This window comes from Microscilla marina ATCC 23134, assembly GCF_000169175.1.
Taxonomy (GTDB): Bacteria; Bacteroidota; Bacteroidia; order Cytophagales; family Microscillaceae; genus Microscilla; species Microscilla marina.
In genome coordinates this window covers 57,672-101,272 of the sequence record NZ_AAWS01000033.1, presented here as the reverse complement: position 1 = coordinate 101,272, position 43,601 = coordinate 57,672, and the positions used below count along the sequence as shown (strand labels likewise).

Genomic DNA, 43,601 nt, shown 5'->3' with positions numbered 1-43,601 from the left:
AGCGACGCATAGGCATCCAACCTGTAGAAGGCAAGGGTGAACCGGGGTTACGATGGAACTGGGATGCTCCTTTGCTGATTAGCCCTCACGTCAATACTACTTTGTATTTTGCCGCCAATAGGCTATTTAAAAGTACCGACCGAGGCAATTCGTGGAAAACCATTAGCCCTGACCTGACCCGCCAGCTTGACCGCAATAAAATGAAAATGATGGGCAGGGTATGGAGTGTAGATGCGATCCGAAAAAATGCCTCTACTACCATTTATGGCAATATTGTAGCATTGCACGAATCGCCCAAAAAAGCGGGGTTGCTATATGTAGGTACCGATGACGGCTTGGTGCAGGTATCGGAAGATGATGGTGCCAACTGGCAAAAAACAGAAAAATTTACCGGAGTCCCAGCGCTTACTTACGTAAATCATTTGCTTGCTTCGCAACACGACGAAAATGTGGTATATGCGGTATTTAACAATCACAAAAGAGGAGACTTTAAGCCTTATGTGCTCAAAAGTACCAATAAAGGAAAAAGCTGGCAATCGATAGCGGCCAACTTGCCCGCTCGTGGGTCGGTGTATAGCATTGCCGAAGACCACGTTAACTCAAAGCTATTGTTTGTGGGTACTGAGTTTGGGGTATTCTTTACGATAGATGGTGGCAATAAGTGGACTCAACTAAAAGGTGGGTTGCCTACAGTGGCTATCCGCGATATGGAAATTCAAAAAAGAGAAAACGACCTGGTATTGGCTTCATTTGGGCGTGGTTTTTTTATTCTGGACGATTATTCTCCTTTGCGTACGCTCAACAATGATTTGCTTGCCAAAGATGCCCATATTTTCCCCATCAAAGACGCTTTGTGGTACAATGTAGCTACTCCTTTGGGTATTCGTAAAACCGGGTTTCAAGGACATAGCTTTTATGCTGCTCCTAACCCTGAGTTTGGCGCAACGTTTACTTATTATGTGAAAAAATCAATCAAAACCCTGCGCCAAAAACGTAAAGCTGAGGAAGCCAAAGCCCGCAAAAACAAACAAGACATCAAGTACCCTTCGTTTGATCAAATGCGCGCCGAAGATGATGAGCTACGCCCTTATTTTGTCTTTACCATTACCGATGCTTCAGGGGTGGTCATTAGACGAATCAAAACTTCGGCAAATAAAGGGTTAAAACGCATCACTTGGGATTTACGCTACCCAGCTGTAAACCCTACCCGCCTGACTCCTTACCCTACCCTCGACTACTACCAATCGCCTCCACAAGGCCATTTGGTTACTCCGGGTACTTATAAGGTAGCCTTGGGCAAGGTAGTAGATGGTAAATATACGGAAATGGTACCCGCGACTAGTTTTAAAGTAGTTCCTTTAAACAATACTACTATTCCGGTACAAAACCGGGCTGAGGTGACGGCTTTTCATAATAAACTGAGCAAAATGAACCGGGCTGTGATGAGTGCCAACAGGTTGCAACGTGAAATGCAACGCAAAATAAGGCATATGCGTGTAGCAGTGCTCAACGCTCCTAAAGCATCTATGAGTCTACTGGCAGACATTCGCAAGGCAGATAAGCAACTGCGTGCCTGGAACCGTGCCATGAATGGTGATGCTAGTTTGAGCCGACGCTTTTTCGAAACACCTGCTTCAGTGTCGTCGCGCATTGGGTTAATTAGCTACCAATTGTCGCAAAGTACCGCCCCTCCTGCCAAACTACACCAACAAAGCCTTAAGGTAGCCGAGGAGTCTTTTGCCACATTGATGAAAACGTTGAGTGGGGTACTGAATGACTTGAAAAAAATAGAACGTGCGTTGGAAGCAGCCGGGGCTCCTTATACTCCAGGGCGTGCCCTTCAATGGAACAAGGATTAAGTTAAATATTGGATAGATTTGAATAATTACGGCCCGGTTGATAAACTCAAACCGGGCTTTTTTTGGAATAAAGCCAACAAATACAGGAGAAGCATCCACTGCTTTTCCCTGCTTCAAAACAACTTCGTAATATTGGCCTCAGTGAAATTACTAAGAAATGTTTGGCTTGAAACGAAGGGTAGATATAAGAAAGTAGGTATAAATACTAATACAAACTGTTAAATGTAACATTTTTCATAACAACTTGTTATAATTTCATAAATAATAAGGTTTTTTAATCTTAAATTATTAACTTTATGGTGCTTGCACGTTTTAACTTCGTGTTTTAACATTCAAACTTAAATCTGATAAGGGTACATTTAAGAAGTAGCCAAAAGGCAAAACTTGCCTGTAATTTGGTTCACCTTTGGGTTTAAAAAAGTGTCTTTTGCTCCTTGTTTTGATGATTTTGAGGGCATAGCTTATAAGCTATGGTTGAAGAGATTATATAATTACAGGCAAAAAAAGTCACCGTTTTGCTTCCAAAAGTGAAAGTTTAAATGCATTCTAAAGACTTGTTTAAGTTTTATAATACAAAATTGACAATTATTTGACACCAGGCATTTCAACCCATTGATGTAGTGAATTAATAGCAACTATCCTTGACTGTGTTCTATAGAGTAGAGCAAGACATTTTATCAAAACTCCTTGTTTTATTGTAAATTTATTTAAAATCATTTACACCTATAGCTAACAGTATCTAGCTTTGTACACCTTTTCTTCTAATAGTATGTTTAAAATTGGTCGTTGGTAGCGACTTGGTTCATTAATTAGGTCTCCAATAAATCGAGACTATGAGCTTTTACGTAATTTTTCTGATTATATACTGTCAAACTGAACCTACTGTTAAATCCCGACTCATCGCAACTTTGTTGTGGCGAGTTTAATACAATCGCTGAAGCAAAACCAACCATAGCAGGGATGTAGGTGTGGTTTACTTCGCATACAAATTCAGGCGAGAACTCCAAACTTAATTTGGAGGATTCTTGGAGGTTCAGTTAAGTTATATTTAATGTATCTGCGTATCTGAACCAGAAATTTATCGTAAAATCTCCTTTTAAATAACCACTTTAAATCATACGCTAAAGCAACAACTAAGGGGCGTTTTATATGCTCTTAAAAGACTGTTGCCTTTTAGACAAATACTGCTTTCTTTACACTTCTGAAAGCCTCAAAGCTTCATAAACTACCTCATACGCTATCTGGTGAAAATCTAAACAGTGCTCTTATTCCTAATCACATTCGTATAACATTAAAATAACAAAACTGTGATAATCGAAGCAAATTACATTTCCAAGATTGAGAAGCTACTAAACAGTGACGATGAGGTCAATCACGTGATAGCTTTTCAGATTATGAGCGAAATGGGTGCCCCTATTGACCTGTACCCGATAATGACCAACCAAACTTCTAAAATGCAATTGTGTATGCAATATGGTTTTAGAAACGTGATAGCTAAAAGAAGGGTGTATATGCCCGATGAGTTTGTGCTGACTACTATATGCATTGAACTGTCTTTGCCTTATGGCACACCATTGCGCTACCAAGATCTTTGGCGTTTGGAAAAACTGCAAATACCAGAATATCCCTTAAGAAACCATTTTACTTTTGGACTGGAGGATGATGCCACCTGTTTAGACGGTTTACAGTTTGCGACACAGCTCAAAGAGTTGAGCATTGTAAACCACGAAATGGACAAAAGTGAACTTACAGTATTGCAACACTTGACAAATCTGGAAATATTAAAACTGAAAGGGATTAGTCTTGAGGTTTTTCGGATGAAAAATATCCAAAACTGGAAACCAATAGGGCACTTGCTCCAGCTCAAAGAGTTGCATTTGGTAGATTGCCAACTGGAGGATTTAGCATTTTTGCCCAAAAGTATGTCACAACTAGAGCATTTGAATCTACAGCACAATCATATTACAAACTTGATAGGTTTGATTGATAACCCAGCCATTCAATATTGCCAATTAGACGTAAGGAACAATCCTTTAAACGCCAATGATCTGCCCTGGCAATTAGAATGCCTCAAGATGCGTAAGGTAGAGGTATTGTATTGAGCAATAAGCCTATTTAAAATAATGCTACGTTGTATTGTAAAACCCCTTAGGAACATGTTCAAAATAAGTGTCGAGATTGAGGGTATAAACTCAAGGCTGACTGAGGCACTTTTAGCCTTTGGCAGAGCTCAGCGCAGCAAAGCTGCAGCTATCGGTTTGCGGGCAAGGCAACATCCGGGGGATGTTGAGCCAGACCGTGGGACGGTACTACGGACAATAAAAGCTCATAGTCCCGGCGGAACTGCCGGGGTAACGAAAGTCAGGAAAGAGGATATGTTCTAAACCGGACAGTTATTGTTGAGGGCTATGCCCGAAATCCCGTTTACGGGGCGATCACGTTCCTTAACTGCATTGGTCAGCTAAGGGGTTCTATTTGCCTCACATTGAACTTAAAATATTTTATAAATCAACGTGATATAAAAAGTGCAGTTACCCAAAGAACAGGGTGTACATAGAACCGAGTGGAGACTATGCCGACATCCTGCTTGCGGGGCACCGATATTCATTGGTATCTAAGGACTTGCGACTTGTCGCTTAAAGCTTGCCCTTATCGAGGCTCTTAACTTCCTAACTCACGCATCAACTTTTTAAACTTATCTTTGTCCTGCAAAGGAGCAAACAGCTTTTCTGTAGTAATCTTTTCTTTTTCTTTAAATCCTTGTTTTACTGCCCGTTCCAAACTGTCTATCGCTTTGTCGGGTTGGTTTTTTGCCATAAAGTAGGCTGCCCTGCTAAATTGTAACATCGCCAGCGTTTGGTCAAGCTCAGTGGCTTTTTTGAGGTCAGCCTCTGCTTTGCCCAATTGATTCGCTTTGACATAAGCATAGGCACGTGAACTGTATAAAATGGCTGAATTGCCTACTTTATCAAGACAAGCGTTGTAGTCTTCAACTGCTTTTGTTGGTTGACCTAGTTTAAGGTAAAGCGCTGCTCGGCTAAAATGATAGTTAGGGTCTGTACCCAGTTCAATTGCCTTAGTCATTGAACCAACCGCTTCTTTGTACTTTTTCTGTTTGATCAATATCAGCCCCTCATTATTTCTATAAGAGTCACTCTTAGGTTTGAGCTTTATCAGTTCTTGGGCATACTCCAAGGCTTTGTTATGGTCTTCAAGTTTAACATAACACAATGTCAGTCTTTCTAATATATTGACTTCCTGTGCAGGTTTTTCTACATATTCGTCGGCTTTTTTCAAGTAAGGAATGGCCTCTTTATATTTCTTTAGCTGTATATACAACTGAGCTATATCATTTGAAATCACTATGACCATTTTCTTTTGCTGGAGTTCCTCTCTAATGGCCAATGCGTTTTTGAGTTGCTCGATGGCTTTCAGGTAGTTTTTAAGCTCATTATAAGAACTTGCCATGTTATAGGCTACCTGGGCCATGGCCTCCTTATCGCCCTGCTTTTTGAGTATTTTGTAAGACTTTTGATAATAATCAATTGCTTCAGCTCTCCTTTGGAGTTTTTCGGAACACATGCCTAAATTAAACAAGCTTTGCGCCTTCAAACGTTCATCAGCTTCGCCCTTGTACAAAGGCAATAGTTTGCTTTGATAAAAGTATACCTTTTCAAAGTTTTCGGCTTTGTAATACACCATTGATAGCTCTTTGAAAAACTCGCGCTTATTTTCTTCGGTCAGTTTGAACTTGCTGCTCTCTTGCCTAAGCTTATACATTTTTTCCATGATTCCCCCAATACGACGGTAGTCTTTCATGGCACGGTATAAATCGCTCAAATGCCCTAAAACTGCCAACATACGGGCGGTATCTTTTTTAGCCTCTTTCATTTTCAACGATCGACTAAATGACTTCAGGCTTTCGCTATAATTCTTTTGGGCAAGGTATACCTCTCCTATATTTACTAAAATAGAAGAAATGTCCTCTGTTTTATTGTGTTTTTTCCGCAGTTCCAAGCCTTTGTTATAATATTCAAGGCTTTTGTCATACTCTCCAATGGTTTTATAAAGAATGCCCACATTCACATATTCATCCATCAAAAGTTCACTTGCGGCCTTTTTATCTGGCAATGATTCCAGGTGTTTGATGACACGCAAGTTGTACTCAATTGCCTTAGAAAACTTTTTTTGATAATAATAAGCACCTGACAACCGCTTGTATAAACTTGCCCTTGCTTGAGCATGGGTGGGGGTGTCGGGGCGTAAGCTCAGTGCCTGCTTAAGGTAATAAGCTGATGAGTCGTACTTCTCGGCAAGTTTGTAGCTATACCCTAAGCGTTCGGCTATGGTTACACGTTGAGGAACCATTTCTAGCTTGGTAAACAATTGATAGGAATAGTATAATGCATTGATGGTGTTTTTCAGGTCTTTTTGTTTAAAGTATACCTCTGACATATTTACCATAATATTGGCAACTGATTTGGTGTCTTGCTTTTTCTGATACCATTTTTTGACTTTTGTGTAATTTTCCAGTGCCAGATCTAGCTTTTCTTGTTGGTTATAAAGAATGCCCAAGTGTAACTGTATTTCGACCAGTTCTTCAGGCTCATTGAGTTTTTGGAAGCGTTTTTCCGCCTGTTTGACATAGCCAGTTGCTTTAACCATTTCCTTGTTATAAAAATAGGCACCACCCAATTTCTTAAGTAATGTGGCAGCTTTTTTGGCAAGCTTAAGTTCTTCAAACAATTGAAAAGACTGGTCAAACTTGACAATACTCTCCTTATATTTTTTTTGGATAGCCAGCAATGCGCCTTGTTGATGGTAGCTCTCGGCAATACCGGCCTTATAATTCAGACTCTTAGCCAGTTTTTCGGCTTTTTTGGCGTAACTCTTCGCCTTATCGAGCACCTCTTTACTTTTATAGGCTTGTGCCAACTGATTGAGCACATCTACCCGTGGCTTGTTTTTGAGCGTAGCCAGTTTTTTTTCAAGCAAGGGGATGCTGTCATTTTGCGCTTGTGTGGGGTTAAAAAAACACCCCATACACACTATTAAGCATACAAATAGTTTTTTCATTGTAATTTTTGTTAGTTCGTGTTCATTATATTTAGTCCAGAGTTAGTAGTCTGTAGACCATAGTGGCTTTGCGTAAGTTAATTACGAATTACGAATTGGGCGAAGCCATTCGTCTATTATTCCGGAGTTAGTAGTCTGTAGACCGTAGTCGCTTCGCGTAAGTTAATTACGAGTTTGAGAATTACGAATTACGAATTGGGCGAAGCCATTCGTCTATTATTCCGGAGTTAGTAGTCTGTAGACCATATTGGCTTTGCGTAAGTTAATTACGAATTACGAATGTAGGGCTGTTCAGAGAAATATTATCTATTCTCTTTTCAGTCTTTTTTTTGCTTTTTTTAGAAACCATTGACTCAGGTCTGGACTTTCCATCATTTCTACTATAATCAAAAGATAGATGTCTTCCAAAAAGAGTTTTTTGGCTCTTTTATATGTTTTGATGGCATTTTTTTGTTTAAAAATCAGGATCATCATTGCTGCAATAAGCTTTACATAAATCATTACTTTTATAGCATTCAGATCATTACAAACAAAGTGTGTAAGGTTCATTTCTTGTTTTAAAAACCTGAAAATCACTTCTATATCCCATCTCATCAAGTAAACCTGAGCCACCACTTCTGCGGGTAAATCCCAAAGATTGCTCAGGATAAAAAGGTGCTTCCCCGTTTCCTTAACTCTAAACTCTATCAACCTAAACTCATGCTCCATTGAATTGGTAGGTTGTCCACGCTCAAATAACCGTACAACACTGTCTTGTATAAAGTCTAAATCAGGGTGGTGGCGATCTAGGAGCTGATGAGGACGATTCACCTGATAACGGGGCTTTTTACCTATATTGGTCACAAACTGTATAGATGCTTCATCAAAATCTTTAAACTTACGACGCCCTTTCAAACCATTATCAAAAACTATAATATCTTGGGAACTGTGTTTTCCCAGATTAATTTGTTCTTGCAAGGCGGTTTCTTCACTTAAATGAGCCTGATCTTGATGGAAACTCACACGGAGACCAAAACCATCAGTGTGCTCAGTAGTCAGTTTTACTTGAAATTTATTTTTAGATGTATTACCTACTTTCATTCCTTGTAATAAATGACCAAATACCTTAATCAAAGTAGAGTCGTAACGTTTGATATGGTAATCAAGAAGCTTTTTCTCTCCATATAAAGCATGAGCTTCTGCAAAAAAATGTTCATATACCTGCTCGATAAAAGGAAGCTTGATATGCCGCAAACGTTCCCGAATACCAGTCCAACCAGCCATTTGTTCGACCATCTCAGATGAAAAACTTTGAAATATAGGATTGCTCATCTCAGATGATATTTCCCGAAGGCTAAGACACTCATTGTTTAACACGCTGTATAGCAGTAGCTTAATAAATAGTTTGCCTGGTAATTTGCTTACCCACTTATCTACATCAGTAGACTGACTTAAGTTATCAAGCAAATCATCAGGTAGAAGGGAAAATAAATCCGAAACGCTAACTTTACCCATAAATTTAGATATAAGGAGAATGAAGATGAACCAATCAATATATGTTAAAAAATTTCTCTGAACACTCCTAATTCGTAATTAAAAATGCTTCGCGCCCATTAGGAATTGCGAACCGACCGGAGGGAGCTCTGCCTTGGCTAATTACGAATTGGGCGAAGCCATTCGTCTATTATTCCGGAGTTAGTAGTCTGTAGACCATAGTGGCTTCGCGTAAGTTAATTATGAGTTTGAGAATTACGAATTACGAATGAGGGCGAAGCCATTCGTCTATTATTCCGGAGTTAGTAGTCTGTAGACCATATTGGCTTTGCGTAAGTTAATTACGAATTTGAGAATTACGAATTACGAATTACGAATTGGGCGAAGCCATTCGTCTATTATTCCGGAGTTAGTAGTCTGTAGACCATATTGGCTTCGCTTTAATTCGTAATTGAACCATTGGTAATTCGTAATTTCCTCATTCGTAATTGACTAATTCGTAATTAGCTAAAGCAGAGGTACTGAGGTATTCGGTCACTCCAGCTTTTTCAAAGTTTTTGCTGGCATAAATAGTAGTTTGAGCGGGTAAATAAGCAAAGGGAGTCAACACTAAAGTCAATAGTAATAGTTGTACTTTCATTGGTTGTTTATAACATTTGGTTTTCACCCATTCATACGCAAAAACCTCTTACAAGGCTAAGTTTTAGGCTGATAGGTTGTGTTATTATTGGATAGCCAGTCAAGCCTCTTTTCAACCTTTGATTGTTACTCGCCTGAGAGCGAAAAGTGTTTTACAGAATAGGTCGCGGTAACTATTCACCTTCTACCCAATAATAATACTTAAACAGTTGTTTGCGCCCATCGGGGTGCAAACAAAGAATATCGCTATCGCAGGTAGCAGTATAAGACAACCAATACGTAGCTTTTTGCCCAGGGAACTTCACCTGAAAGCGAAATTTTTTACCATCTCTTGCCACAGTTTGTAACTGTATCTTACGATGAGGGTTTTTGCTGGTATAATACTTATAAACGGTAGAATTCCCGGTAACTTCTAAAAACTCAACTACCCCCTTATGTTCAAAGTCTTTGCTGATATAAGTAGTGGGCAGTAAATCAAAAAACTGTTTTTTGCCGTTGGGATGGGAAAGCCAAAGTCCCTGTCGAGTTTCTTTGATGCGATAAACAGCATTGCTTCCTGGAAATTGTACGGTGTCTAAACCCACAGGAGGAGAAACCTTCGTCTTGAGATCAATATACTTTTTATTAGTACTGCTCCAATAACTCACATGGGTTAATGCAACGTGTATATATTCAATAACACCAGATTTCTCAAAGTTTTTGCTGACATAAATGGTAGTTTGAGCGTGTAATTGAGTACAAGCAGTTAAAGCTAAAATTAATAAAGGTAGTTTTACTTTCATTTTATTTTCTCCTTTTTGTTTTTTCACTACTCTACTACTTTTCGCTCTGATTTATGCCTCCACTACTGAGTGTATGGGTTCTTGGATGCCGGTGTATATCAGTGCTCAAAAAAGAACTTACCTGAGGTTTTGTCTGGTTGATGAAGGCACAAAACTCTTAAGGGTAAACTCAGGGTTATAAACCGAATTTGATTCGGAGAAGCAAGCAAGGCTAGGATCGTATTTTGATCAGCTGGAGAGGGTGTGAAGGAGTATAAGAACGAAGCAAAAAAAGCTGAGTAGCGTATTTTTTTACAAATAGATGTATTATACAACAATCAAGTTAAGTGTTAAACCCAAAAGAGACAATATTGGTTCCACCAAATTGTCTCTTTTTTTATTTTTTTGCTCTTTACCCACTTGGGATAAAAATATTTTATGGAATAGGCAATATTTTTTTGTCTTTAAATGTAGACAAGATTACCATAGACTGCATGTTGCTGATTTCTTCAATTTCACTGATTTCTTCAAGCATTAGCTTTTGATATGACGAAATATCGGCAGCAATTACCTTAAGTAAAAAGTCGCAAGAACCAGTAATATGATGACATTCGATCACATTATCAATCTTTAGAATTTTATCCACAAAAGCATCGATGCAAGTCTTTTTGTGGCTTGAAATAAACACTTGTACAAATGTAGTTACACCTAGTCCTACTTTATGTGTATCTAGCATCGCATGGTAGCTTTTGATCAAGCCCATGTTTTCTAGTTTTTTTACACGTTCCAAAGTTGGCGCAGGCGACAGCCCAATGTCCTTTGATAGTTGCGCATTGGTAATTTTGGCATTTTCCTGTAAAATTCTAAGAATTTTTCTATCCGTATTATCAATCTTTATAGCTTTTGCCATAATTAATATCTATTAGAATTTTGTTGAATTTTTTTTCAAAAAAACAAAATATAATTTTAATATCAACAATTTATATTGAAAATATTTTAAACTATTTGTGCTTTACAAAGCATGAATTGTACTTTGTATTGTTGCATTTAGTTTTTTCTTATTTTTCAACTTTAAACCATGCATACTGCCAAATAATTATTGGTTTGCAGATAAAGAAGAAAAGGTCAGGAAAAACTGTTAACTGACTGAATTTAAGATGGTTTAAGAGGTGTGTATAATTTGGGGTTGCAAAGGTAGGCATAAATCATCGATTACAAAATTTTTTATGGAAAACTCTTAAAAAATCCAAGGCTTATTTTTAAGCATAGGTAGAAACCCTTAAATTTGACTGAAGGCACTCTAAATACTGCCAATATTTTAAAAAATCTCCCTGTTTTTAGCGAAAAATTTTGTTCAAACACCTCGTCAAAAACAGGAACTTCCTTGTAGGCTTTATACATTCACATTTCCTATGTTTTTTTTCCTATCCAAAACCCTGTATTACTTTTTGATGCCTGTCACCTGGTTGTGCCTGGTGTTTACCTGGGCACTGCTCACCAAAAAGCCTCGCCGTAGACGTCAATTATTGCGTACAGGTGTTTTTTTGCTTTGGCTATTTACCAACCCTTTCATTGTCAATCAGGCATTGTTACTTTGGGAAGCCCCCCCTACCCCACTTCATAGCATTAGACAAAACTACGATGTAGGCATTGTGCTGACCGGAGTAACCAACACTGATAAAAAACCGCATGATAGGGTATACCTTGACAAAGGGGGTGACCGAATTACCCAGGCGCTGATGTTATATAGAGTAGGGAAAATAAAAAAGATATTGATTAGTGGAGGAAGTTTTGACCCTAAGCAACGGCTGGAAAGAGCTGAAGCTTATTTGCTCAAACAAGTTTTGCTACAGGCAAAAGTTCCTTCACACGACATTATAATAGAGACTAAGGCACGTAACACCCGAGAAAATGCCCTCAATACCGCAAAAATATTGAACAAACAATTTCCCCGTCAATCTTACCTACTCATTACTTCGGCTTTTCATATCAGGCGTGCTGTAGGTTGTTTTCGTCAGGCAGGTATCCGGGTTACTCCTTTTAGTGTAGACTTTTACACTATAGACAAGGGCTTTACCTTTCCATTTTCGCTTTTTCCTGCCGAAAAAGCTTTGTACAAATGGTATGTGCTAAGCCACGAAGTAATTGGCTACATTGTATACAAAGTTTTGGGGTATGCTTGAGTTGAGTAAATACATTTTTTTTAAGATCTTTTACTATTTAACCCTTTTGGGTTTTCTGATTTTTAATATATTAGTAAATTTGGTGATATGAGCATAACGTCTATGTATAGTGATCACCCCGTCCTAATAATTGGTAAACAGTTACTCGCTGTAAATACTCATTGCAAAAGTTTTGAATCAAGGTAAGCAAGCCCTATGTCATTACAAAAAATACTCATTGTTGAAGATCAACGTATAGTTGCCAAAGACCTGGAGGTGCGCCTTCATAAACTAGGCTATGAAGTGGTAGACTCGGTAATTACTGGAGATGCCGCCATAGAAAGTGCTCGCTTGTACAAGCCTGACCTCATTTTAATGGATATTTTGATAGAAGGTGACATAGATGGCATAGAAACCGCTCACCGTATACTTGCCGAAAACCCCATTCCAATTATTTACTTGACTGCCCAAGCCGATAACCAAACCTTTAAACGAGCCACCGAATCGGCGCCCTATGGTTACATTCTTAAGCCTTTTCAACAACGTGAAATAGAGGTAACCATCAAAACAGTGCTCAATAGGGCACGTATGGAAAAAGTGCTGCGCAGCAGCGAAACCCAACTCAGAGCAAGCAACGAAAAGTTTGAGCACTTTTTTGCCAACTCGCTGGAAGGTGCCGCCTTTAGGATGCTTGAAGAGCCACTGGATTGGGAAAATCACCCTGATAAAGAACAAGCCTTGAGTGAAGCCATTCACAACCTGCGCATTACTAAAGTAAACCAGGCAATGCTGGAGCAATACCACATGACCGAAGAGGATTTTTTGGGTACCTCTCTGATTGACTTGTTCTCAAACAATAAAGAGTTTATTAAAGAAGCCCTGGGACAACTGTTTACTCTTAAGCAGCTCCCTATAAAAGCCCACGAACAGCGTCCCGATGGCTCGCACATCTGGGTCAACGGCAATACCTCATGTTTTTTGAATGAAGAAGGGCACATTTTAGGTGTGTTTATTCTTCAACGTGATGTTACCCGCGAAAAACTGACTCAAGACCTTATTCAAAATCAAGCACAAATACTTGAAAAAATTGCCAAAGACTCTTCCATCGATAAAACTTTGGAACATATATGCCAAAATATTGATCAATTAATTGACAGTGCCTGCTGCGCCATTCTAGGAGTAGATCGGTTTCAGCCCTTGACAAAACTTAAGGTATTGGCGGCTCCCAGGCTAAACTCAACCCAAAAAGAGGCGCTGGCAGCGTTTGACCTGGAAAGCACCAATGGGCAAAAGCTGTTGAATGGCGAAAAGTTGATTTTTGATAACATCGATGAGGCTGGCTTTACAGATAAATTTAAGGGTTTTGCCAGCGCCAACCAGTGGAAAGCCAGCTGGTTTATACCTATACTGTCTACCGACAAACAGTTACAGAGCATTCTAATGATCAACAGCCTGCGCTCTAGCTTGCCTTCAGAACTGGAATGGAATGTTATAAAAACCAGTGTAAGCCTTACTAGTCTTGCCATTGAACGACACGAGTCTCAACAACACTTGTGGAAGCAAGCCCTCACTTTTGCCAACTTAAACGATGCCTTGGTCATTACTGACCATGATGGCAATATTCAGGAATGGAACCCTGCCTCTACCAATGTGTTTGGCTACAGCCAGAACGAAATTGCCCAGAAAAATGCCAGCACTATTTTTCGAAGTACCAACAAAGACACCGGGCGTGACCTTGTGCTCGATGCTTTGAAAAAGCACGGGAAATGGAGTGGTGAAGTAGGCTTTGTGAGAAAAGATGGCTCTTCTGGCATTAGTCAGGCTACGGTGCTCAACCTCAAAGATCGTCAAAATCAAGCGGTGGGCATTTTATCAATCAATCGGGACATTACCACCCAAAAAGAAACGGAACAGGCGCTCAAAGCATCAGAACAAAACTTTCAAGTGATTTTTGACAATGCCAACCAGGTATTTGTATTGCTCAATGCTCAAAGTGAGGTGCAGACTTATAACAAAAAAGCCTCTGAACTTTTTGACCGTTTTTGGCCAGGGCAACTAAAGCTGAAACAAAAGTGGACCCTGCTTTTTCCGGAGGAAATACTACAGCAACTGGTACAAGACTGGGCAAAAGTAACCCAAGGACAACTTGTAGAGGATGAAGCTAACCTAAACCTGGGCGGTAGTCGTCTTTTCTTTTCTTATAGCTATATTCCTATTTATAACGACCACGGAACTGTGGCTCAAGTTTGCTTTACTGCTACCGATATTACCGAAAGGAAAAAGGCTGAAATGAAAATTCGCGAAAGTCGGGCAAAACTGGAAGCATTGATAGAGAACACCGATGATGGAATATGGTCGGTAGATGCCTCACTTAATATTACTACAGTAAACACTGCTTTACAGAAGATTTTTAAAACCCACCTCGACAACACAGTCAAAATTGGAGACAACCTGATTGAAAAGCTACCAGAAGAATTTCGTGCAAACTGGCAACAGCTTTTTGAAAAAGTGCTCAGTGGCGACCGGATAAACGAGGAGTTTGCACTGGAACTTACCCATACTACGGTGTACTTTGAGGCTTCAATCAACCCTATTGTCAGTACAAGTGGAATATCGCGGGGAGCCACTGCTTTTTTAAAAAATATCAGCCAAAAAAAGGAACGGGAAAACGAGCTAAAACGCGCCAACTCTGAGCTGGATAGTTTTGTATATCGGGCATCGCACGATCTGAGGGCACCACTCCGATCTATTTTGGGGCTGGTGTCGCTCATCAGGATTGAGCCAAGCAGTGAAGAGCGGGAGAATTACCTCGGAATGATGGAAAAGAGCGCGAAGAAGCTGGATAATTTTATTTCTGACCTTACCAACCTATCGCGCAACAGTCGCCTGGAAATGACGATCGAGGAAATTGATTTTGAGGAGTTAATTGAAGAAACTCTTGAGAATCACCAATTTATGAAAGATGCCAATCGGGTACAAATCACCACTGATATTGTAAAAAACGGACATACATTCTATAGTAATTATTCGCGTTTGGGCATTATTTTCCAAAACATGATGTCAAACGCTATTAAGTACCAAAACCCTGATATTGGCAATCCTTTTCTGAAAATAGACATTGAGTTGAGCGAAAAAGGGGCTACCCTTACCTTTACCGACAACGGACGTGGTATTGAGGACAAGTTTATAGGGCAAATATTTGATATGTTTTTTCGTGCCACCCAAAAATCGTACGGCTCCGGACTGGGGCTGTACATTACCAAACAAGCCATTCGTAAGATCAAAGGACGGGTATATGTTTCGTCGCAGGTAGGTCAAGGTACTTCTTTCAAGATTTTACTTCCCAACTTACCAGAGGGTGAGTAGTTTTGCCTTCAGCTTATGCTAAGGAATTACGAATTGGTTAATTACAGACCGACCATAGGCAAGGCAAGACAATTCAATCCCAAAAACAACCTCCTCGTATTGGTCTTAAGGCTTCAGCCAGACCTATACCCAACCCAACAACTCGTACACAAGTTGTTTTTCAAAGTTTGGGGTGAGCATTGCTCAGGTCACCCTGCGGTAAGATGGTTTAATTACGAATGGGTCAATTACGAACCGACCATAGGGAGCTCTGCCTTGGCTAATTACGAATGAGTACGAGGCGGGTAAGTTAATTACGAAGCTAAGACCTTCGTGGGGGTAGGTTTTCGAAAACAATTCAACCCTAAAAACAACCTCCTCGTATTGGTCTTAAGGCTTCAGCCAGACCAATACCCAACCCAAAAACCCGTACACAAGTTGTTTTTCAAAGTTTGGGGTGAGCATTGCTCAGGTCACCCTGCGGTAAGATGGTTTAATTACGAATGGGTCAATTACGAACCGACCATAGGGAGCTCTGCCTTGGCTAATTACGAATGAGTACGAGGCGGGTAAGTTAATTACGAAGCTAAGACCTTCGTGGGGGTAGGTTTTCGAAAACAATTCAACCCTAAAAACAACCTCCTCGTATTGGTCTTAAGGCTTCAGCCAGACCAATACCCAACCCAAAAACCCGTACACAAGTTGTTTTTCAAAGTTTGGGGTGAGCATTGCTCAGGTCACCCTGCGGTAAGACCTTCGCAGGGGAGGTTAATTACAAATAGATTAATTACGAACCGACCATAGGGAGCTCTGCTTTAGCTAATTACGAGTTTTTCAATTACGAATGGGCGCGAGGCGATGCTTAAAACTATGGTCTACAGACTACCAACTACGGACTAAACTCTACAAACCGACCGGAGGGAGCTCGGCGAAGCTAAGGAAATTTCGTAGCGCTTTGATCTCAAGATATGACAAAAGTTGATACGAGCTACAAACCTTGAATTTATTACTGTATCACCTATTTTTTATATACATTGTTGTATACTGGCATTTTGTTTTTCCTCTTTAACTTTTCGTTTCCCTATTGTTAGTCTTTTTATAATAAAATAGTTCAGGGTCTCCATCATCTAATCCGTTTATTTTACCTGCAAAAGAAAAACCAACTTTAGTCAATGCTTTCTGCATTGGAATATTGGAACTATTGGTTGAAGTAAATACTTTATTCGCCTTGCACTGCTTACATATAAGGTCAAATGTTTTTCCACCTATTCCTTTTCCTCTATATTCTTCATCAATAACAATAAGTCCTACCCACCCTTGGTCAAAAAAACGGTAATCAAATATGACAAATCCAATTTCTCTGTTGTCCACCAATATGATAAAACATTCCTCACACAATATTGCTTTTGTAATCTTTTCCTCTCTCTTGAGTTCGATATGTTCGACTACATCAAGGCTATAATCAAAGTCCACTACTAATGCTTTGTCTTCTATTGTTGCCTTTCTTAAACTAATATTTTTCATATCAATTTGTGTCTTTTCGCTTTCGTTATTTTTTCACGAAACTGTAGAACTATACACGCTTTCCATCATTTGATACTATTTCAGGGCGATGCCCTGAACTGCTTACACACAACTATCCAAAAAGGATATTTACGCAAACAAAGCTAATTTGACATAAAAATAATACTTTTTATAAAAATGGATAAATTCACACTATCACGTCTATTCCTGATAATGTAGCGTTAGCGTCTTTTTGGGATGTTGGCGTTTTGCCCATCTCCCTAATTGTTTCCACAGAAGAACCAACCACAGGGAGCTAACTTTCAACGAAAGGTTGCGATGATGTGAAACAGCGCTAAAAAACTATAGACTAAGGGCTACTGATGCTGAACTAACAAAAAAAGCCACCCACAAACGTAAGTAGCTTTTCAGAATCATTATACTATACTTAACCCTATTTTTTTAAGATCATAAACTCTACCCTTCGGTTGCGAGCACGCCCTTGGGCAGTACCGTTAGTTGCCAAAGGCTTGGTTTGCCCATATCCCTTGGCTTGCATACGACTAGCGGGTATTCCTTTGCTTTTCAGGTAATTGAGTACTGCGTTGGCGCGGTCTTTTGACAACTGCAGATTTTTGGCAGGGCTACCCTGGGCATCGGTATGCCCACTTACTTCAATGGTCATGTTGGGGTAATTTTTCATGCTGTTTACCAAGCGATTAAGCTCTGCAAAAGAAGAAGATTTGAGTGCCGATTTTCCTACATCGAAAAACAAGTTATTCAATCTGATTTTTTGCCCTACTATGATAGGGGCAAGGTACAAGTTTCGCTTGATTACTTTAAACTTGCTCACACTACTCAAATCAAGGTGTTTACTCACCGAATAAAAGCCCGATTTGCTGGCAAGAAAATCATACACTTTGTCGTAAGGCAATACTATTTTATACGACCCATCTTTAGGATTTGAACGAGCCACACCCGCCAACTTGCCTGTGTTCAAGTCGTTGTAGGCAATACTTGCCCCTAAAGGCTTTCCTGTTTTTCGGTTCAATACCTTACCATATACCAACACTACAGGTTTGGGGCGTGCCGATTCGTGTAATTTGATCCGAAAAATATCACTTTTGTTGGCTTTGCCAGTGTACGACACCAAATAAGCATAATCGCCTTGGGCAGTTACTTTAAACCCACTGTCAAAATCTTTAGTGTTAATATCTGGTCCCAGGTTTTTTGGAGTACTCCACCTTGTCCAGCTATCGTCCAGGCGACGGGTTACATAAATATCTTTACTACCATAACCAGGCAATCCATTGGTAGAGAAATACAAAGTTTTGTCATCGGCAGCTAAAAAGGGGGCAGACTCTCCACCAAAAGTATTCAATCGGCGACCTAAACTTTTGGGTTCGCTCCAGGTACCATCACGCTGAACAAAACTCACATACAAATCAAGGTCACCTTCGCCTCCTTCACGCTCAAGAGCAAGCACTAGTTTTTGCCTGTCGGCAGACATACATACCCCAAAAAAGCTACTGTTATTGTAGTAGTTTTTGATGTTAATTTCTTTGGGTACTTCCCAGCCACTGGCCACCCTACTGGTAATAGAAATACCTCTTTTTTTGTATTCTCCTTGAGCATCGTATACTCCACCTACTACCAGGGTATTGCCATCGGGCGACACGGCAATGATGTTGTTATGAGCAGAATTGTTTACTGGTCTACCCAGGTTTTTGGCTTTGCCCCAATTGCCACTGGCATCTTTGGTAGCATACCATATATCTTGTTTTTTTCGCTTAATATTCTCAGGGTGGTCTTTACGAATAAAATACAAGGTATTGCCATCGCTCGCTATCAATGGAGTAATGTCTGAAAACGGGCTGTTGATATTTGGTCCCAGATTTTCCTTTTTCAACCCTTGCTTAGCATTGGCAATCAGGTTTATATCTTCTTTCACCCGTCTTATTTTCAAATAATCAAATTTGACCACCCGGTTGTTATAAGCAATGAGTCCTACCCTACTGCCAAAGAAATAATGCTTTCTAAACTCTTCGCGTGACACAGTGTATACCAACTTGCCATTGATATAAAAACGTGCTCCTCTGGAAGTGCTAAACATTTTTAGACGGTTGGTAACATTGTAGCCTGTTTTGATGGCTTCGTGTTTTGCCCATTTTGCTATATGAGAAAACTTTCCTTTTTTATACTTTGAAATATTGAACTGTCCGTTTGAAGTCACCACAAAGCGGTAATAGTTTTTCGTACTTTTATATCCCCATATCAATCCTGCGCCGTTGGTGTTGTCGCCACTTACCTCTTGTAGGGCGGTTTCTATAATAAAAGGTTTTTTGGGATTGATAAAAAAAGGTTTGGTTTCAAAACCATAGCCACTTTTTTTCTTGGTGGTAATGTAATAGTGTCCATCTTTGATGACGTAAGACTCGGCTTTGTAAGACTTGACATCCCACTTGCGCTCATTGTTATTAAAATCTTCAATAATGGTTTCTACCCTGGCAGAGTTTCGGGTAGTTGGTTGTGCCTGTAGTGCTTGTGTAACCGCTAACCACGCAAACAAAACAGTAAATAGTTTTTTTGATGAAATGATCATAGAAGTATTGAATGTTTTTTAGAAATAGTTTGTATTTGTAATTATACTACAAACATCTCAATTTATAAACTGTTAATCAATAGATAATTCACCAACGGTATATTTGAGTTTATAAAAGGTAGAAATGAGTTTATTAGCCGATGGGGCTCACTACTATATTTCAAAAACAAATAAAACAAGCAGCCAGTCCGAAGCACTGCCCTACAAAGCACTCGTAAAAAGAAGAGCACATAGCACCTGTTCCCAGTATATACTACTGAAAAACAATGTTTTATCATATCAAACAGCCCCCTCAAGCTTTAAAACTTGAGGGGGGCTGCTTAATACTTATTTAAAAGTGAAACTTTACAAATCTTTGGCGCACCTAAACCCAAACTGAGCCGTGCTATAGTAAGGCAAGGCTGCCAAACGTTGGGTAGGGCGGTAAGGCGTTTCTGTATTGCCAAACACCCCACCCCGCAAAGTTTTACGGTCATTTATTCTTTGGGTATAATAACTTTCTTCACCGTAAGAACGGTACCAGTCCTGGCACCAATGCCATAGTGTTTGGTTGATATGCTTCAACTTCATTTTGACCGCATTTTTTGCTGCATACTCATATTCAAACTCTGTAGGCAACCGCTTGCCTATCCAGGCAGCATACGCTCTGGCATCGTTCCAACTGATATGGGCCACTGGGTCGGCATATTGGGCAGCAGCTTGAGTACGCCCTTGTGGATACAACCAGTAAGCCCCTTTTATAGCTTCCCAGTTTTTAGAATCTTTATTATAATAATATGATTTACCAATTTTTTCGGCATCAGTAATATAGCGGGTCACCTGCACAAACTTTCTAAAATCGCCCACACTGACTGGGCGTACATCTAACAAAAATGATTTGATAGCAAAAGGGAACACAGGCTTTTCGTCTTCTTTGCCATTTTCCGAGCCCACTTCAATCGTATCAGCAGGCATCAAGACCATCCCTTTGGGTATAAGTATTTTTTTCTTGTATTGAGCAATAGTAAAATAAGGTAAGCTAAAAAACAAACAGCCAATCAACAAGCTTACAAAAAATTTCTTCATCCACATAACAAACATGATTCTTCTATATAAAACTACATACGGCACAGGCATACATACTGCTACTTTAGACCCTCAACCCCAACACTGTAATGTCGTCGCGTTGTAAACTATCTCCTTGATGCTTTTGGAGGGCTTTCTCAAGGTGTTCTTTTTGTTTTATCAAAGGTTCCTTAGAATATGCCACCAGCAAATCTTTAAAACGCCCACTCCCCAACCGTTTGTTGTTTTCACCCGATTGGTCACCATAACCATCAGTCGTCAGGTAAATAACTCCTCCCTGTTCTACCTCCTGCACTTGGTTTTTAAACACCCTTGTTTTACCAAAATCAAAACCTACCGCCTTGCGGGTTCCCCTTATTTCGGTAATTTTTTCTTCATAAATGTAATACAATGGGCGTTTGGCTCCAGCAAAGGTAAGTTTTTGTTTGGCATTCTCTGAATCTTCCAGCACACATACACAGGCTTCCATACCCAAGTCAAGGTTCGACTCTCGCTTACGCAACGATTCTACTACTCCATTATGCAATTCGCTCAAAATGGTTGCGGGCGACATAATTTGCTTTTGTCGCACAATTTCATTGAGTAAGGTGTTGCCAATCATACTCATAAAAGCACCACTTACCCCGTGCCCGGTACAGTCAACCACTGCCACCACTATTTTGTTGTTTAGTTTCTCGATCCAATAAAAATCGCCCGAAACCATATCTTTGGCTTTATAAATAACAAAATGCTCACGAAAAAACTGATTCAGCCGCACATCGCTGGGCAATACTGCCAGCTGAATAGTTTCGGCATAACGCAACCCATCGGTAATTTTGCGATGTTGTCCCTCCACCACTTTCTTTTGTCGCTCAATCTGTCGGTTTTTTTGGAGCAATTTTCGGTTACCTCTGCGCAGTTTTCGTCGACTATTGAGCAGTACAAACGCCAACGCCAGGATCAACACCGAGCTTACCATTAAAATACCCAACAAAGTGCGTTGCTTGCTCAAATCGGCTTTATGCAACCTAATGGCTTCATCTTTTACTTCTTGCTCTTTGCTCAAACGCTTTACCTTAAGTTCTTGCATGCGCAGGTTTAAGCGGGTTTCCATTTCGGCTATTTGCAACGATTGGGTCTCGTTAAACAACGAATCGCTATAAGTTTTATACAACTGATAGTTTTGGTGGGCTTGTTTGTAGTTATCTTGTTTTTCATACGCCTGCGAAAGCGCCAGGTATGCTTCGCTGACAGGCTTTTTAGAACCAATGCTTTTAAATATTCTCAGACTATTGCCCAGATAGTCGGTAGCCCGCTTATAGTTTTTTGCCAGTGTATATACCTTGCCTATGCCCAGGTAAGCATAGCCTAGTCCTTCGCGGTCTTTCTCCTTTTGTTGAATCTCGCGGGCACGCAACAAGTGCTCAAGGGCTTTGTTGGGTTGCTCGGCGTCAAGATACACATTGCCTATGCCCAACAAGGTTTTGGCTATATTAGTATGGTCTTCTATTCGTTCGTATATTTTGAGCCCCTGTCGGTAGTATTTCAATGACTGAACAAATTTTTGAATTTTTTGGTAACTCATGCCCATATTTTTGTACCCTTCTGCCAGCAAATCATCATCATCTATCTCACCTGCCAGCACCAACCCTTCGCGGTAATACTCCAACGACTTATAGTAGTCGCTTTGGTGAAAGTACACCCGTCCAATATCGAGGTAGGCAGCCGCCATACCTTTTTTGTTGGCAATAATCTCATTGGCTCTCAAACTGTTAATATGATACTCCAGGGCTTTTTCATAATCGCCTAAGCGGTCATATATTTTACCCAATTGCTTTTGCACATCGGCTATGCCTTTTTTATAATCAATGCTTTTGTACAGCACCAAGGCTTTGTTTAAGTAGTTTTGAGCAACGGTGTACTGGCTTGAGTGAAACTTACCAATAGACATATAATAAAGAGCTTCACCAATGCCTTTTTTATAATTAAGTTTTTCAGAAAGTTTGCGGGCTTCTTTAGCGTACTGTAATGACTGGGGGACAGATTTATGCTGAAATTCATCTGCCAACCGAATGAGTAAGCGGACCTTGTAGGTGTTTAGATTGGCTTTTTTTAGCAATTGAATCAAACTATCGGTTTGGTTGCTTTGCGCCAACGTTATTTGTGACAGGCCACCCCATAACCACAGCATTAGAAACCAATATTTTGCAATTTTAAATCTCATATTTTAGTTATTAGTCCGGAGTCAGTAGCCCTTATAGGTACAAGCCTTAAGCAATAAGCTTCAAGTGATTAGTTCGGAGTCGGTAGCTTCTACAGCCTCAAGTCCTTAGATGCCGATGCATATCGGTGATTCAAGTGATTAGTCCGGAGTTGGTAGCCCGTAGAGCATAGTTTTGAGCATCGCCTCGCGCCCATTCGTAATTAGCTAAAGCAGAGCTCCCTGCGGTCGGTTCGTAATTAAACAATTCTTAATTAAAAAGCTATGCTTGCGCCCATTCGTAATTGAACCATTCTTAATTAAAAAGCTACGCTTGCGCCCATTCGTAATTGAACCATTCGTAATTCGTAATTAAACAATTCTTAATTGAACAATTCGTAATTAAAAAGCTACGCTTGCGCCCATTCGTAATTAGCCAAGGCAGAGCTCCCTCCGGTCGGTTTACTCATTCGTAATTCGTAATTGAACAATTCGTAATTAAAAAGCTTACCCAACATCCTTTACATTCGCTACCAACAGTTTTTGGTCTAGCAAATACGCCATCATATTAAACCAATGTTTGCTGTTGTCGATGACCCAACCATCAGACGAAACCACAATTTTTCCGGTTTCTACCAAAGCTTTGTCGGGGTTGTACACCAATTCAGCCTCCCACGCCCAACCCTGTTGTGTAGCTTCATCGAGCAACATTTGCTTAAGCCTGCCACTGTTAGACACGGGCGAGTCGAAATACCAATGTACTTTGCTCACTCCTAGTTGCTGAAAAGTGCTGCCAATCAACTGAATAGCAGGCACGGTTTCTTCTACCCGTTTGTAAGTACCATGAATACTGGCAATGTCTCGGTAACATTTATCTTTACAAGCCAAAATAATTCCATTTGACAAAGCTACCTCAGTAATAATAAGCAAATTATAACCATCTACTACTACCTCTGCCCCCTGAAGTGCCGCAGGCTGTAGTTGGTGGGCAATGCGATAACTGCAGGCTTGGTCGCCACAACTGCCCCGTAAAAGTGCTTGTCGCTGACGAGCATTGAGTTTATAACGATCGCCTACCAGCTTGAGCGACGATTTCTCGGCATAGCCGTTAGACAATAAAAAGCTTAAATCATTGACTGCTTTTTGAAGTATTGCTACCCATTTTTCATTAAAAATTTTTACATCGTCAGAATGCTGTCCCCTATGTCGTTGATTATTAGGCATATTTATGTGTCATTTGATGCGAGTAATATACAAAAAACCTTGACAAATATAGGCGGTAATCAATTATATCAGGACAAATAACACAAAATTATCGGGGCAAACCTTGCTATTAACTACAAGTGTAGTATATTTGTAACTACAACAGTAGTAGCAAAGCAGTGAAATAGTTGTTTTTTATTTATCGCCAACTACTACAAGCGTAGTCATAAAATTGATCTTGAGGAACATTAATTCGATGAAAAAAATAAAGTTAGATGAGCTTCAACTTGCAATTATGCAGGTACTCTGGGACAAGGGCGAGGCTACAGTTGCCGAAATTCAAGAAGCATTGAAAGGCTCACGTGACCTGGCTATTACAACCATAGGTACAGTGTTGTCACGGTTGGAAGACAAAAAAAAGGCAGTAACTCACGTGACTCAAGGGCGTAAATACGTATACCAAGCGGTAATTTCTGAACAAGAAACCAAGTCTTCAATGGTACACAGTTTAGTCAAACAATTATTCAAAGGACGGTCAGCGTCGTTGGTAAACCACCTGCTACAAGAAGACGAGCTAGATAAAAATGAGTTGGAACAATTGAAAGAAATGATTAAAAACGCAGAAAAAAAGCAAGGAGAATAACCTATGGTTACATCTGATATGGTTTTTTGGGTAGTGAGCTGGTTATGTACATACGCCTTACATAGCACTTGTCTTATAGTAGCACTCTGGGGGGCATTGAAGGTCTTCACTAACTTACCCAATGCTACCAAAGACGTATTGTTCAAAGTCGCCTTAGTGACAAGCATTGTAACCAGTAGCGTGCAACTATACCCACAAACAGTCCAACAGCAAACGCCCCCTCCTGCTGGAATAGTGGCTTCAGCAACCACCACTGTTGCTTGTGCTACCTCTCAGGGCACCAACGCCCAAGAGAGCCTACCTTTTTGGCAAAAACTGGTTTTTGTTGGATGGCTTTTAGTAGTATGCTTGTTAAGTATAAGGTTTTACTGGCGTAAAAAACGTTTTTTACAAGGGCTGCACTCTTTTAGTTTGCCCAATCATCGGCTTGAGCCCCTGCTTGGTAAACTGGCAACCAAGGCACACATTACTCATCCAGTAAATCTCAGGTTTACCACCAATACCCTCAGCCCAATGGTGCTCAATAGGCATACCATTCTAATTCCCGAAAAGGCTCTCAATCACTTAAATCATCAGCAACAACAAAGCATGCTGGCGCATGAGTTGGCACATATCAAACGACGCGATGATGTATGGTTATGGGTTTGTCAGGTGAGTCAAATCCTGTTCTTTTTTCAACCCCTGAACCGCTGGCTGACCCAAGAGCTGTACGAAGTAACTGAGAAAATATGCGATGCCGAGGCAATACAAATTACCCACAACCAGCAAGCGCTCGCCCAATGTTTGGTAGAGGTGGCAAGTTGGCTTACCAAAGCCCCTCGCTGGACAGTAGCAATGGCTGCAGGCAGACAACACCTTAAACAAAGAATACATCACATACTAAATAATAAACCAATGAAAAATACAAAAAAGCGTACCCTTAAGTCTCCATTAATCATTACTGGAGTAGTGGCTATAGCGAGTATTTTGGCGGTACTGGTATTGCCAGGCATACCGCTGTCACAGGCGCAAAATATAGTTAAGGTCAAAGCTCCACAAAAGCGTACTGAAACTGTTTATAACCTACAGCTAAGCACGCTCACTCAGGGAGTGTACCAAAGGGCAACAGTAATTAAAAATCCGGCAGGAAAAGTAAGCGAGTTCTATTTAGACGGCAAAAAACATCCAGCAGGTGATGTGGCAAAGTTTGACTTTATAAAAACAGCCATGAAAACCCAACGGGCAGCAAAGACAACGGTACTCAAGTGTGAAACGGCTACCAATAAGCAATACCGCGAAGCAGTAAAACAACAAAACAATGCCAGACAAAAAAGGTTGCTGGAACAACTCAGGCGCGACGAATTTGCCCGTAGTATATTCTTACCTCAGCCCAAACCCAAGGCTAAAAAGCCAAGTGCTAAAATAGATGATTGCTAAGGCAACTACAGGAAGTTTATTTTTTTCACCTTACCTACTACTGCAGTAGTAGTGATGTTTTCAGAAAGTCAAAGCTTCCAAAGTTTAGTTAACAACAAAAGTCTCCAAGCTTTTTCTGCCAGGGCACATATATAAACGAAGCCTGTATAGTTGCCAAATGGTCAGAAGCCTGGAGACTTCTTATTATCAATTAAGTTTTTATTGTTTCAGTCGGCAGGTAATCCCAGTCGAGCAGTTACTTTTTAGAAAAATGACCTTTGTTTCATTAGCAAGCCCTACTCTCCCCCACCGTTTCGGCGTTTATTGCGCCGTTCACGCCGTAATTGCCTGAGTAACTTTCTTATAAACTCGTCTTCAGCACGGTAAAGTTCAGTTACCTGACGTGCATTGAGTACTGCCAAAAATTTATCCAAATAGGCTTTTTCGAGGTCTACTTCTGACTGTTTCAATGCCATAAATTCTTTCAGTTTTTGCACCAACTGTTCATCAGAGGCAGTCAACAAAGCCCTCCGGCGACGTAGCTTTCTTTTTTGCTGCTTAATCTCTCGTTTCTTGGCGTCATACTTATTATAAATCGGCCAAAACTTCCCTTCCTGTTCAGGAGTTAGGTTCAAACGCTCTTTTATAAATTTATTACGCATTTGCTCAATGCGTTTCATCTTGGCGCTGTTGGGGTTAGGGTTAATGTTGGTGCTTTGGGCAAGTGCCTGAATACTGCCCCCTATCACCCACAAAAACAAAAAAAGGTATGATTTCATGATGGTTATTTTTCTGGTTAACCTATTTGCGAAGGTCGGTATTTTTCTGAATCGCCTTAAGGTCTACGTCTTTCAATTGTTCAAATAATAATTCTTTATTGCTCTCCAAGGCATTCAGCAAAAAAGTTTCTACTTCTGCCTCTTTATTTTCGGTCACAGGCTCCGCCAACACTTCAAGATCGGTAGGGCTTACCTCTGCCAAAAATGCTGACACATCTTTTGCCGAAAGGCTGTTTAGGTCAGCCACCACAGATACAGGTTTTACTTGAGCAGGTAGAGTAGTTACCCGTCTGTTTTGAGCAATGGTATTTTTTGGGTCAATATTAAGGCTATTTGTTGTTTTTATCTCATCTATCGGTATTTTTTTCACCACTTTGTTTGCTGCAAGGCTGTAGCTATCCAACGCCTGGCCGTTGCTACGCTGGGCAGTAGGTAATGCTTGGTTGGTTTGATCAAACATCCACACTCCTACAAACGCCATCAACAATACCCCCATCAATGCCCCGACATAACGCAAAGCCTTTGTCTGTAAAAGTTCGCTTACTGTAAACCAAAACCTTGACAAGCCACTTGTTTTTTGGCTGGTTACCCGGTGTTGGATTTGTGCCGCCAAATCATCAAAGTAGCCTTCTGGAGTACTAAAGGCGGTATTTTTAGGCAATAAAGCATTCGATTGGGCTTCCAGCAATTGTATTTTTTGCTCGATGCTTTCGGTCAGTTCTTCAAAATAAAGTGCAGGAGTTGTAAACACCAGGTGGGGGGAAATTTTAGCCAGACTCAATCCTTCACGCAAAGCAATTTGTTGCTCAATGTATTGGGGTAGTGCTTTGAAATAATGAGGAGGCACAGTAAAAACCTGGTGATGAGGAATGTCATGTAGTTTTATACCTTCGGCAAGCCCTATTTTTTGCTGTATGCGTAGAGGCAACTGCTCAAAATAATGAGGCGGTGTAGTAAAGATATTCTCTTTTGGTATATCGTTTATGTTCAAACCCTTAGACATTTGCTTTTCCCTTGTTCAACTTGTGATACTGTTTTTAATAGACATGCAGACGTGTGAAAGGTTTAATCTTCTTTCAAAAACTTTTCTATCTTCTTTACTGCCAAATGGTAAGACGCTTTCAAAGCACCCACACTAGTGCCCACCACTTCCGAAATATCGTCGTATTTCATCTCATCAAAATATTTCATATTAAATACCAGGCGTTGCTTGTCGGGCAAGGTTAGCAATGCCTTTTGCAGTTTAAGCTGAATTTCGTCACCGCTGACGTGTTCGCTGCTTTCGAGCTTGCTGAGCAATTCGCTCTTTACATCTACTATAGGCACAAAAAACTTTTTACGTTTTTTAGTCAAAAAATTCAAACACTCGTTGGTGGCTATCTTATAGATCCAGGTGTATAATTGCGACTTTCCCTGAAATTTATGTAGGTTTTTCCAAACTTTTACAAACACTTCCTGGGTAAGGTCATTTGCGTCTTCGTGGTCAATCACCATTTTGCGAATATGCCAGTAAATGCGCTCCTGGTAAGTTCTTACCAACATATTGAACGCATAGTTTTTAGACTCAGGCTGCTTAAATTTTTCTACTATCTCTTGATCTTTCAAGTATTCTGCATTTATATTGCTTGTTGCTTTCATAGAGGCGCGAACGGTGGTTCGGCACTTAGACAACAATTTATCTCAAAAGTTTAAACTATGCGATAATTTTCGTCGTTTAATTTATAAGCGCTATCCTAAAGCACTGTGTATGAAATGGTTAAACTTTTAATAAAACGCCCATGTAACACCTTATTTTATTAGGTTTATGTAGTATATCAGCGCTTGTATTAATTGTAACCAAAACAGACGATATTTAACATGAACGTAATATTTAATTGTGTATATTGCCATAGCCCGCCAAAGTAATGCGCGAGGTGTTGATCACCGTTTAGGTTGCAGGCAACTATCAACCAATGGATAATGTTCAAGTACAGTAATTAGTCAAACACTTGATAACCAATCTATTGTGTTTGTAGAGTTTCTAACCAAACGAAGTACACAATTTTACAATTCTTCAATAAACTAAAGGAAGGCGGTAAAAGCAGGCAACTGCTGCAGAAATGTACAACCAAACTCCTATGCATTATTCTTATTGTCTAACCTTTAAACTTCACAAACACCATGTTATACCATGATCTCAAAAGGTTGGTAAGGAAAGGTGAAGGACAAACCCTTGAGTTCAAGCTCAAAACAACCCACCCCGAAAAAATCGTAAAGGAAATAGTAGCTTTTGCTAACAGCGATGGAGGCATATTGCTAGTGGGCATTCGTGACGACCTCAACATCAAAGGGGTAAAGTTCCCTCAAGAAGACGAGTATGTCATGAAAAAAGCCATCGAAGAATGTTGTTACCCTCCTATCAATTATCAATTAGAAAAGATACCGATAGAGGGCAACCGCGAAGTGTTGGCGTATACGATTCCGGCGAGCGACAAGGGACCTCATCGTGTGATAGAGGGCGATAAGCCCAATCAAGGCAAAGTGTATGTCCGGGTTGATCACGAAAGTATCATTGCGGGCAAAGAAATGCGCGAAATTCTGAAAGGAAGGCGCAAAAAACGCGATGTGCGTTTTCAGTACGGTAAAAAAGAAGAGGTATTGATGAAATACCTTGAACTGAACCACCACATTACGGTGCAACAGTTTGCCAAAGCAGCAGAAATTCCACGCAAAGTGGCTTCACGCACCCTTATTTTACTGGTGTTGGCCAAAGTACTTCAGATTTACCCTCAAGCCAACAAAGAAGACTCTTTTGGCAGGGTAGAAATTGAAACTTAACTACTTTGGTAATTCGTATTTAATTGTATCATTTATAAACATATATATAGCTCTCTGCGGGTAATACTCCAGGGAGTTTTTTTATGCTTTGTGCAGCAGCCAGCACTCACTTTTACACAATTTTAGTTACAAAATTATGCAGCTTTACCTCTTTGGGCAACTGTAGTTTTTTGCGTAAGCGATAACGGGCAATGCGCAAACTATCGGTAGAAATGCCCATAATGGTAGAAATGTCTTTAGAACTCAGGTTGAGTTTGAGCAAAGCACATAAACGGGTTTCGGCGGGGGTCAAGCCCGGATGCTGTCTCTGCAGTTTCACAAAAAAATCCTGATGTACCTCTTCAAACACCTTCTTAAAGTCTTTCCAGTCTTTGTCTTGGCTAAAACTATAATTGATCCGGTTAATCACTTGTTGTATTTGTTTGCCTACATCTGTTAACTCTCCCTTTTTATGCTGTTGCTTTAGTGTTCTAAGCTTATCTTTGAGTTCTTCCAACATTTTGTTTTTCTGGATCACATGCAAGGCATGGCTGGTCAGTTCTTTCGATTTAGCTTCTAGCTGGCTTTGCAATTGTTGTTCTTTAAGCAGCTTATTTTCCAACTCTGTTTTTAGTTTTTGCTCGTTGAGCTGGGCATTATGCAACTCTGTATTGACCAATGCCTGCCGGGTTTCGTATATGCGTTGATTTTGCTCTATAATTTCGCGGTTGCTCCGTAACTTCAATTTTTGTTGACGAAACACTACCCAGGCTATCAAAAACAAGATCAACGCCCCACCACCTAACAAAGTCCGGTAGATCAAGGCTATTTTTTTGTCTTTTTCCAACAAAGCTATTTGCTTTTCTTTTTGGCTTGCCTCATACAAAGCCTGTGCATGGGCAAGTTGTCGCGCACTTGTTCTATCGTATATTTCTGTATATAACTTATAAGACCGATCAAGCAATTCGTGGGCTTTTTGGTAATTGTTGAGGTGTTTGTGGGTTTTAGCCAAGTCGCGCAAAGCACTGCGTTGCTGGTATTTATGGTGTAGTTTTTTGGCAAGGTCATACGCCGCCTGGGTAAACTTAAGCGCTTGGGTATAGTTGCCTTGTTTGCGGTATACATCGCCCAAGTCGTTGTAGTTTAAAATCATGTCGAGCTGGTTGTTGAGCTTTTGGTTAAGCGCCAATGCTTTGGAAAAATAATGATGCGCCTGTTCATACTGGTGTTGGTCTTCGTAAATGCTACCCAAATGGTCATAAATCTGCGAAAGTCCCGTTTTATCGTCCAATGCTTCGTAAATCTTAAGCGCACGTTGTTGGTAGTCTAATGCTTGAACATAGTTTGCTTTTTTCTCATAAATATGCCCCAAATATCCCAGCGATACGGCTTCGCCTTTGGGATCAGCCAGTTTTTTGTACCATTGCAAAGCCTGCTGATGGCACTTGAGCGCGGCAGCGGTTTGGTTGGCGTAGTAGTGGGTTTGCCCCAAAGCATTGTATACCTGGGCTTGCCCTTTGGGTTGGGTACGGTAAAGTGGCAATGCTTGCATATACTGCCCAATTGCCTGATTGAAGCTGCCATAACTGTAAAATACTTTGCCTAAATAATAACGACTGGCAGCTTGCGCTTGTGGATAGTCCAATGTTTGCGACAGTTGCAATGCCTGACGAGCGTATTTAAACGTAGTATCGGGGGCGTGCTTTAGGTGTAATTGTGCCAGTTGATTGAGAATATTGACTTTTAGTCGGTCTTCTTTGGCGGTAGTGAGCCGATTTTTTAATGCATTGATTGTAGCATAGGGGGCAGGCTTGGCAGGTTGGGCGCTCAGGGTAAACCCGGCAGCAAATAAAGATATAATGATTGTAAGTGTTGATTTAAGTAGCAGCATGGCAATATAGTCATTAATTTTGAACTGCAAAAATGCATAACCCTCGCTCAGTAAGCATCAATGGTAAGTTATTAAATTATTAATTTGGCTTTCGTCCTAAAAAAAACGTAACCTATTTATTTACGAACTTTTACAAAATCTACATTCAAATGATTGATTCTTACAAAGCAAAGGCAATGTGGTTATGCCTGTGCCTGCTGGGGGCATGTGTGGTAGCTCAAGCCCAGCCCCCTGTACTGAAAACCAAGCTCACCCCTACTTTTAATATGGCAGTAGTGCAGTTGCATATCAAAGCGCCTGATGGAAAACCTTATGCCCACCAAAAACTCATGATTATAGAAGGTGGGGCTCGTGCTACTAAAACTTATGGTACTACTGACGCTCAGGGAGTAGTGGAGTTTTTGGTACGCAATCGCCGCGCTTATCGGGTAGATTTTTTGGGAGCTGCTCGCCCCAAAGCCCTGGTAGTGCCCAACAAACCCCGCCACCGATTTAGGGTAAACCTAAAGCTGGATGAGCTCCACCCCGAAAACCTGTTTGTACATATAAATAATTGTGACACAGGAAAGCCTGAAGCCAACTTGTTGATAAAAATACAAGATGTAAAAACTAAAAAAGTGGTATATAGAGGTAAAACCAACAGCAAAGGCATTGCCGCTTTTAGGGCCCAAATCAATCGGTTTTACTACGTGGTATTAAAGGGAGCCGCGTATACTATTTACCCCAGTTTTAAAGTAAGGGGCAGCAATTTTTCGGAGCTTTTTACCATTCAAGACCTGCACTTTGGCAAAGAGTTTCATTACCATTACCAAACACGTTGTACACCCCCTCCGTCAGGTTCTGGTCGCCCCAGCTCATCGTCAGGCATTAGCCAAATACTAAAAAGAAACAAGCATTGGCAAAACTCACTGGTGGTGTTGGCTGGAGGTTGGTTCGATGATCATTTCAAGATGTACACACAGTTTATGAAAGCCCACCATACACCACAGCGCACCAAACTGGTGGTGTGCCCACACTGCAGCATTTGTGAACCTTATGATAAGAAGAACTTCCGGCCTTTGATTCCTGCCACCAACAACCCTCGCATTGTATTGGCAAAACAAACCCCCAGCGACGTTTTGTCTATTTTTAGGGCGCTTAAGTACCAACCCAGTGCCAAAGATATAGTATTGATTACTGCTAACAACCACATTTCGGCTGCGGAAAAGAAGCTCTTCGGAAAGATAAAAGTACCTGTAAAAATCATTGTAGTCAATGTGCAAAAAATTCACCCTTATTACTTAGACCTGGCAAAAGCCACCGGAGGCTCGGTACATACCCTCAAGGCTGACATTACCCAGTTTAGCAAGTGGGTAATAGGGCAAATAAGGGTGATCAATGGCATTAAATACAAGCTGATAAGCCCTACCCAATTTAAGGTGGTGAAATAGTAGGTTTTTGAGTAATTATAATGCTATGGTAAGGTTCCCCGCAAGCGGGATGTCGGCACAGCCTCCACTAGGTGTACCTTGTTTAACTGCGTTGAGCTCATCACAGCAAGCTGCTGCCCCGATAAATATAAATCGGGATTTAGAAATAGATTCGGTTCATAGGTAGCTAACAAATCCATAGTGTACTTATTTTCAAATAGTTAGAAGTCACGATATGGCATCGCTTGCATTAAAAAAGTGCGGTAATCTGTGCCCTGCCCGAATGAATGGGCACAGGAGCTTCTGCCGTATTTCTTCCCTCGTATACCAAAGTCAGCCGCAAGCCATTGCCCAAACGTTGTTGCCAATTGACCGACCAGCGCCAGTTAGAACCTGGCTGTAGTGCTTCCAGCATTTCATAAGCCACCGCATTGTTGAGCTCGCCCCGATAATCGATTCTAATGTTGCTGGCGCGCATGACAATACTGCGTTTACCCACGATGTTTACTCTTAGCTCTGCCCCAAATTCTTGCACCTGGGCATTCTCCAGCGTATCGGTTTCTCCTCGTTTGAGTGTATTCATTTTTTGGGTCAAGCGATAAAACCCAGTGAGCCTCCACGAAGGGTTGGGCTGAAAAGCCAAGGCTGGTTTGCCTTCACGACTGATAATATTATAGTTACGAGTTTGCAAAAAATCGGAGCGGACAAATTTGTTATCGGCCGATGCATCTAACTGTAAATTAAAACTTTTGCCCAGGTTTCGCCTCAATATTAGCCCATAAGTCTCTTGGTCACTTGCCTCAAAACCATTGGTGAGCAATTGTTTTTGTTTGCTTTGCAAAAAGTTGAATGTAAAACCATAGCTAGGATTGGCTCGGTTGAAAAACAGTGTACTGCGAATAATTTCTCGGGTAGACAACAAATCAATGGCAGCAATGCGATTGCTGAATGGCACAAAACGATTATAAATGTCATCATCGGTCATTCGTCGGACAATTGTCCAGGCAGCATTTGCCGACCACTTGCTCACAAACTGCCGAAGGCGGCTGTCGGACTTACGCCAGCTAAAAGGCGCCCGCAACCCTGCCCTATAGCTAAAGTTGTTGGTAAACGCGCTTATAAAATCATCGGTGGGTACAAATACTTTGATAAAGTTTCGTTCATCCAGGTTTATGGCAAGGTAAAACTCGTTCAAGTCTTGTATCCCGTCTTCGTTGTCATCGCGCCAGGTATGAGTACCTTGTCCTCCGTTTACCGGAATAAAAACAAATTCACGCCGAAGTTCACGTCCGGTAGAAGTAGCAAAAGTAAGTTGCGAACGCAAAGACTTATTAAAAAAGAATGCATTCCAGTCGATACGCCCCATAATATTGTCTGCATTCAACACATTGTTACTGGTGTCTAGTTTGTTGTCAATGGTACGATAAGTCATGATCAACTTTACCTGTTGGTTGCGGTTCAGGCGGGCGTTCAACCGGGCGTTGACAGTATGCGACTCCAGCCCCCTCTTGAGCTTACCTTCTACGGGCAAGTTATCATAACGTACACTATAGTCTACCAACCATTGAAATCTTGCCGAATCGGCATTTTGAATATACCAACGGTGTTGATCAAAATTCATGGCTGTAGTAACCACTGAATCAGATGCCAATGTTGCTACCCGGTTTTGGTCTAACGAATAGTTGTAGCCCAATACTGCCCATCTATAATGCTGGCTGAGGTCGCCCGAAAACCTTTGCCATTGAGACACCACCTCGGTCAAGGCTCCGTTCAATGGCAAAGTTTGGCGGTTGTTCATCAAAAATCCCTTAGTCTTTAGCTGCCAAATCCCCAAACGCTTGGCTGCCACCAGCTTTTGTTGCCAACCGTTTACCTGGGTTCCCCTTACCCGGTGGTTATAAGAGTACATCAATTGATTGTTGGCATCTTTGCGCACCCCTGCCCTGCCCCTAAAAATCAGGTCGTTTACCTGCGACGTATCCGCATTTATGCTCCAGTCACGGTCAAACTCTACACTTCGGTAGCGGTCAATGGGTAAAAAAGTAGCCTCATTCCATTCCAGGCTCACATCGGCAAGCCAACGATAGCCCTTCCAGCCCACAATTTTTCTACCTTGGTTAAGGTAGCCTACCTTCCACGCCCTGCCTTGGTTATCGGCATTGTCCAAGTCAGAAAAACGATTGAGGTCACGCTCCGAAAAAGCCATTTCAGCGTATATTTTATCTTGTTTGCTCAATTGGTAAGCGGCTCCTACAGTCATCATCTTTTGTAGTGTAGGCGTAGGCACTAACTTTACAGGAGCAAAACTACCTTGTGGCACACCATTGACAGGCGCTACCCAGCCAAAAACCCGCCCATTGGCAGTACTTTGTAATAATTGATAATCGCCTCGGTTGACTCCTACTTCGGTAAACGACACCCTAAAAATAGCCGAAGAATCTACTGCATATTGCAAAATATTAAATATTTGTCCATTTACCACCGTGTCTTTGCGTCGGTACAACACTTGGTTGGCAAGGGCTCCTACCGAATCTATGCTACTGGCAAGGGCCAAGGTGGGGTCATCGCCTGCCAGCGACAATGCATCAATGTCTGCGTCAGACAAATCGAGCCCCAGCGGATTATTAGGGTTGTCACCCGATGAAAAGTAATTGCCATACAATGAAAACTTTCTGAATTGTTGGTAATGGCTCGCGGTAGTAATGGTGCGGTTGTAGTTGCGGTCGGCATATTCAAAATCTACCCTTACCCGCGAAAACTGTGTAATGACTACGTTGGTATTGAAGGTAACCTGGGCGTTGTTATAGTCTATGGTATAGTCAAAGTTGAATCCCCGTTGCAAAAGCTGACCATCGAGGTATACCTTTTCAGAGTTGGCAAGAATAATGATAAAACGCTCGCCGTTGGGCCCTTGCAGGCGATAAGGCCCTTGTACTCCTTCACGTAGTTGATCGTTGAGCCATACCGAGGCAAACTTTCCTTTTGAAATAGCAATGCCTACCTTGGTTTCGGCATGGCTCTGTTTTTCTTCCGGAAACGCCTGGTAGTCTAGCTCCAGGTAACCTCCCTGTACGTTTTTGTAATACCTTAGAAATTGAGAAGGTTGATTTTGAAAAACCACATCGCCTACTGTGAGCCTACTACCCGATTTGTGCCTAAACTGAATGAATACTTTGTCGAACTCCTGCAATTGTTGCGTATTGCCTTCTGGCTGAAAGGGCACTTGTTGATCGGAGATGGTGGCAAGTACTTGAATGTCTTTGGTGAGTTTGCCCTCTAGCTGCAGGTTAAGGGCAGAGTTTACAAATACACTTTGTTGGTTGCCCACCCCCACACCACGGGTAAGACTACCGCTTTTTTGAATGCCAGGCGTTTTGAATATTTCTTCGGGTTTATCGGGTGTGTCAAAAGTTAAAAAAGTGTTTTGATTCAATTTTACACTATCATTATAAGTGGCGATGTCGCGCTTGAAGTGGGCTTTGTTGAGCAAAAAAGGGAGCACTTGATAACAAACCAGTATCGAGTCGGCAAAAGGTTGGGCAAAGCTTACCCGATTGGTGTTAATGTCATAGGTAGGCTTTTTGCCCCCTGGAGGGCTTTTTATTTGCAAACTACCTGCTACCAAAGATAAAGTATCTAACGCTACCCCCTTGCGGTCATACTTCACCCATTTGCACCGGGTTTGTGCCTGTACTTGCGCAGTTGCAAGCCCACACACTATGAATATAAGAGATGAAATAAATATCCGCATTTTTATTGATTAACTGCCCCTTCGCAATTCAAAAACTTGCCTAAAAAAAAGGGGGTAAGTTGGGCAAACCACTCATAAAACACCATGGTTTGTGTATCGTTAAGCTATTTAGTATAACAAAAAGTTAAAAAATGATTTAGGATGACACAATCTATGCCTTTACGTATAATAAAGGTAAACCATTACTTTGCAGGCTTTTTGAGGTAAACAATATTTTTCAACAAATGCCTTATTACCTAAATAAGTACTGAGGCAAAATTAAATACAACAAACCAGTAGTTGAGGTTAGTTTATAATGGGCATAAATATACCACTTAACCTCTAACAAAGAAGATACACCAATAGATTGTGCTGTATTGTAAGCCAGGCTACAAAAGTTTGTTTTTTTAAACGAAGGTCTATTCTATACCTTTGACGATTGCTGTTGACTATTTTTTAAATTTGTTTTTTTTAGAATGTTTTTATCAAAGCTTTTTTTGTGTATCGTTCGTGTTCAACTGGTGTATGTGTTGTTGGGTGGGGCATTGGTAGCCCATTTACAAGCTCAAACCCCTGAAGCTGACAGTCTGAAGGAATTGCTAAAAAACTACCCTCAACGCGATACTCAATATGTAAACCTGTTGAATGCCACAGGTATGAAAATTTACTCCAGCAACCCAGAGCAAACGGCTGATTATGGTCAAAAGGCACTGGAGCTTTCTCAAAAACTAAAGTACCTAAAGGGCATTGCTCAAGCTTACCATACTTTAGGAGTAAGCCGATATGTAAAGGGCAAATACGCTCAGGCAGCACAATATTACCGAAAAGCACTTAACTTTTACCGCAAGACCAATAATCGCCACAAAGTAGCAAGCATACAAAGCAATTTGGGCACCCTCTCTATATGGCAGGCAAACTATGACCAGTCTATCAAGCATTTTATGCAGGCAGTCACCTATTTCAAAAGCATTAACGACCAGGGGGCGTTGGCCAATTGTTATAATAGCTTAGGGGTGGTGCATAAAAGGCGGGGTGATTTGAACGAAGCAAAAAAATATTACCAACTTGCGCTGACGGGATTTCGGGGAGCAAAAAACAATGCAGGCATTGCCTCAGCACTCATCAATTTGGGACGAATTAGTCAAGTACAGAGTCAATGGAAACAAGCGATTGATTTTAACTTCAAGGCGTTGAAAATTGCCCAAAAAACCAATAACAAAAGAGCCCTTTCTACTTGCTACCACAACATAGGTGAGGTAAAAGCCAGCCAGGGCAAACACCGTGAAGCCATTGCCTATTACCAAAAAACCATTGATATAGAGGAAGAATTTAAGAGTTTGCCGGGGCAAGCCTATACTTACAACTTTTTGGCAGAGAGCTATAGGCTGCTTAAAGAATACAAAGAAGCTGAAGCGTTGTTGAGGATAAGCAACGACTTGGCGAAAAAGTCTAAGGCACGCACCGAACTCAAGTACAATTACTTGTTTCAGGCGAGGCTTGACTCTAGCCAAGGCAAATACCTGGCAGCTTTTGAAGCTTACAAACAGTATACAGCGGTTAAAGACAGTTTGTTTAACATTCAGAAGAGCAAACAAATTGCCCGAATGCAAACCCAGTTTAAAACTAAAGAAAAAGAGCAAACTATTTTGTTGCTCAAAGAAAAAGAGCGCATTCAAAAGTACATCATCAAACGCAAAAACCTATGGCTTGTCATTATCGGGCTGGGGTTGTTTAGTGCGCTTGCCTTGGCGTATGTTTGGTATAGGTACTACATCAGTAAAAAGAAGAATAACGAGCAGTTGCAAAAGCTTAACTATGAACTCAACCAGCATCAGGACGAGATCATTGCTCAACACGATTTTATTGAAGAACAACGGGACCGTTTGGCAGAACAAAATACTAAAATTACCAAAAGCCTACAGGCGGCCAATCATTTGCAGAGAGCTACCCTACCTACTACCGAACACGTGTTGGGCATATTGCCGCAGCACTTTATTATGTATCGTCCCAAAGACATTGTTTCGGGGGATTTTTATTGGGTAGAAAAAATAGAAGCACAAACTTTTGTTATTATGGGTGATGGTACCGGACATGGGGTGCCAGGCGCATTTATGGCGTTGATTGCCACCACACTGATCGATCGGATTGTAAAAAACTGGAGAGTAACCGAACCTGCCGCCATACTTACGATGATGCATCAAGAGGTAAGAAATATATTGCACCAACAAGACAATGACAATCAGGATGGGGTAGACATAGGCATTTGTGTTTTTACCCAAAAAGATGAAGGGATGCTACATTTGACTTTTGCCGGAGCTCGCCGACCTTTGTGGTATATGCGCTCCAATGACCAGGAAATACAGGAGTTAAAAGCTAACCGAAAGTCGATTGGAGGGTTTAGAAAAAATAATGGGACTTTTGAGCAACACTCTATTGAGTTGCCTCCTCAAACTATTTTTTATTTGCATACTGACGGTTACTCTGATCAAAACAACCAGGATCGACGAAAATTTGGCCAAAAATCTTTTAGAGAGGAGTTACAAAAGGTATATCAACAAAACTGTGCCTCACAACTTGCCTACCTCGAAGAATCACTCGATGAGTTTATGAAAGATACTGAACAACGCGATGACATTGCCGTGATTGGCTGGAAAATCTAACGCCTTACATTTACCTTTTTCTTTGTTATTCTTCATACTTTTTATTATTGCCCAAGGCATAGTACTCTTCTATGGTATTGAAAAACAGCGGATAGTTGACTTTAAGCTGATGGGCTACTTCTTCCATCACTTGCCGCATATCGGTTTCTACTCCGTGAAGGCTCAAGCGCCCTATCAGGGTTTTGTGCCAGTCTTTTAGCGACATACTTATGGTAAATGATGTTGCCTTGTTGCCAGGCGCCAATATATTGGTAAGTTCGTTGGCTTTGTCTTTTTGCTCCAGGTATTGGGCTACTACTTGTTTTTGCTTTTCCAGGTATTCGGGTTGGTGAGGGTAACCCAACAGCTTAAACAAAGGGTCGTTTTGGGCATTGGTTTTAGACGATGTAAGCCTGGCAACAGTGGCTTCATTGTGGGCTACAAACTCTAGCGAAGTTTCTAAAGCACAACCTGCAATTAAAAAGGTAACGTGTTCGTCGTTGTAAACGCTCCGATGCCCATACTCTTGGATCAGGCGCTGGTTGTAGGCTGCGGCACTCTCTTGGTGGTCTTTGAAAGACAAGTAAGTCAGTCGACTGTTAAACTCTGCGTGTTGCTCATATACCGGACGAGTAGTGTCTATGTTCATCTGGTCAAACAATTGTTTTGCCTTGGCAGTAATCCTGCTTTTTTTGGTGATTAATACCCCGGTTTTTAGCACAAAAATATCGTCTACTATTCCATTGGCTGATACAATCATTTGTTTGTGCATTTGTTGGTAACGGGTACCCTTCCATAGTTTTTTATCCATATTTTGTAATGTAAGTCAGGGAACTATTTTTATACTAAAAACTTTATACTTTCGGCATCAATTCAAGCCATTGATATTTGCGTAAGCGCAACAAGTTAAAAAGATTCATGAAACACACTTTTACAATTCGACAAATTTTATTTTTACTCATCTTAGGAGTTTTGTATGCCTGTGGGGGCAAATCAGCAAAGCAACAAGCCAACCCTGACCTTAACAAACTTAGTTGGTCACAAATAGAAGCACAAGCCAAAGGGCAAACGGTAAATTTGATGATGTGGATGGGCGACCCGTTGATCAATGCCTACATGAAAAAGTTTGTACAAGCCCAATTAAAAGAAAAATACGACATTCGTCTGAATATCATCAGTGGGCAGGGCAAAGAGATACTATCGACACTGATTGCCGAAAAGGAGGCGGGCAAAACCAATAGCGAAATTGACATGATGTGGATCAATGGGGAAACTTTTTTTCAGTTAAAACAAATCAAAGCTTTATACGGTCCTTTTACAGCCCAATTGCCCAATGCCCGATTGATTAATTTTAACAGCCGTTTTATCAATACCGACTTCCAACAACCTGTCGATGGTATGGAATGCCCCTGGGGCAATGTGCAGCTGGCACTGATTTATAACAGCAATCAGGTAAAAAATCCGCCTAAAAACCTCAAGGAGTTAGAACAGTTTGTAAAGGCACATCCAGGCAAATTTACCCTAGGTACTGAGTTTACAGGCATTACCTTGCTCAAGTCTATGCTGATAGCCCTTGCCAATGACCCCAAAGATTTGTACGGAAAGTTTGACCAGGCAAAATACGATCAATACTCAGCAAAGCTTTGGCAGTACCTTAGGCGTCTTAAACCTTACCTCTGGAAAGCGGGCAAAACCTTTCCCTCTACCCTGGCAGCAATGCACCAAATGTTTGCCAATGGCGAACTTTGGTTTACCATGAGCAACAACGATTGTGAGGTAGACAACAAAATAGCTCAAGGCACTTTTCCGGCGTGGGCAAGGGCTTATGTGCTAGAGAGTGGTACTATCCAAAACTCGCACTACCTGGGCATTACTCAAACCTCACCCAACAAGGCGGCGGCAATGGTAGCCATCAATTATATGATCTCGCCCGAAGCCCAATACGAAAAGTTTAAGCCTGCCACCTGGGGCGATGGCACTGTACTAGCAATGGAAAAACTGCCCAAAAACTGGCAAGACAAGTTTGCCCAACTACCCACTCGCAAGTATGCCCCCAAACGTGCCGACATTCAACAATATGCCTTGGTGGAACTGGCACCTGAGTATATGATAAAGTTGCATGAAGATTTTAGGAAGGAGATCATTAGGCAATGATGGTTGTTGAATTGTTGCTACTTTAGGAGCAAATAGATAAAAAGCCCTGACTTATGTCAGGGCTTTGATGTTTTTAAACTTGTGATTGCTCCATCCTATCCAATATTTCTACGCTGTTGAGGGTATATTGCATTTGTTGAATGTGTGCCTGTAAAAACGTTTTTACTTCTGTATACGCTTGGTTTTCGAACAACTCTAATGAAGCATTGGCGTCAAGCGCTAATGCTTCTAATTGTGCATATAGGCTTTGCGCAAATAGGTTGATCATAGATTGAGGAATGGCTACATTTTGTAGCTCTGAGTTTAAATCAGTAAATTGCATACTGTAATGATTTATTTGTTGCAAAAAAGCCCTTGAGGGAAGTCTTCCAAAACATAACCTCTTGGGCTTACTTTCACCGTGAAAGCATAAACAAATATAATAAAACTGCTCGCCTTTTACAAGAAAAACAGTACTTTAATTCGCTGTAAATCAATCACTTAAAACTATAACAGAAAAGTTTTTAGCATCGCTTTGCGCTAATTCTTAATTCAAATACAAGCTTTTGGGTTGGCAGGTGTTGGTCTGGCTAAAGCCTGAAGACCAATACGAGGAGGTTGTTTTTGAGGGTGAATTGTCACCTCCCGCGAAGGTCTTAACGCAGAGTGACCTGAGCAATGCGAACCCCAGACTTTGAAAAATAACTTGTGTACGAATTTTTGGGTTGGGTATTGGTCTGGCTGAAGCCTGAAGACCAATACGAGGAGGTTGTTTTTGAGGGTGAATTGTCACCTCCCGCGAAGGTCTTAACGCAGAGTGACCTGAGCAATGCGAACCCCAATACTTGAAAAATAACTTGTGTATGGGTTTTGGTCTGGTTCCTCAAAAACCTGCCAGGATTCTTTGGCGTCATCATCAAGTTCTTAAAAACAAGTTACAAACTTGCCCTTATCAGGTTGCATGAAGATTTTAGGAAGGAGATCATTAGGCAATGATGATTGTTGCTCTTTAGGAGCAAATAGATAAAAAGCCCTGACTTGCGTCAGGGCTTTGATGTTTTTAAACTTGTGATTGCTCCATCCTATCCAATATTTCTACGCTGTTGAGGGTATATTGCATTTGTTGAATGTGTGCCTGTAAAAACGTTTTTACTTCTGTATACGCTTGATTTTCGAACAACTCTAATGAAGCATTGGCGTCAAGCGCTAATGCTTCTAATTGTGCATATAGGCTTTGCGCAAATAGGTTGATCATAGATTGAGGGATGGCTACATTTTGTAGCTCTGAGTTTAAATCAGTAAATTGCATACTGTAATGATTTATTTGTTGCAAAAAGCCCTTGAAGCAGACCGTCAAATCTTAGCTTCTTGGGCTTACTTTCACCGTGAAAGTATAAGCAAATATAATAAAAAACCTCGCCTTTTACAAGAAAAAAAGCACTTTAATCCACTGTAAATCAATCACTTAAAACTATAATAGAAAAATTTTTAGCATCGCTTTGCGCTAATTCTTAATTCAAATACAAGCTTTTGGGTTGGCAGGTGTTGGTCTGGCTAAAGCCTTAAGACCAACACGGGGAGGTTGTTTTTGAGGGTGAATTGTTTTCAAAAACCTACCTCCCATGAAGGTCTTACCGCAGGGTGACCTGAGCAATGCGAACCCCAAGACTTGAAAAACAACTTGTATATGAGTTTTTGGGTTGGGTATTGGTCTGGCTGAAGCCTTAAGACCAATACGAGGAGGTTGTTTTTAGGGTTGAATTGTCTTGACTTGCCACTCCTCTTGATAAACGATTTCCTGTGAAGGTGAGCTCCCTCATTCGTAATTAGCCAAGGCAGAGCTCCCTATGGTCGGTTCGTAATTGATTCATTCGTAATTTCTTTAGGGTTGAATTGTTTTCAAAAACCTCCTCCCCCGCGAAGGTCTTACCGCAGGGTGACCTGAGCAATGCTCACCCCAAGACTTGAAAAACAACTTGTATATGAGTTTTTGGGTTGGGTATTGGTCTGGCTAAAGACCAATACAAGGAGGGTAATTCGTAATTCGTAATTGACCCATTCGTAATTAAACCATCTTACCACAGGGTAACCTGTGCACTGCTCACCAAAGAATCTTCAATCAAAAAATATGAACATACATTCATAAGTAATTATTTTATATATTTGCTGTCTCTTGTAGGTGATTACACCTACAGTGTCTAATATTGAGTTTACTCTAAAAACAAAAGCAATGAACAAACTATTTTATATATGTATAATGGTGGTGATGCTGGCTGCTTGCGGCAGCAAAAAAAACAATGAAGCCGCCAATAATACCGA

At 40.9% G+C, this 43,601-nt stretch carries 29 protein-coding genes (1 of these 29 only partly in view); 11 read left to right on the top strand and 18 right to left on the bottom strand.

The genetic code is table 11. The features are described from left to right. Both M23134_RS25045 and M23134_RS25040 read left to right on the top strand, forming a co-directional pair. The coding region (locus M23134_RS25045; protein ID WP_002700874.1) for a WD40/YVTN/BNR-like repeat-containing protein at positions 1 to 1,859 on the top strand (1,859 nt) is incomplete at its 5' end. Between the two features lie 1,307 nt (positions 1,860 to 3,166). Beyond that, positions 3,167 to 3,961 carry a leucine-rich repeat domain-containing protein gene (locus M23134_RS25040; protein ID WP_157558633.1) on the top strand — a complete coding sequence of 265 codons (795 nt, stop codon included), beginning with the start codon at positions 3,167 to 3,169 and terminating at the stop codon, positions 3,959 to 3,961. A 559-nt stretch (positions 3,962 to 4,520) separates the two neighbouring features. Here M23134_RS25040 and M23134_RS25030 read toward each other — a convergent pair. The 5 genes from M23134_RS25030 to M23134_RS25015 form a co-directional block, all read right to left on the bottom strand. Beyond that, on the bottom strand, positions 4,521 to 6,935 hold the full coding sequence (locus M23134_RS25030; RefSeq protein ID WP_002700868.1) for a tetratricopeptide repeat protein: 2,415 nt from the start codon (positions 6,933 to 6,935) through the stop codon (positions 4,521 to 4,523). A gap of 306 nt (positions 6,936 to 7,241) precedes the next feature. Beyond that, positions 7,242 to 8,429: an IS4 family transposase gene (locus M23134_RS25025; RefSeq protein WP_002700866.1), complete on the bottom strand. Its 1,188-nt coding sequence runs from the start codon at positions 8,427 to 8,429 to the stop codon at positions 7,242 to 7,244. 457 nt (positions 8,430 to 8,886) lie between these two features. Beyond that, positions 8,887 to 9,048, bottom strand: coding sequence for a hypothetical protein (locus tag M23134_RS41335; protein WP_002700864.1), 162 nt, complete (start codon positions 9,046 to 9,048; stop codon positions 8,887 to 8,889). A 172-nt stretch (positions 9,049 to 9,220) separates the two neighbouring features. Further along, complete coding sequence (locus M23134_RS25020) at positions 9,221 to 9,829, bottom strand: hypothetical protein (protein ID WP_045114284.1); 609 nt, start codon at positions 9,827 to 9,829, stop codon at positions 9,221 to 9,223. 415 nt (positions 9,830 to 10,244) lie between these two features. Beyond that, positions 10,245 to 10,718 carry an Lrp/AsnC family transcriptional regulator gene (locus tag M23134_RS25015; protein WP_002700861.1) on the bottom strand — a complete coding sequence of 158 codons (474 nt, stop codon included), beginning with the start codon at positions 10,716 to 10,718 and terminating at the stop codon, positions 10,245 to 10,247. Between the two features lie 502 nt (positions 10,719 to 11,220). Between M23134_RS25015 and M23134_RS25010 the strand changes: the two genes are divergently transcribed. Together M23134_RS25010 and M23134_RS38870 are read left to right on the top strand one after the other, a co-directional pair. After that, positions 11,221 to 11,991 (top strand): YdcF family protein, encoded by a 771-nt coding sequence (locus M23134_RS25010; protein WP_002700858.1) that lies wholly within the window; start codon positions 11,221 to 11,223, stop codon positions 11,989 to 11,991. Positions 11,992 to 12,186: 195 nt separating this feature from the next. Beyond that, entirely contained in the window at positions 12,187 to 15,336 is a 3,150-nt protein-coding gene (locus M23134_RS38870) for a PAS domain S-box protein (protein WP_002700856.1), read from the top strand. Between the two features lie 1,044 nt (positions 15,337 to 16,380). Here the strand turns inward: M23134_RS38870 and M23134_RS24995 are convergent. The 5 genes from M23134_RS24995 to M23134_RS24975 form a co-directional block, all read right to left on the bottom strand. Continuing rightward, on the bottom strand, positions 16,381 to 16,839 hold the full coding sequence (locus tag M23134_RS24995) for a GNAT family N-acetyltransferase (protein WP_002700854.1): 459 nt from the start codon (positions 16,837 to 16,839) through the stop codon (positions 16,381 to 16,383). 433 nt (positions 16,840 to 17,272) lie between these two features. After that, the gene (locus M23134_RS24990; RefSeq protein ID WP_002700852.1) at positions 17,273 to 19,420 is read right to left on the bottom strand and encodes an OmpA family protein; all 2,148 of its coding nucleotides are present in this window, start codon (positions 19,418 to 19,420) and stop codon (positions 17,273 to 17,275) included. Positions 19,421 to 19,765: 345 nt separating this feature from the next. Beyond that, entirely contained in the window at positions 19,766 to 20,485 is a 720-nt protein-coding gene (locus tag M23134_RS38865) for a formylglycine-generating enzyme family protein (protein ID WP_053337379.1), read from the bottom strand. 64 nt (positions 20,486 to 20,549) lie between these two features. Next, the gene (locus M23134_RS24980; protein ID WP_082226682.1) at positions 20,550 to 22,688 is read right to left on the bottom strand and encodes a tetratricopeptide repeat protein; all 2,139 of its coding nucleotides are present in this window, start codon (positions 22,686 to 22,688) and stop codon (positions 20,550 to 20,552) included. Positions 22,689 to 23,171: 483 nt separating this feature from the next. Further along, on the bottom strand, positions 23,172 to 23,888 hold the full coding sequence (locus M23134_RS24975) for a DUF434 domain-containing protein (protein ID WP_002700847.1): 717 nt from the start codon (positions 23,886 to 23,888) through the stop codon (positions 23,172 to 23,174). A gap of 235 nt (positions 23,889 to 24,123) precedes the next feature. Here M23134_RS24975 and M23134_RS24970 point away from each other — a divergent pair, with 235 nt between their 5' ends. Next, entirely contained in the window at positions 24,124 to 24,510 is a 387-nt protein-coding gene (locus tag M23134_RS24970; protein WP_002700845.1) for a BlaI/MecI/CopY family transcriptional regulator, read from the top strand. A 3-nt stretch (positions 24,511 to 24,513) separates the two neighbouring features. Then, a complete protein-coding gene (locus M23134_RS24965) occupies positions 24,514 to 25,926 on the top strand; it encodes a M56 family metallopeptidase (RefSeq protein WP_082226680.1) in 1,413 nt (470 codons plus the stop codon). A gap of 275 nt (positions 25,927 to 26,201) precedes the next feature. Here M23134_RS24965 and M23134_RS24960 read toward each other — a convergent pair whose 3' ends face one another. The 3 genes from M23134_RS24960 to M23134_RS24950 form a co-directional block, all read right to left on the bottom strand. Beyond that, positions 26,202 to 26,684, bottom strand: a complete 483-nt coding sequence (locus M23134_RS24960) for a Spy/CpxP family protein refolding chaperone (protein ID WP_002700841.1) — start codon at positions 26,682 to 26,684, stop codon at positions 26,202 to 26,204. A gap of 22 nt (positions 26,685 to 26,706) precedes the next feature. Then, entirely contained in the window at positions 26,707 to 27,675 is a 969-nt protein-coding gene (locus M23134_RS24955) for a hypothetical protein (protein WP_198145089.1), read from the bottom strand. Between the two features lie 74 nt (positions 27,676 to 27,749). Continuing rightward, the gene (locus M23134_RS24950) at positions 27,750 to 28,289 is read right to left on the bottom strand and encodes an RNA polymerase sigma factor (RefSeq protein ID WP_045114301.1); all 540 of its coding nucleotides are present in this window, start codon (positions 28,287 to 28,289) and stop codon (positions 27,750 to 27,752) included. 555 nt (positions 28,290 to 28,844) lie between these two features. Between M23134_RS24950 and M23134_RS24945 the strand changes: the two genes are divergently transcribed. Beyond that, on the top strand, positions 28,845 to 29,501 hold the full coding sequence (locus M23134_RS24945; protein WP_002700835.1) for an AlbA family DNA-binding domain-containing protein: 657 nt from the start codon (positions 28,845 to 28,847) through the stop codon (positions 29,499 to 29,501). 112 nt (positions 29,502 to 29,613) lie between these two features. Here the strand turns inward: M23134_RS24945 and M23134_RS24940 are convergent, their stop codons facing one another. Continuing rightward, entirely contained in the window at positions 29,614 to 31,371 is a 1,758-nt protein-coding gene (locus tag M23134_RS24940) for a tetratricopeptide repeat protein (RefSeq protein ID WP_002700833.1), read from the bottom strand. 149 nt (positions 31,372 to 31,520) lie between these two features. Between M23134_RS24940 and M23134_RS24935 the strand changes: the two genes are divergently transcribed. Continuing rightward, positions 31,521 to 32,801, top strand: coding sequence for a hypothetical protein (locus M23134_RS24935; RefSeq protein WP_002700832.1), 1,281 nt, complete (start codon positions 31,521 to 31,523; stop codon positions 32,799 to 32,801). A gap of 229 nt (positions 32,802 to 33,030) precedes the next feature. On the opposite strand, the gene M23134_RS24930 is transcribed toward M23134_RS24935, so the two are convergent. Further along, the gene (locus tag M23134_RS24930; RefSeq protein ID WP_045114281.1) at positions 33,031 to 36,531 is read right to left on the bottom strand and encodes a hypothetical protein; all 3,501 of its coding nucleotides are present in this window, start codon (positions 36,529 to 36,531) and stop codon (positions 33,031 to 33,033) included. Between the two features lie 455 nt (positions 36,532 to 36,986). Between M23134_RS24930 and M23134_RS24925 the strand changes: the two genes are divergently transcribed. Then, on the top strand, positions 36,987 to 39,170 hold the full coding sequence (locus tag M23134_RS24925; RefSeq protein ID WP_002700827.1) for a tetratricopeptide repeat protein: 2,184 nt from the start codon (positions 36,987 to 36,989) through the stop codon (positions 39,168 to 39,170). Between the two features lie 25 nt (positions 39,171 to 39,195). On the opposite strand, the gene M23134_RS24920 is transcribed toward M23134_RS24925, so the two are convergent. Further along, positions 39,196 to 39,960, bottom strand: coding sequence for an FAD-dependent thymidylate synthase (locus M23134_RS24920; protein ID WP_002700825.1), 765 nt, complete (start codon positions 39,958 to 39,960; stop codon positions 39,196 to 39,198). 107 nt (positions 39,961 to 40,067) lie between these two features. Between M23134_RS24920 and M23134_RS24915 the strand changes: the two genes are divergently transcribed. Then, positions 40,068 to 41,303 (top strand): ABC transporter substrate-binding protein, encoded by a 1,236-nt coding sequence (locus M23134_RS24915; protein ID WP_002700823.1) that lies wholly within the window; start codon positions 40,068 to 40,070, stop codon positions 41,301 to 41,303. Between the two features lie 73 nt (positions 41,304 to 41,376). On the opposite strand, the gene M23134_RS24910 is transcribed toward M23134_RS24915, so the two are convergent. Together M23134_RS24910 and M23134_RS24905 are read right to left on the bottom strand one after the other, a co-directional pair. After that, positions 41,377 to 41,625, bottom strand: a complete 249-nt coding sequence (locus M23134_RS24910) for a hypothetical protein (protein WP_002700811.1) — start codon at positions 41,623 to 41,625, stop codon at positions 41,377 to 41,379. A 717-nt stretch (positions 41,626 to 42,342) separates the two neighbouring features. Next, positions 42,343 to 42,591, bottom strand: a complete 249-nt coding sequence (locus M23134_RS24905; RefSeq protein ID WP_002700811.1) for a hypothetical protein — start codon at positions 42,589 to 42,591, stop codon at positions 42,343 to 42,345. A 921-nt stretch (positions 42,592 to 43,512) separates the two neighbouring features. Here M23134_RS24905 and M23134_RS24900 point away from each other — a divergent pair. Further along, positions 43,513 to 43,601: the beginning of a rhodanese-like domain-containing protein gene (locus tag M23134_RS24900; RefSeq protein ID WP_082226678.1), read on the top strand. Its footprint extends 385 nt past the window's final position; only the first 89 of its 474 coding nucleotides appear in the window; it begins with the start codon at positions 43,513 to 43,515; its stop codon lies beyond the right edge, outside the window.

What these genes read in the sequence shown, in the direction of transcription:
- M23134_RS24935 (WP_002700832.1), top strand. Translation starts at nt 31,521, where the DNA reads ATGATTGATTCTTACAAAGCAAAGGCAATGTGGTTATGCCTGTGCCTG.
- M23134_RS25015 (WP_002700861.1), bottom strand. Translation starts at nt 10,718, where the DNA reads ATGGCAAAAGCTATAAAGATTGATAATACGGATAGAAAAATTCTTAGA.
- M23134_RS24905 (WP_002700811.1), bottom strand. Translation starts at nt 42,591, where the DNA reads ATGCAATTTACTGATTTAAACTCAGAGCTACAAAATGTAGCCATCCCT.
- M23134_RS38870 (WP_002700856.1), top strand. Translation starts at nt 12,187, where the DNA reads ATGTCATTACAAAAAATACTCATTGTTGAAGATCAACGTATAGTTGCC.
- M23134_RS25020 (WP_045114284.1), bottom strand. Translation starts at nt 9,829, where the DNA reads ATGAAAGTAAAACTACCTTTATTAATTTTAGCTTTAACTGCTTGTACT.
- M23134_RS24995 (WP_002700854.1), bottom strand. Translation starts at nt 16,839, where the DNA reads ATGAAAAATATTAGTTTAAGAAAGGCAACAATAGAAGACAAAGCATTA.
- M23134_RS25010 (WP_002700858.1), top strand. Translation starts at nt 11,221, where the DNA reads ATGTTTTTTTTCCTATCCAAAACCCTGTATTACTTTTTGATGCCTGTC.
- M23134_RS24930 (WP_045114281.1), bottom strand. Translation starts at nt 36,531, where the DNA reads ATGCGGATATTTATTTCATCTCTTATATTCATAGTGTGTGGGCTTGCA.
- M23134_RS41335 (WP_002700864.1), bottom strand. Translation starts at nt 9,048, where the DNA reads ATGAAAGTACAACTATTACTATTGACTTTAGTGTTGACTCCCTTTGCT.
- M23134_RS38865 (WP_053337379.1), bottom strand. Translation starts at nt 20,485, where the DNA reads ATGAAGAAATTTTTTGTAAGCTTGTTGATTGGCTGTTTGTTTTTTAGC.
- M23134_RS24920 (WP_002700825.1), bottom strand. Translation starts at nt 39,960, where the DNA reads ATGGATAAAAAACTATGGAAGGGTACCCGTTACCAACAAATGCACAAA.
- M23134_RS24980 (WP_082226682.1), bottom strand. Translation starts at nt 22,688, where the DNA reads ATGAGATTTAAAATTGCAAAATATTGGTTTCTAATGCTGTGGTTATGG.
- M23134_RS24925 (WP_002700827.1), top strand. Translation starts at nt 36,987, where the DNA reads ATGTTTTTATCAAAGCTTTTTTTGTGTATCGTTCGTGTTCAACTGGTG.
- M23134_RS25025 (WP_002700866.1), bottom strand. Translation starts at nt 8,429, where the DNA reads ATGGGTAAAGTTAGCGTTTCGGATTTATTTTCCCTTCTACCTGATGAT.
- M23134_RS25030 (WP_002700868.1), bottom strand. Translation starts at nt 6,935, where the DNA reads ATGAAAAAACTATTTGTATGCTTAATAGTGTGTATGGGGTGTTTTTTT.
- M23134_RS24915 (WP_002700823.1), top strand. Translation starts at nt 40,068, where the DNA reads ATGAAACACACTTTTACAATTCGACAAATTTTATTTTTACTCATCTTA.
- M23134_RS24970 (WP_002700845.1), top strand. Translation starts at nt 24,124, where the DNA reads ATGAAAAAAATAAAGTTAGATGAGCTTCAACTTGCAATTATGCAGGTA.
- M23134_RS24975 (WP_002700847.1), bottom strand. Translation starts at nt 23,888, where the DNA reads ATGCCTAATAATCAACGACATAGGGGACAGCATTCTGACGATGTAAAA.
- M23134_RS24910 (WP_002700811.1), bottom strand. Translation starts at nt 41,625, where the DNA reads ATGCAATTTACTGATTTAAACTCAGAGCTACAAAATGTAGCCATTCCT.
- M23134_RS24940 (WP_002700833.1), bottom strand. Translation starts at nt 31,371, where the DNA reads ATGCTGCTACTTAAATCAACACTTACAATCATTATATCTTTATTTGCT.
- M23134_RS24965 (WP_082226680.1), top strand. Translation starts at nt 24,514, where the DNA reads ATGGTTACATCTGATATGGTTTTTTGGGTAGTGAGCTGGTTATGTACA.
- M23134_RS24945 (WP_002700835.1), top strand. Translation starts at nt 28,845, where the DNA reads ATGTTATACCATGATCTCAAAAGGTTGGTAAGGAAAGGTGAAGGACAA.
- M23134_RS24990 (WP_002700852.1), bottom strand. Translation starts at nt 19,420, where the DNA reads ATGATCATTTCATCAAAAAAACTATTTACTGTTTTGTTTGCGTGGTTA.
- M23134_RS24960 (WP_002700841.1), bottom strand. Translation starts at nt 26,684, where the DNA reads ATGAAATCATACCTTTTTTTGTTTTTGTGGGTGATAGGGGGCAGTATT.